Raw genomic sequence first — 56461 nt, forward strand, 5'->3', positions numbered from 1 at the left:
GCGCGTCGTCGCGGGTCTGCGCGGCGAGACCGCGGGACCGCTCGACACGAGTGCGACCCCGGCGGGGAACGGAGCCTCCCGTGCCTGAGCTGACGCGCGCCGCGTACGCCGATCTCTTCGGCCCCACGACCGGTGACCGGATCCGTCTCGCCGACACCGATCTCCTCGTCGAGATCGAGGAGGACCGCTCAGGCGGCCCCGGACGCGCAGGCGACGAGGCGGTCTTCGGCGGCGGTAAGGTGATCCGCGAGTCCATGGGCCAGTCCCGTGCGACACGGGCGGAGGGCGCCCCGGACACGGTCGTCACCGGTGCGGTGATCATCGACCACTGGGGAGTGGTGAAGGCGGACATCGGCATCCGCGACGGCCGTGTCACCGGCATCGGCAAGGCGGGCAACCCGGACACGATGGACGGGGTCCACCCGGACCTCGTCATCGGACCGGAGACCGAGGTCATCGCGGGCAACGGGAAGATCGTCACCGCGGGCGCCGTCGACGCGCACGTCCATTTCATCTCGCCCACGGTCGTCGAGCAGGCCCTGTCCTCCGGGATCACCACCCTCGTCGGCGGGGGCACCGGACCCGCCGAGGGGACCAAGGCGACCACGATCACCCCCGGACCCTGGCATCTCGCCCGGATGTTCGAGGCGCTCGAGTCGTTCCCCGTCAACATCGGGCTGCTGGGCAAGGGCAACACGACGTCCCGCGAGGGCATGTACTCCCAACTGCGCGGCGGTGCGCTCGGCTTCAAGATCCACGAGGACTGGGGCGCCACACCGGCCGTCATCGACGCCTGCCTCGGTGTGTGCGAGGAGACCGGCGCACAGCTCGCCATCCACACCGACACGCTCAACGAGGCCGGCTTCGTCGGCGACACCCTCGCGGCGATCGCGGGCCGCACGATCCACGCCTACCACACGGAAGGGGCGGGCGGAGGGCACGCACCGGACATCATCACCGTCGTCTCGGAGCCGTACGTCCTGCCCAGCTCCACCAACCCGACGCGACCGCACACCGTCAACACCATCGAGGAACACCTCGACATGCTGATGGTCTGCCACCACCTCAATCCGGCGGTGCCGGAGGACCTCGCCTTCGCCGAGTCCAGGATCAGGCCGTCGACCATCGCCGCCGAGGACGTCCTCCACGACATCGGCGCCATCTCCATCGTGTCGTCCGACTCCCAGGCCATGGGGCGCGTAGGCGAGGTCGTCCTGCGGACCTGGCAGACCGCGCACGCGATGAAGCGGCGCCGGGGTGCCCTGCCGGGCGACGGTCGCGCCGACAACCTCAGGGCCCGCCGGTACGTCGCCAAGTACACGATCAACCCGGCCGTGGCCCAGGGCCTCGACCACGAGATCGGCTCGGTCGAGGCCGGCAAGCTCGCCGACCTGGTCCTGTGGGAGCCGGCCTTCTTCGGTGTGAAGCCCCAGCTCGTCCTCAAGGGCGGACAGATCGCCTACGCGCAGATGGGCGACGCCAACGCCTCCATCCCCACCCCCCAGCCCGTGCTCCCGCGCCCCATGTTCGGTGCGCTCGGCCGGGCCCCGGCCGCCAACTCGTTCAACTTCGTGGCCGAGGCGGCGATCGAGGACGGACTGCCCGAACGCCTCGGCCTGGGCAAGCGCTTCGTCCCGATCCGCAGCACCCGCGGCGTCACCAAGTCGGACATGAGGGAGAACGACGCCCTGCCCCGTGTCGAGGTCGACTCCGACACCTTCACGGTCACCGTCGACGGCGACCCGGTGGAGCCCGCGCCCGCGGAAGAACTGCCCATGGCCCAGCGCTACTTCCTGTTCTGATCATGAGCGACATGGATCCGCACACGAAGGCCCCTGCGAACGGCCTCCGTCACCTCCCGTCGCCCGGCCGGTACCAGGGCGCCGGGCCCGCCGGGGACGGGCACGCGGCCGCGGGACCGCGCCGGGCGGAGGAGGCCGGACCACGGTCCGGTGCCCCGGCGCGCGCCGCGCTGCTCGTCCTCGCCGACGGACGGTTCCCCGCCGGCGGGCACGCCCACTCCGGCGGGGCGGAGGCCGCGGTCAGGGAGGGCCGGCTCGGCGACGCCCGCGACCTCGCGGACTTCTGCCGGGGACGGCTGCACACCACGGGACTGACCGCCTCCGGTCTCGCCGCCGCTGCCGCTCTCGGACTCGACCCGGTCGCACTGGACGCGGCGGCCGACGCCCGCACCCCGTCCCCCGCCCTGCGCGCATCGGCGCGGAAACTCGGCAGGCAGCTGATGCGGGCCGCACGCGCCATCTGGCCGTCACCGGAACTGGACGCCCTCGCCCGTGCCCTGCCGAAGGGGGCGCACCAGCCCGTCGTGCTGGGGGTCACCGCCCGTGCCGCCGGCCTCGGCGCCGAGGACGCCGCGTACTGCGCCGCCTACGAGTCGGTCGGAGGACCGGCCACCGCCGCCGTTCGGCTGCTCAGCATGGACCCGTACCAGGCCACCGCGGTCCTCGCCCGGCTGGCCCCCGACCTGGACCGGGTCGCCGCGCGAGCCGTGACCGCGGCCCGGCGGGCTGCCGAGCGGGGCCCCGACGCACTACCCGCCGCGTCGGCCCCGCTGCTGGACATCACCGCCGAGCAGCACGCCGCCTGGCCCGTACGGCTCTTCGCCTCGTAGCACCTCACACCCCGCAGCACCACGCGGCCGCACGGCCCACAGCGCCACACAGCGAACAGCCACAGCCCCGACACAGGTACCACGACCGCCCACCCACCAGCACCACGGACCCCGGAGCCGCACACGCTCCGCGGCACCACGAGGGAGCCGCCCCATGCATCTCGACCACACGCACGAGCGTCCCGGCCGGGCCGCCGTGAGCGCCGACGCCGTACGCCCCGACGGCACCCGGCGCGCGCTGCGCATCGGACTCGGTGGACCGGTCGGATCCGGCAAGACCGCCACCGTCGCCGCTCTCTGCCGGGCCCTGCGCGACCAGTTGTCCATCGCCGTGGTCACCAACGACATCTACACCCGCGAGGACGCCGAGTTCCTGCTGCGCAACGCCGTCCTGCCGCCCGAGCGCATCCAGGCCGTCGAGACCGGTGCCTGCCCGCACACCGCGATCCGCGACGACATCTCCGCAAACCTCGAAGCGGTCGAGGAACTGGAGGACGCGGTCGGACCGCTCGACCTGATCCTGGTCGAGTCCGGCGGCGACAACCTCACCGCCACCTTCTCCAAGGGCCTCGTCGACGCCCAGATCTTCGTGATCGACGTGGCCGGCGGTGACGACATCCCGCGCAAGGGCGGACCGGGAGTCACCACCGCGGACCTCCTCGTCGTCAACAAGACCGACCTCGCCCCCCACGTGGGCTCCGATCTGCGGCGCATGGCCCGCGACGCGAAGGAGCAACGGGGCGAACTCCCCGTGCTCTTCACCTCGCTGACCGGCGAGGACGGTGTCCTTCCCGTCGCCGGGTGGGTGCGCGACCGGCTCCGCTCCTGGACCTCCGCGTGAGGGCCGGATGAGCGTCCGGGCGACCGCACGGGTCGTCGCCGAACGCGACGGGCTCCCCGTGCTGGAGAGCGACGGTCCGCTGGCCCTGCGCCGCACCCGCGCCGGCGGACCGTACACGCGCGTCACCGTCGTCGGCGCCATGAGCGCCCCGCTCGGCGGGGACCGGCTCGCGATCGAGGCGCACGTGCGCGAAGGCGCGCGGCTGCACATGGACTCCGCCGCGGCCACCGTGGCGCTGCCCGGGCGCACCCGGGGAGCCGCCGACTACGACATCTCGCTGGACGTGGGGGAGGACGCCGAACTGCGCTGGCTGCCCGAGCAGCTGATCTCGGCGCGCGGCAGCGAGCTGCGGATGCACACGCGCGCGGTGCTGGCCGCGACGGCGCGCCTGGTGCTGCGTGATGAGCAGATCCTCGGCCGGTACGGCGAGGAGGCCGGCACCCTCACCACACGCCTCACCGTCCATCGCGCGGGCCGCCCCCTGCTGGACCAGGAACTCGCCTTCGGTCCCGGCGCACCCGGCGGCTGGGACGGCGGTGCGGTGCTCGGCGGGCACCGGGCGGTCGGCCAACTGCTCGTGGTGGACCCCGATTTCGACGACAAGCCTCCGGAGCCGCGGCGGCTCGGGGAGACCGCCGCGCTCACCCCCCTCGCGGGACCGGCCGTGCTGGTCACCGCCGTCGCCCAGGACGCGCTGCGCCTGCGCCGGCTGCTCGACGCCGCCCTGGGCGATCTCACCGGCGGCTGACCCGCGGGCCGCGTCCCGGACCGGCACGAGGGCCGTACACGGGCGTGCGGTCCCACCGCGAACCCCGACTCTCCGGGCCGCCCTTCGCCGGGAGCCGCCGACAGTCCCGGACGTGCTCTGCCGGTCCGCCACCACGGCCGGGGCGAGCCCTCCACCAGCGGCTCCCGCGGCACGAGCACTCCGCCGCCGAACGCGGCCCCCCGGTGCCGGCGCCCGGACCCGCAACCGTCCACCGCGCGTCAGCGCCTGAGCCGGGGAATCCGCCTGCCCTTCGACCCGTCCGCCTCGGCGGCCTTCACCTTCACCGCGTACTCGTCGACGTACTGCTGTCCGGACAGGGCGAGGATCTCGTACATGATCTCGTCCGTCACGGCGCGCAGCACCGCCTTCTCGTTCTCCATCCCCGCGTAGCGGGAGAAGTCCAGCGGCTCGCCGAAGCGGATCGTCACCCGCTTGATCTTCGGCAGTACCCGCCCGGGAGGTTGGATCTCGAAGGTTCCGACCATCGCACAGGGCACGACGGGCACCCGCGCGGTGAGCGCCATGACCGCGACGCCGACCTTGCCCTTGTAGAGCCGTCCGTCGTGCGACCGCGTACCCTCCGGGTAGATGCCGAGCAACTCGCCCTTGCCCAGTACGCCGAGGCCCTCGCGGATAGCGGCCCGGCCCGCCTCCTTGCCGGAACGGTCCACCGGGATCTGTCCCGCGCTGCGGAAGAAGGCGGCCGTCAGCCGGCCCTTGATCCCCGGTCCGGTGAAGTACTCGGCCTTGGCGAGGAAGGTGATGCGCCGCTTCAGGATGGCCGGCATCAGGAAGTGGTCGGAGAACGACAGATGGTTGCCCGCGACGATCGCCGCGCCGTCCGCCGGGATGTGCTCGAGGCCCTCGATCCTGGGCCGGAACAGCAGCCGCAGCAGCGGCCCCAGGATGACGTATTTGAGCACGTAGTAGAACACGGTGTCGCTCCCAACTCCGCCGATTCGGCTCAGGGGCCGCGTGGTGCCGGATCACGGCGTGCACGCACCCGGCACGTCGATCCGCACGGCCGGTCGTCCGTCCCCGGTCCGACCGGATTCGTGCCGACTTCCGTGCCCAGTTGTATGACAGCCCTTCAGACGCCGCCAGGGGTAGGGGGCGCCACGAGTGCCGTGGTGACCGATCGTAGTCACGCGCGCATCGCGAAGATCATCGCTTTCATCGACGGCCCCACCCGGATCCGTGATCCGGGCGGAGCGGTCTCGTCACCTTCGGCGAGTGGGACAGCAGGGCGAGCTCCTGCGTGGAGCGCCTCAGGGCCGTCCTCGACGCTGCCGGAGCGACCGCCGTCGTGCCCGGAGACATCCGGCGGCAGCCGTGGGCGGAGTTCCTGTTCGTCGTCCCGCGCGGGGGCCTCGGCGCCGTCAAGGACGCCACGATCGGCGGGTTCCGCTCCCGGCCCGGCACCCGGAGGCTGCCGGCAGGGGCCGTGACGGAGATCCACCGGATCGCGCGGGCACACGGCATCGCGCTTCCGGCCGGTACCGTCCCGTCCACGCCGGCCTTCGTCGACCGGTAGCCCGCCGAGGGCACCTCCTCACCGCACCGTGGCCTCGTGGCCCGGGCCGTCCGAACCTGGGGCCCGGACGGTGCGGTCGCAGGGCTCGGCGAGGGGAGCGGGACCCCCACCCCCGTCGACCGCTTCCGCTACGGGGTGCCCGGCCTGCGCGGGTCCCGTGCGGGCGGCGCCCGCCGATGGCGGACCGGCCGCCCACCGCCCTCAGGTGGGCTTGGACACGAGCATCCCCACGGTGACCAGGCCCAGCACGATCCAGGCGAACCACAGCCAGCCACTGCTTCCGAGCGCCACGGTGTAGGCGGTCACGACCACCAGGGACGCCACGGTCAGCACACCCATCGTCTTCGTGGAACCGGACATGCGTGCCCTCCTCCGGGCCGGTGCCGCGGCTGACGGCCGCGGTCGGGGCCGTGGAGCCATCGTCACCCCGCACCGGGGGAGCGCGCTACTCCCGGGCGGCGGCCACCGCGCGCGGGGTCGGCGGCCCGCACGCACGGGCCGAGCCGCCGGGCCGGTCGGCTCGGGTCCCGGTCAGCGGCTGCGTGCCTGGAGGGAGGCCAGATACGCGTTGTAGGCCGCCAGCTCCTTGTCGCCGTCCCGGTCCGCGGCCCGGTCCTTGCGGACGGCCTGGCGCTGCTCGGAGCGGTACCACTGGAACACCAGGGCGATCAGGACCAGCACCGACGGGATCTCGCTGAAGGCCCAGGCGATGCCGCCCGCCGCGTTCTGGTCGGAGAGCGCGCTGATCCCGAGTGAGGCCGGGGGATCGGCGTACGCCCGCACCATCGGCTCGGAAGCCATCATCAGCGCGATACCGAAGAACGCGTGGAAGGGCATGCCCGCGAAGAGCTCCAGCATCCGCATCACATGGCCGGGGCGGTGCGGGCCCGGGTCCACGCCCATGATCGGCCAGAAGAAGATCAGTCCGACGGCGAGGAAGTGCACCATCATCCCGATGTGGCCGGCCCTGGACCCCATGAGGAAGTCGAAGAGCGGGGTGAAGTACAGGCCGTAGAGGCTCGCGATGAACATCGGGATCGTGAACGCGGGGTGCGTGACGATCTTCATATAGCGGCTGTGCAGCAGGGCCAGCAGCAGCTCGCGCGGTCCCTTGCGGCCCCGGCCCGCCGGCGACAGCGCGCGCAGCGCCAGGGTGACCGGAGCGCCGAGCAGCAGCAGGATCGGCGACAGCATGCTGATCACCATGTGCTGGACCATGTGCACGCTAAACATGACCATGCCGTAGTCGTTCAGCCTGGTGCACATCACCAGGGCGATGCTCAGCACGCCGACGGTGAAGAAGACCGTCCGGCCCACCGGCCAGGCGTCACCGCGCCGGCGCAGCCGTGCCACGCCCCAGCCGTAGAGCGCGAGCCCCACGAGGCAGCCGGCCAGGAAGAACGGATCAGCGGAGAACTCCAGCCCCCTGCCGAGCGTGAACGGCGGCAGGTCCATCGGCATCCCGTGCTCGCCGTGCCCGCTGTGATCCATCTGCGTACTCCTGGAGCGTCCTGTTTCGCGCGTGTTGTCCGGACAAGACTAGAACCGCCCCCGGCCGCGGCTGCGACCGGGGGCGGTTCCTCGCCGGGGAGCCCTCTCAGAGGACCGTCTCGGCCTCTTCGTACCGGTCCTGCGGGACCGTCTTCAGCGTCTCCACCGCCTGTGCCAGCGGCACCATCGTGATGTCCGTGCCGCGCAGCGCGGTCATCATGCCGAACTCGCCGCGGTGCGCCGCCTCGACCGCGTGCCAGCCGAACCGGGTGGCGAGGACGCGGTCGTACGCGGTCGGGGTGCCACCGCGCTGGACGTGGCCGAGGATCACCGGCCGGGCCTCCTTGCCGAGCCGCTCCTCCAGCTCGACGGACAGCTGCCGGGCGACACCGGCGAAGCGCTCGTGGCCGTACATGTCCTTGCCGCCCTCGTCGAAGTCCATGGAACCCTCGCGCGGCTTGGCACCCTCGGCGACCACGACGATCGCGAACCGCTTGCCGGCCTCGAAGCGGGCACCGACCCGCTTGGTCAGCTCCTCGATGTCGAAGGGACGCTCGGGTACGACGATGGCGTGCGCACCGGCCGCCATGCCGGAGTGCAGGGCGATCCAGCCGGTGTGCCGGCCCATGACCTCGACGATCAGCACCCGCTGGTGGGACTCGGCAGTGGTCTTCAGCCGGTCGAGGGCCTCGGTCGCGACGCCGACGGCGGTGTCGAAGCCGAAGGTGACGTCGGTCGACGCGATGTCGTTGTCGATGGTCTTCGGCACACCGACGATCGGCAGACCGGCCTGGGCCAGCAGGTTCGCCGCCTTCAGCGTGCCCTCGCCGCCGATCGGGATGATCGCGTCGAGGCCCAGTTCGGCGACGTGCCCCCTGGCCCGCTCGACGCCGTCGACGAGATGCGCGGGCTGTACCCGCGAGGAGCCGAGGATCGTGCCGCCGCGGGCGAGGATGCCGCCGACGGCGTCGAGGTCGAGCTTGCGGTAGTCGGCCTCCAGCAGGCCCTTCCAGCCGTCGTGGAAACCGATCACCTCGTCGCCGTGGTCGACCACGGCGCGGTGCACGACAGAGCGGATGACCGCGTTGAGCCCGGGGCAGTCGCCGCCGGAGGTGAGGACACCAATGCGCATAGCCCGAAAACCTTTACAACGTGGGCCGACTCCCGGACCACGTCGTCCGGTTGGATCCCTGCCACCCTACCGGCGCAAGGTGGCGGGTGCCGAACCGGACGTCCGCACAGTGGACACCGTGCCGCCGTACGGTCCGGGCCGTCCTGCGAACGGCGCTCGAGCGGCCCGTCAGGCGGGCTGGGTGGCGGCGGCGATGCGCTCCGCGCGCAGTGCCTCGTACCACCGGTCGTCGGTGGGCGGCAGCGCGTTCACGTCGAGCGCCAGCTTCAGCAGCAGATCCGCGATCTGCGGATTGCGGGCCATCACCGGACCGTGCATGTACGTGCCGAACACGGTGTCGTTGTACGCGCCCTCGGTGCCGTCCCCGGTGCCGTTCCCCTTGCCGAAGACGGTCCGGGCGAACGGCCGGGCCGTCGGCCCGAGGTGCGTGATGCCCTGGTGGTTCTCGAAGCCCGTGAGCTGCGGCAGGCCCAGCTGCGGGTCGATGTCCGCCAGCACGTCGCCGACGCACCGCTCGCCCTCGCCGCGGGTGGAGATCACGTCGAGCAGACCGAGGCCGGGCTCCCGCTCCCCCAGGTCGTTGATGAACTCGTGGCCGAGGATCTGGTAGCCGGCGCAGACCGAGAAGATGATCGCGCCGTTGGCCGCGGCCCGGGAGAGCCCGCCGTCGCGGCGCAGCCGTTCGGCCGCGAGCCGCTGCGGCCGGTCCTCGCCGCCGCCGATCAGATAGATGTCGCCGGACGTCGGCACCGGCTGGTCGCTGCGGACGTCGACGCGGGTGACGCCCAGGCCGCGCTGGCGCGCGCGGCGCTCCACGACCAGGGCGTTGCCCTGGTCACCGTACGTGCTGAGCAGGTCCGGGTAGACCCACACCAGGCGCAGGCTGCTGTCGCTCATGCTCGTGTTCCTCTGCGGTGAGTGGGGTCAGTTGCCGACGCGGCGGCGGACGTCCTGGAAGGCGGTGTAGTTGGCGATCAGCTCGATCCGCCCGGGCGGGGCGAGCCGCACGGCCTCGTCCACGTCCTCGGCGACACGGAAGTCCAGCCCGGCGACCTCCAGACGCACCGCGAGGTCCAGCTTGCGGTCGCCGATCACGAAGATCGGGTGGCCGGCGAGCCGGGTGTAGTCGACGTCCCACAGCCAGGAGGTGTCGGTGCCGTCGGCGCCGCGTGCGTTGACGGACAGGATCACCGGGGTGGGCGGCGGATCGATCAGGGAGAACGTCTCCAGCCAGCCGGCCGGGTTCTTCGCCAGCAGCAGTCGCAGGTCCCGCCCCTGGAACGAGACGACGTCGTACCGGCCGGCCACGGCCTGCACCTGGTACATGCGCTCCAGCGCCACCTGCGGCGGGACGCCGAAGACGGCGGCGACCGCGGCGGAGGTGGTGGCGTTGGCCTTGTTGGCCCGGCCCGGGAGCTGGAGGTGGATCGGCCAGGCGGACCCGTGCGGGTCGAGGACGTGGTCACCGCTGAGGGCCCAGCTCACGGCCGGCCTGCGGAAGCCGCACTCGCCGCAGAACCAGTCGTCCCCCGGGCGCTGCATCACACCGCCGCAGGCGGGGCAGGACCAGGCGTCGTCCTTCCACTCCTGGCCGGCGGCCACCCACACCACGTTGGCGGAGGAGGACGCGGCCCACACGATCAGCGGGTCGTCGGCGTTGGCGACGACGACGGCCTTGCTGCCGGACAGCCCCTCGCGCCACTTCTCGGCCAGCATCCGGGTCTCGGCCGCGCGGTCCAGCTGGTCGCGGGAGAGGTTGAGCAGGGCGATGGCCTTGGGCGTGGTGTCGCGGGCGACCCCGGCGAGGTACTTCTCGTCGACCTCGATCACGCCGTAGCGGGCGTCCGAGCCGCCGGCCAGCGCGGAGGTGATACCGGCCGGCATGTTCGCGCCGAGGGCGTTCGACACGACCGGGCCGGCCGCGCGCAGGGCCTCGGCGATCAGCCGGGTGGTGGTGGTCTTTCCGTTCGTCGCCGACACCAGGATCACGTCCAGGTGCTGCGCCAGCCTGCTCAGCAGATCGGGGTCGAGTTTGAGGGCAACCCGGCCGCCGATCACCGATCCGCTGCCGCGTCCCGCTGCGCGCGACACCGCCGCTGCGGCCTTGCCGGCCGTCACGGCCAGCTTGGCGCGCGGCGACAGCGGCTCTGCGTTGCCAGGGTGTCCTGCCATCGTCCTTGATCCTCCTTGCGTCGGTCGGGGCTCAGCCTATCGACCTCCGGGCGGCGGCCCGAACTGCGGCTCCGTCAGGAAATCCGGAGGTCACCGGCGCGATGTGCGGAACGTACCCTTACGGCCATGCGAAACCGTCCGATCCCCGGCAGTTCCGGCCTCGTGCGGGCCATGAGCCTGTTCGGCGATCCGGTGCTCCACGCGCCCTGCGAACCCGTCACCGACTTCGGCCCGTCGCTGACGCGGCTGATCGAGGACATGTACGCGACCATGTACGCCGCGAACGGGGTGGGTCTCGCCGCCAACCAGGTCGGTGTTCCGCTCCGGGTCTTCGTCTACGACTGCCCCGACGACGAGGACGTCCGCCATGTCGGGCACGTGGTCAACCCGCGGCTCGTCGCCGCCGACGGCATCGAGGTGCGCGGCCCCGAGGGATGTCTGTCGCTGCCGGGCATCGAGGCGGGGACGCCGCGGCACGACCGTGCGGTGGTCGAGGGAGTGACGGGGGACGGCGCGCCGGTGCGGGTCGAGGGCACGGGGTTCTTCGCCCGGTGCCTGCAGCACGAGTGCGACCACCTGGAGGGCGGGGTCTACGTGGACCGGCTCACCGGCCTGCGCCGCGCCCGTGCCCTGCGCAAGGTCCGCCGTGCCCCGTGGGGCCGGCGGTAGCGGGTTTCCGTGCGGACCGGCACCGCGGGTCCGGGGCGGAACCCGCACCGTCACCGGCACCCGCGTCAGAAACCCGGGCTGCCCGGGCGGTCCTCCGCGACGGAGAGACCGCCCCAGAGCAGGTCCGCGAGGCTCCGCACCAACTGCGCCCGGGAGCAGGGGCGTTCCCCCAGCCACCAGTCGCCCGCGCCGTGCATCATGCCGACGATGCCATGGGCCCAGATCCTGGCCAGCTCGTCCCCGCCGGGACCGAGGTCGACGCGTTCGGCGATCACCTTGCCCAGTTCCTCGCCGAGTCTGCGCAGCAGCGGGGCGGTGTGCCGGCCGACGTCGAAGCCCTGCTCGGACTGCTGGGAGTCATCGGCGGGGTGCATCAGGAAGCGGTAGACCTGCGGCCGGGTCTCGATCGCCGCGAGGTAGGTGTCGAGGGTGTGCTCGACGCGCTCCCGCCGGTCCGAGCTGGCGTCGATCGCCGTGCGCAGTGCCGCCAGCAGACCGTCGGTGTGACGCTTGGCGAGCGCGCGGTAGAGCCCGCTCTTGTCGCCGAAGTGCCGGTACAGGATCGGCTTGGTGATGCCGGCCTCCGCGGCGATCGCGTTCATGGACGCCTGCGGACCGTCCCGGAGCACCACGCGGTCGGCGGCTTCGAGCAGCTCGCGCCGCCGCTGCTCGGCCGACCGCTGCTGGTCGCCCTGCTGAGTGGTGGTGGTCTCCATGGTCTCTCCCCGCCCGTACTGAATCCTGAGGCCTGCGCAACGTAACACTCCGCAGGGTCCGCCCGCCGACCGCACGATGGCGGTTGACAGCCGCTACGCACCGGTAACAGACTGCGGTTACCGGTAGTAACATGCGTGCCCAGCACATCAGGAGGGGACATGACCGAGTTCGCGCTCGATCTCAACGACGACCAGAAGCAGGTCCGCGACTGGCTGCACGGCTTCGCCAGGGACGTGATCCGCCCGGCCGCCGCCGAGTGGGACGAGCGCGAGGAGACCCCCTGGCCGGTCATCCAGGAAGCCGCCAAGGTCGGCATCTACTCCCTCGACTTCTACGCCCAGCAGTTCTTCGACCCCACCGGGCTCGGCATCCCGATGGCCATGGAGGAACTGTTCTGGGGTGATGCCGGTATCGCCCTCTCCATCGTCGGCACGGGCCTCGCCGCCGTCGGTGTCCTCGCCAACGGCACGGAGGAGCAGATCGGCACCTGGATCCCGCAGATGTACGGTGACGTCGACGACGTGAAGGTCGCCGCGTTCTGCTCCTCAGAGCCCGACGCCGGCTCCGACGTCGGTGCGATGCGGACCCGCGCCGTCTACGACCAGGCCAAGGACGAGTGGGTGCTCAACGGCACCAAGACCTGGGCCACCAACGGCGGGATCGCCAACGTCCACGTCGTCGTCGCCGTCGTCGACCCCGACCTCGGCTCCAAGGGCCACGCCTCCTTCATCGTGCCGCCGGGCACCCCCGGCCTCTCCCAGGGGCAGAAGTTCAGGAAGCACGGCATCCGCGCGTCGCACACCGCCGAGGTGGTCCTGGAGGACGTCCGGGTCCCCGGCTCCTGTCTGCTCGGCGGCAAGGAGAAGCTCGACGAGCGGCTCGCCCGCGCCCGGGAGCGGGCCCGGTCCGGCGGCGGTGTGGGGGTCCCCCCGGCCGAAGGCTGGGGGAGCGTGAAGAACGCCGCCATGGCCACCTTCGAGGCATCCCGCCCCGCCGTCGGCGCGATGGCGGTCGGCACCGCGCGGGCGGCGTACGACTACGCCCTCGAGTACGCCAAGGAGCGCACGCAGTTCGGCCGCCCGATCATCGACAACCAGGGCGTCGCCTTCCAGTTGGCGGACATGCGCACCCAGATCGACGCCGCCCGGCTGCTGGTGTGGCGCGCCTCCTGGATGGCGGTGAGCGGCAAGCCGTTCACCGCGGCCGAGGGCTCCATGTCCAAGCTCTTCGCCAGCGAGGCGGCCAAGAAGGTCACCGCCCAGGCCGTCCAGATCCTCGGCGGGAACGGCTTCACCCGCGAGTACCCCGTCGAGCGCATGCACCGCGACGCGGCCATCTACACCATCTTCGAGGGCACGAGCGAGATCCAGCGCCTCGTCATCGCCCGCACCCTCTCCGGCCTGCCCATCCGCTGACGCGCGGCTCCCGCACGCCACGGGGCACCGCCCGGTCGTCCGGGCCGGCGCTCCGTGGCGTGCGCGGGCCGGTCAGGCCGTGAGCTGCGCCTCGATCGCCGCGACGACCTCCGCGGCCTCCGGCTCCACTCCCGGCCGGAAGCGGGCCACCACGTCGCCCTGCGGGGAGACGAGGAACTTCTCGAAGTTCCACTGCACGTCACCGGCCTCCCCGTCGGCATCGGCGAAACGGGTCAACTCGGCGTAGAGCGGATGCCGCTGGTCGCCGTTCACGTCCGACTTCTCCAGCAGCGGGAACGTCACCCCGTACGTCGCCGAGCAGAACGTGGCGATCTCCTCGGCGCTGCCGGGCTCCTGGCCCAGGAACTGGTTGCACGGTACCCCGAGCACCGTGAAACCACGGTCCGCGTAGGTCTTCTGCAGTCGCTCCAGCCCCGCGTACTGAGGTGTGAGGCCGCAGCGGGACGCCACGTTCACCACCAGCACGGCCTTGCCGTGATGGTCGGCCAGGGACGTCTCCTCGCCGGACAGAGTGCGCAGAGGGATGCCATAAACGGACATCAGGGACTCCTTCGTACCTCGTGTTTATGCCGTTCTTATTCTTCGTGTAGCGTGCGCGCGTTCGATCTCCAGCTACCCGAGGAAGACCGCAGATGAGCGCACCCACGCCCTCCCCCGCCCCGCAGGAACCGCAGTTCCCGGAGGGCCGGCCCGTACCCGGCGCCGCACCCGCGCCCGCACCCGCCAAGAAGAGCAAGGTCAAGAAGTTTCTCGGCGTGGTCGCGCTCATTGTCGTCGCCGTGGTGGTGAAGCTCGGCATCGGCTACGTCTTCGACGCCCCCGTCCGCGCCGAAACCGGCGACTGCGTCAAGGTCACCGGCGAGGAGAACAACCCCGAGGTCGAGACCAAGGGGTGCGACGACAAGGAGGCCAACTACAAGGTCGTCAAGGTCGTCGAGAACAGCTTCGACGTCAACGCCTGCACCGTCGGCGAGGCCGCCCTCGCGCAGAAGTGGGACGCCGACAAGTTCGTCCTCTGCCTCGACCCCCTCAAGTAGTGACCCGCCCGGGGACGTGACCCCGTACGGGGCGGTGACGCCGGCGGGCGGCGCTCTGCCGTCCAGCCGGCGGAACAGCCACCCCTGCACGACCGGGACGTGCAACCGGCCTCCCGGGCGGGTCGTGCCGCTCCCGTCTCACAGCCGGCCGACGGACGTCACGCGGACGACGGCCCGGCCCTCCTCGTCCGAGGCCGCCAGGTCGACCTCCGCGCTGATGCCCCAGTCGTGGTCGCCGTTCGGGTCGGCGAAGGTCTGCCGGACCCGCCAGAGACCGTGCCCGGGATCCTCCTCCATGGCGAGCAGCTTCGGCCCGCGCGCGTCCGGCCCGGTGCCGAGGTCGTCGTACTCGTCCCAGTACCCGTCCATCGCCTCGCCCCAGGCGTCCTCGTCCCAGCCCGACTCCGCGTCCAGCCGGCCCAACTCGTCGACGCGGTCCAGCGCCGCCAGCTCCACCCGGCGGAACATGGCGTTGCGGACCAGCACCCGGAAGGCGCGGGCGTTCGCGGTGACCGGCTTGACCTGGTCGGCCTTCTCCTGGGCCTCCTCCGCGGTCTCCACCTCGGGATTGGCCAGCTGCTCCCACTCGTCGAGGAGGCTGGAGTCGACCTGGCGGACCATCTCGCCCAGCCAGGCGATCAGATCCTGCAGGTCCTCGGTCTTCAGATCGTCCGGGACGGTGTGGTCAAGGGCCTTGTACGCGCTCGCGAGATACCGCAGCACGATCCCCTCGGTGCGGGCCAGCTCGTAGAAGGACGTGAACTCGGTGAAGGACAGTGCCCGTTCGTACATGTCCCGGATGACCGACTTCGGCGAGACCGGGTGGTCACCCACCCACGGGTGCGACTTCCGGTAGGTGTCGTACGCGTGCCACAGCAGTTCCTCCAGCGGCTTGGGGTACGAGATCTCCTGGAGCCGCTCCATCCGCTCCTCGTACTCGACGCCGTCCGCCTTCATCGCGGCGACCGCCTCTCCCCGCGCCTTGTTCTCCTGGGCCCCGAGGATCTGCCGCGGGTCGTCGAGAGTGGACTCGACGACGGAGACCATGTCCAGGGCGTACGAGGGCGATTCGGGGTCCAGCAGGTCGAAGGCCGCGAGGGCGAACGTGGAGAGCGCCTGGTTGAGTGCGAAGTCCTGCTGGAAGTCGACGGTCAGCCGGACGACACGGCCCTGGGCGTCGGGGGCGTCGAGGCGTTCGACGATCCCCCCGTCGAGGAGTGAACGGTAGATGGCGATGGCCCGGCGGATGTGGCGGAGCTGCTGCTTGCGCGGTTCGTGGTTGTCCTCGAGCAGCTTGCGCATCGCGTCGAAGGCGTTGCCCGGGCGGGCGATCACCGACAGCAGCATGGCGTGGGTGACCTTGAAGCGGGAGGTGAGCGGCTCGGGGTCGGAGGCGATCAGCTTCTCGAAGGAGTTCTGCGTCCAGCCGACGAAGCCCTCGGGGGCCTTCTTGCGGACGACCTTGCGCTTCTTCTTGGGGTCGTCACCGGCCTTGGCGAGGGCCTTCTCGTTCTCGACGACGTGGTCGGGCGCCTGGGCGACGACGAAACCGGCGGTGTCGAAGCCCGCGCGGCCCGCGCGGCCCGCGATCTGGTGGAACTCCCGGGAGCGGAGCGTCCGCACGCGGCTGCCGTCGTACTTGGTGAGCGCGGTGAAGAGCACCGTGCGGATGGGCACGTTGACGCCCACGCCGAGGGTGTCCGTACCGCAGATCACCTTCAGCAGGCCGGCCTGCGCCAGCTTCTCCACGAGGCGCCGGTACTTGGGCAGCATGCCCGCGTGGTGGACGCCGATGCCGTGGCGGACGAAGCGGGAGAGGTTCCGCCCGAACTTGGTGGTGAACCGGAAGTTGCCGATCAGCTCGGCGATGCGGTCCTTCTCCTCGCGCGTGCACATGTTGATGCTCATCAGCGACTGCGCCCGCTCGACGGCCTGCGCCTGGGTGAAGTGCACGATGTAGACCGGTGCCTGCCTGGTCTCCAGCAGTTCGGTCAGCGTCTCCGTGATGGGGGTCGTGCGGTACTCGTAGGAGAGCGGAACGGGGCGGGTCGCCGAGCGGACGACCGCGGTCTCACGGCCGGTGCGGCGGGTGAGGTCCTCCTCGAACATCGACACGTCGCCGAGCGTCGCCGACATCAGCACGAACTGCGCCTGCGGGAGTTCGAGAAGGGGGATCTGCCAGGCCCAGCCGCGGTCCGGTTCCGCGTAGAAGTGGAACTCGTCCATCACGACCTGGCCGATGTCGGCGTCCTTGCCGTCCCGCAGTGCGATCGACGCCAGCACCTCGGCGGTGCAGCAGATGACCGGGGCGTCCGCGTTCACGGACGCGTCGCCGGTGAGCATGCCGACGTTCTCCGTGCCGAAGAGCTTGCAGAGGTCGAAGAACTTCTCCGACACCAGGGCCTTGATCGGCGCGGTGTAGAACGTGACCTCGTCGCGGGCGAGGGCGGCGAAGTGCGCACCGGCCGCGACCAGGCTCTTTCCCGAGCCGGTCGGTGTGGAGAGGATCACGTTGGCCCCGGAGACCACCTCGATCAGCGCCTCCTCCTGGGCCGGGTAGAGGGAGATGCCCCGGCCCTCGGCCCAGGAGGCGAAGGCTTCGAAGAGGGCATCGGGGTCGGCGTCCGGCGGCAGCTGATCGATAAGGGTCACACCACCATCTTGCCTGGCCTCCGACCGGGATCGGGAACCGGCCACCGGGACGAAGATCGCTACCGGTAGCCTGTCCCCTCAACTGGGCACGAGCACAACAGCAGATGGGGCGGGAACGAGCATGATGGGACCGGCGCACTCCCTGTCCGGGGCGGCGGCCTGGCTGGGGGTGGGCGCGGCGGCGGCCGCCCTGGATCATCCGATGCCATGGCCCGTCCTCGTCGTCGGCGCGCTGATCTGCGCGGGAGCGGCGCTCGCGCCGGACCTCGACCACAAGGCGGCGACGATCTCCCGCGCCTTCGGGCCCTTCTCACGCGGCCTGTGCGAAGTGGTCGACAAGCTCTCGTACGCGGTCTACAAGGCGACGAAGAAACCGGGGGACAAGCGCCGGACCGGCGGCCACCGCACGCTCACCCACACCTGGCTGTGGGCCGTGCTGATCGGCGGCGGCACCTCGGCGCTGGCGATGACCGGAGGGCGCTGGGCGGTCCTCGCGATCCTCTTCGTGCACCTGGTGCTCGCCGTCGAGGGACTGCTGTGGCGGGCCGCACGGGTGTCCAGCGACGTCCTGGTGTGGCTGCTCGGCGCGACGAGCGCCTGGATCCTGGCCGGCGTCCTGGACAAGCCCGGCAGCGGTGCGGACTGGCTCTTCACCGGTCCCGGCCAGGAGTACCTGTGGCTGGGACTCCCCGTCGTCCTCGGTGCCCTGGTGCACGACGTCGGCGACGCCCTGACCGTCTCGGGCTGCCCGATCCTGTGGCCCATACCCGTCGGCAACAAGCGCTGGTACCCCGTGGGGCCGCCGAAGGTGATGCGCTTCCGGGCCGGCAGCTGGGTGGAGCTGAAGGTCCTGATGCCCGCGTTCATGCTGCTCGGGGGAGTGGGCGGCGCCGCGGCGCTGAACTTCATCTGAGGCGCCGAACTTCATCTGAAGGCGCGTCGCAGGATCGTGCGACGGGGACGCCGGCGCGCCGCGGCCGGCCCCTCGCGCGGATCGGGACGGGTCGGCTCCGAACGGTCGTGCGTCCTCTCTCGGCGCGGCCCTCCGGCGCGGCCCTGGAGGACGGCGCCGCGTCCGGCGTTCGGCCCAGCAGCGGGTGCCGGCGCCGGCGACGGTCGGTAGCGTCCCCGCCGTGAGCACACCGACACATGAGCGGGAGGACGAGAGTCCCGGTGCGATCATCGGGCCCGATCGGTTGCTCGCGTTCGGTGACGCGGTCTTCGCCATCGCGATCACCCTCCTCGCCCTCGACATCACCGTGCCCGGTGATCTGGAGGCCGGCGACCTCGGTACGGCACTCCACCGGGCCCTCTCCGACATCGGCGCGTATCTGCTGAGCTTCGTCGTCATCGGTGTGCTGTGGCTCAGCCAGCACACCCTGTTCCACCGCGTCGCCCGGCTCGACTCCTGTCTGCTGTACCTCTATCTCGCGCTGCTCGCCGTGATCGCCGCACTGCCGTTTCCCACCCGTCTGATCAGCGAGTACTCGGACACCGCCGCGGCGACCGCCGTGTACGCCGGATCCATCGCCGCCGCCTCGGGCCTGATCACCGCGATGACACTGCGGTTGCTGCTGCGGCCGGCCCTGGCCACTCCGGGCACGGTGCCCCGGCGGCTGCGCATCGCCGTGTACGAGGGGCTGGTCATGGTGACCGTCTTCGCCGTCTCGGTGCCCCTGGCCTTCGCCTCGCCGAAGGTCGCCCAGTACTGGTGGCTGGCCGCGATCCCGGCGCGCGCCTGGCTCTCCCACCGGGTCCGCTCGGTCCCGCCCCGGGCCTGACCCGGTGGCGCGTACGCCCCGGGCCGGAGGCGGTACGGGTGCCGGTCGTCCGTGCCGGGACCGCCGCGGTGCCGCGTACGCCGCCGTGCCGGGAAGGCGTCGGACCCGGACCGTCCTGCGGCCCGGCCCGGACTGTCCTGCGGCCCGGCCCGGCGGCGCGTTCCTGCCGCAAGAGAAGCACTGCCGGTGTCCCGCCGTGTCGTCGCTTCGCGATCTCGCCAACCGCAGGCCCGGCCGAGGGGCCCTTCGACGCTGCCTTCCTGCCGAGGTCGGCCATGAGGGTCCGGGCGGCGGATCGGCCCGTGACCGGGCCGGTGACCGAGTTCGGCGAAGGCCGCTCCTTCCGCGGTTGCGCCTGGATCGACTCGGTGCGGACCGTGCCGGTCGGAGTCCGACGGGGGTCGGGCCGATCACTTCCCGGTTCCCGCGCTAGCCCGCCGGTCCCGGGCCTCCGTCGAGCAGCGCCGACAGCAGTCCGCCCAGTGCCTCGCGTTGTTCGGCGGTCAGGGGGGCCAGGATGTCCTCCGCAGCCGCGCGCCGGGCGCCGCGCAGCTCGCGCAGCGTGGTGCGTCCGAGGTCGGTGAGCTCCACGCGCACCACGCGGCGGTTCGTCGGGTCGGGCACCCGGCGGACGCGGCCGCCCGACTCCAGTGCGTCGACCAGCGTGGTGACGGCGCGCGGCACCACCTCCAGGCGGTCGGCCAGATCGGCCATCCGCGGGGCCCCTTCGTACTGGGCGACGACGCGCAGCAGCCGGGCCTGGGCCGGGGTGATGCCGACCGGCCGCAGATGCTGCCGCTGAATGCGGTGCAGCCGCCGGGTGAGCCGCAGCAGCTGCTCGGCGAGCACGCCGTCCGCGTCGGGAACGGGGCCTGGGGTGGTCATGCACGGACGATATCAGGACCATGTTCATTGTGAGCATAGGTAATAATGAGCTATGCTCTTCGAGCTGCCGGGTCCCCGAACCGCGGAAGGAGCCCATGCGCACCCACGACGGTCCGTCCTGGACGCCTCCCGATCGGCCGCTGGACCCCACGCGGCCCGCTCAGCCCGCCCAGGTGCGGCGCATCCTCCGTCTCTTCCGTCCCTACCGCGCGCGGCTCGCCGTGGTGGGGCTGCTGGTCGGAGCCTCGTCACTCGTCTCCGTCGCCTCGCCGTTCATGCTGCGCGAAATCCTGGACACCGCGATCCCGCAGGGCCGTACGGGCCTGCTGTCGCTGCTCGCCCTGGGGATGATCGCCGCCGCCGTGACGACGAGCGTGTTCGGCGTTCTGCAGACGCTGATCTCGACCACGGTCGGCCAGCGCGTGATGCACGACCTCCGCACCGGCGTCTACGCCCAGCTGCAGCGCATGCCGCTCGCGTTCTTCACCCGGACGCGGACCGGTGAGGTCCAGTCCCGCATCGCCAACGACATCGGCGGCATGCAGGCGACCGTCACCTCCACGGCGACCTCCCTGGTCTCCAATCTGACCGCCGTCGTCGCCACGGTCGTCGCCATGCTCGCGCTCGACTGGCGGCTCACGGTCGTCTCCCTGGTCCTGCTACCGGTCTTCGTCTGGATCAGTCGCCGGGTCGGGCGCGAGCGCAAGGCCATCACCACCCAGCGGCAGAAGCAGATGGCGGCCATGGCCGCTACGGTCACCGAGTCGCTGTCGGTCAGCGGCATCCTCCTCGGCCGCACGATGGGCCGGGCGGACTCGCTCACCCGGTCGTTCGCCGACGAGTCCGAGCGCCTCGTCGATCTCGAGGTCCGTTCCAGCATGGCCGGCCGCTGGCGGATGGCGGTCATCGGCATCGTCATGGCCGCGATGCCCGCCTTCCTGTACTGGGCGGCGGGGCTCGCGCTGCAGTCCGGCGGGGCCACGATCTCGATCGGCACCCTGGTCGCCTTCGTCTCGCTGCAGCAGGGGCTGTTCCGTCCGGCCGTGAGCCTGCTGTCCACGGGTGTCCAGATCCAGACGTCGCTCGCCCTTTTCCAGCGGATCTTCGAGTACCTGGACCTGCGGGTGGACATCACCGAACCGGAGGATCCGGTCCGGCTGGCCGAGGTCGCGGGGGAAGTGCGGTTCGAGAAGGTCGGCTTCAGCTACGACGCCAGGAGCGGGTCGACGCTCGACGGCATCGGGATCACCGTGCCGGCCGGCGGGAGCCTCGCCGTGGTCGGGCCCACCGGGTCCGGCAAGTCCACGCTCAGCTATCTGGTGCCCAGGCTCTACGACGTCACGGAAGGCCGGGTCACCCTGGACGGCGTCGATGTCCGCGACCTCGATTTCGCCACCCTCTCCCGGGCCGTGGGCGTCGTCTCCCAGGAGACGTACCTCTTTCACGCGTCGGTCGCGGACAATCTGCGCTTCGCCAAGCCGGACGCCACCGACGCCGAGATCGAGGCGGCGGCGCGGGCCGCGCAGATCCACGACCACATCGCCTCGCTGCCCGACGGCTACGACACGCTCGTGGGCGAGCGGGGGTACCGGTTCTCCGGCGGTGAGAAGCAGCGGCTGGCCCTCGCCCGGACGATCCTGCGCGATCCGCCGGTGCTCATCCTGGACGAGGCCACGAGCGCGCTCGACACCCGCACGGAGCGCGCCGTTCAGCAGGCGATCGACGCACTCTCCGCCGGACGTACGACGATCACCATCGCCCACCGGCTCTCCACCGTGCGGGACGCCGACCAGATCGTCGTCCTCGACGGCGGGCGGATCGCCGAGCGCGGGACGCACGAGGAACTGATCGAGCGGAACGGGCGCTATGCCGCCCTGGTGCGCAGGGACGCCCAGTTGGCGCCGATCGTGTCCTGAGCGTCCGGTCGTTCCCTCGTCGGCCGCCGTGCCCGGAGCGGCGGCCCTGCGCCGTGCCGTGTGTCGCGTCCCGAGTCATAGGGCGTGCACCGGGTTTCCGCCGTCCGTCGTCACTGGGCCGGTTCGCCGCAAGGACGACGGCGCGGGTTCCGTCATGTGCGCTTTCATCGGGTTAGCGTGCCCGTATGACGAGGGAGTTCCCGAAGGCCCGGCGCCGTCGGCGCAGGCTCCGTCTGACACGCCGCGGCCGGCTGCTGCTGTTCGCGGGCGTGTTCGGCCTCATCGGCGCGGTGACGGCCGTCGTCCTGACGCTGCTGCCCCACTCGAAGAAGAAGCCCGTCGCGCCCCAGGCGCGGCCGAAGACCCTGCTCGTCCCGGAGGGGTGGCGTTCCTCCCAGGTCTACGCCGCCGTGGACAAGGCACTCGGCGTCCGGGCGGGTACCACCCGCCGGACGGCGACCGCAGCGGGCTCGCGGTTGCGCCTGCCGGCGGACGCCCGCGGCAATCCCGAGGGCTATCTCTTCCCGGCGACCTATCCCGTCGGCCCCGAGTCGTCCCCGGGCAGTCTGCTCAGCTTCATGGTCAACACGGCGGGCCATCGCTTCGGCACCTCGTCCCTCACCGACGAGGCGCGGCGCCATGGAATGACGCTCCACCAGGCAGTGATCATCGCCAGCATCGTCCAGGCGGAGGCGGACAGCGCCGAGGACATGGCGAGGGTGGCACGAGTCGTGCACAACCGGCTCGCCCGGAACATGCCGCTCCAGATGGACTCGACCCTCAACTACGCCCTGAACCGCTCCACCCTCGACACCACCCGTCAGGACACCGGACTCCGTAGCCCGTACAACACCTATGCGCAGAAGGGTCTGCCGCCGACGCCGATCGGGAACCCGGGCGAGGCGGCGATGAAGGCGGCCGTGGGGCCGGCGGAGGGCGACTGGCTGTACTTCGTGACCGTCAGACCCGGGGACACGCGCTTCACCGCCGACTTCGAGGAGCACAACCGCAACGTCGCCGAGTTCAACAGGACCCGCGGCAGCGCGGGGTCCGACGCCGGGTGACCGTCGGACCCGGCCCGAAGGTGATCCGGGGCCGCGGACGTCCTCCGAGGGCGCCTCAGCCGGGGACGGCGGCCAGGTCCCCGGCCGCCTCGTCCGGCGGCAGCGGGTCCCCGGACGATTCGGCCGCGGGTCCGTGGTCCAGGAGCCGCATGATCTCCCGGACCGCGGCCCGTCCGGCCCGGTTGGCACCGATCGTCGAGGCGGACGGTCCGTAGCCGACGAGATGGACGCGTTCGTCCCGAACCGAGCGGGTGCCCTCCACCGCGATGCCGCCACCCGGCTCGCGCAGCTTCAGGGGCGCGAGATGGTCGATCGCGGCACGGAACCCGGTGGCCCAGAGAATGACATCCGCCTCGACCGCCCGGCCGTCGTCCCACGCCACGCCCTCCGGGGTGATCCGGTCGAACATCGGCACCCGGTCGAGGACGCCCTGCTCCCGGGCCCGCCGGATCGCGTCGTTCAGCGGCAGGCCCGTCACCGACACCACACTCCGCGGCGGCAGGCCCTTCCGGACCCGCTCCTCCACCAGGGCGACCGCCGCGCGCCCCTGCGCCTCCCCGAACGGGCCCTCACGGAACACCGGCGGCCTCCGGGTCACCCAGGTCGTCCCCGCCGCCACCTCGGCGATCTCCATCAGGTGCTGGGTACCCGACGCGCCGCCGCCGACCACGACCACCCGCTGCCCGGCGAACGCCTCGGGACCGGGGTACTGGGCCGTGTGCAACTGCCGACCGCGGAAGGTCTCCTGGCCCGGGTAGTGCGGCCAGAACGGCCGGTCCCAGGTGCCGGTGGCATTGATGAGCGCCCGTGCGGCGTACGCGCCCTCCGACGTCTCGACGCGCAGCCGACCGCGCGCGCCCTCGCGCACCGCGCGGACGTGGACGGGCCGGTGCACCCGAAGCCCGAAGGCGTCCTCGTAACGCGTGAAGTACTCGCCGATGACCTCGGAGGACGGACGGCCTTCGTCGGCGCCGGTCAGCTCCATGCCGGGCAGCGCATGCATGCCGTGGACCCTGCCGTACGTCAGCGACGGCCACCGGAACTGCCACGCTCCGCCGGGTCCCGGTGCGTGGTCCAGGACCACGAAGCCGACGTCGGGGCGCAGACCCACCCGCCGCAGGTGGTAGGCGCCGGACAGGCCGGCCTGTCCGGCACCGATGACGACCACGTCCACGTCTCGCACCGCGAAGTTGTTCACGGTTCTACCAACCATGGGGGAGTCGTGGATCTTCCCGTTCCGGCCGGAGTGGACACAGGGGCGGCCCCTGACGCCGGCGAGGCCGTTCGCCGGCGGGGTCGGGCACGATCAGAGGAAGGTGACCCCCTGGGCCAGCGGTAGCTCCTCCGAGTAGTTGACGGTGTTCGTGGCCCGGCGCATGTACGCGCGCCAGGCGTCGGAGCCCGACTCACGGCCCCCGCCGGTCTGCTTCTCGCCGCCGAACGCGCCACCGATCTCCGCCCCGGACGTGCCGATGTTGACATTGGCGATCCCGCAGTCGGAGCCGTCGGCGGCGAGGAACCGTTCGGCCTCCCGCTGGTCCCGGGTGAAGATCGAGGACGACAGGCCCTGGGGGACGTCGTTGTGCAGTTCGATCGCCTCCTCGAGCGTCCGGTAGGTCAGGACGTACAGGATCGGCGCGAACGTCTCCTCGCGGACGACGGCCGTCTGCACCGGCATCCGCACCACCGCCGGGCGCACATAGGCCGCCGAGGGCGCCTGTTCCCGCAGGTGGCGATCGCCCCCGGTCAGCAGCTTTCCGCCGTCGGCCTGCGCCGTGTCGAGGGCCTTCGTCATGGCGTCCAGTGCCTGCTTCGAGATCAACGGACCCACCAGGGTGTCCTCCCGGAACGGGTCGCCGACCGGCAGCCGGGTGTAGGCGTGGACGATACTCCCGGTGAGATCGTCGGCGATGTCCTCGTGCACGATCAGCCGCCGCAGGCTCGTACAGCGCTGTCCGGCCGTGCCGGCCGCCGAGAAGACGATGGCGCGCAGGGCCAGGTCCAGGTCGGCGGCGGGGGTGACGACCGCTCCGTTGTTGCCGCCGAGCTCCAGCAGGCAGCGGCCGAAGCGGGCGGCGACCCGGGGGCCGACCTCTCGTCCCATGCGCACCGATCCGGTGGCACTGAGCAGCGCCACCCGCGGATCGTCGACCAGCCGCTCGCCGCACTCACGGTCGCCGAGCAGCAGCCGGTGGATCCCGTCGGGGGCGCCGGTCTCCGCGGCCGCCCGGCGAAGCAGGGCGTCACAGGCCACGGCGGTGAGCGGGGTCAGTTCCGAGGGCTTCCACACCACGGGGTCGCCGCAGACGAGCGCGATCGCCGTGTTCCAGGACCAGACCGCGACGGGGAAGTTGAAGGCGGAGATCACCCCGACGACACCCAGGGGGTGCCAGCTCTCCGACAGCCGGTGGCCCGGTCGCTCCGACGCCATCGTGCGCCCGTACAGCTGACGCGAGAGACCGACCGCGAACTCGCAGACGTCGATCATCTCCTGCACTTCGCCCAGCGCCTCGGAGCTGATCTTCCCGGCCTCGACGGTGACGAGCTCGGCCAGGTCCTCCTGGTGCGCGGCGAGCAGCTCACCGAGACGTCCGACCACGGCTCCACGGCGCGGGGCCGGAACCGTGCGCCATTCCCGGAAGGCCGCCGCCGCCTCCGCGACGGCCCGGTCGGCGTCCTCGGCAGAGGAGGCGGGCAGGGTGAAGAGCGTCTCCCCGGTCAGCGGCGTCCGGGCGGTGAGCCCGCCGGCCGGGCCCCCGGAGCCGGCCTCGGGCACGGGCGCGCCACAGCGATGCAGCGCCCTCGCGGCCCGGTCCCGCAGGGCGTCCGTGCCGGGCAGTGCGGTGGTGGTCATGCTGCGCTCCTCGGTTCGTCGTGGTCGTCGTGGTCGCGGCGGGGGCCCTCAGCCCGGACGGTCGCCTTCCGTTCCGGGCTCCGTCCCGTTCGCCGTACGGGGTCCTTCGGGGCACGGGCGGGCGCGGCGCAGTGAGCCGGTCTGCTGGGCGGCGTAGAGGTCGAAGGGGTCGTGCACGACGCGTCCGATCGCCCCGGACATCCATGCCCGGTCGTAGTGGGCCCCCGTCCGCGCCGCGTCGTGTCGCCGATCAGCGCGTTGCGGTCCGGCGTCATCTCGTGGAGTCCCGCCCAGCCTCCGCCGTCCGGCTCCGGCTCCGCCGGCGAGGGTGCGACACGGGCGGCGGCGGCGCGGGGCGGCACCGGCCACGCCTCGGTGAACTCCCTTCCGAGGCCGGGTTCCTGACGTGGGTCGGAAAGGCCGAGGACGAGACCGCCGGCGTTGTCGCCGTGGAAGTGCGGGGTGGATGTGAGGTCGAGGGTGAACGGATGCGTGGCGGGGGCGGGTGGATCGGCCCGGTGAGCGCGATCTGGCGGCGTCGGCCGACCCGGGCCGGCCCCACGTCCGCCCCCGGCCGGTCGTCGAACTCCCGCCACGCCCGCAGACCGCGCTGTCCCAGCCGGATGTCGAGCTGGTCCGAGAACTGCGCCCGCACGCCGATCGGCTTTCCGGAGGAACCGGAAGCCGGTGTGTCCCGCTCCAGAACCAGGACGTCACGGACGCCCGCCTCGGCGAGACGGAACGCCGTGCTCGCGCCGATGGCCCCGCCCCCGATCACCACCACCTCGGCCGCGCGGGGGAGCGGCTCGGAGCCGGGCGGTTCCGGGAGGGCCTGACGAGAGGTCTCGTGAGCCATGAGGTCATGGTGACCGCGGGGGCGCCCCCGCGTCCATGGAGCGCGCGGGAGCGCCCCGTTCCACCGGCGGTCGAGGACGGCTCGCCACGCGGACGCGCGATCCTGCCACGCGGACGGGAGGATGGGGGTATGCCCCAAGCCTTCACCACCCGAGTCCTCGACCTCACCACCGGCACGGCGGAGGCCGTGACCGATCTGACCGGCGCGTGCGAGACGTTCCTCGCGGAGACCGCCGACGGCCGCGACGGCCTGCTCAACGTGTTCGTTCCCCACGCCACCGCGGGCATCGCGCTGATCGAGACCGGCGCCGGCAGTGACCACGACCTGCTGTCCGCGCTGCACGTACTGCTTCCCGCCGACGACCGCTACCAGCACCGCCACGGCAGCCCGGGCCATGGCCGGGACCACGTCCTGCCCGCGCTGGTGCCGCCCCACGCCACCCTGCCCGTCGTCGGCGGGAGGCTGGAACTCGGCACCTGGCAGTCCGTCTGTCTGGTCGATACGAATCGGGACAATCCGGAGCGTCAGGTTCGGTTGTCGTTTCTCGGACAGCCCTGATGCGGGCAGGACTGTAGGACGGATTTCCGGCCGCGCCCGACGGCCCCTGAGGCGGGCCGTACCGGCTGTGACCGGGTTCAGCTGAACCGACTGCCCGCAGCCGCAGGCCTTCTGTGTCTCCACTCGTCGGTTCTGGACCTGGAGAGCATGCCCGCGGGCTGGAAGGTCGGCGCGACACCGCCCGGCGGCCGGGACGTGCCGTTGGACGCAGGGTGCCGCGAGCCTCCAGGACCTGCGCCGACACACTCGTCCGCACCGCCGGCATCGCGCCGAACGCGGACGTGACGGCCCATGGCACAAGCGTCCCGCTGGGTTTCCTCGGCGCCGGCCACCTCTCCTGGATCGGGCGCGCGACCAGGCGTCACTAAACGGATGTGCGAATGTCAGTCGCGCATGATAGTCACTACCTCCACGAGGGGGGTGATCACTTGCCTCCCTGTGAGAGACACCAAGGGGTGGGGACAATGGCGTTGCTCCGTGATGGGGGGCTCAGGCTGGGACGATGGACCGGCCGGCCCGGGGCGCGGCTGGAGAAGGACTCCGGCGATCCGGACGTGGCGCGGGTGCGCGAGGCGGCCGCCGCGGCCGACTGGGCCGCCGTGCGGGGCCTGTTGGAGGCGCGACCGGAGAGCCAGGACCGCACGGGGCTCCTGTGGGCCGTGGGCGACACGGCCGGCGTCGAGCGGTGGGTCGGCGACGTGCTGAACACGGAGCCCGAGTCGGCGCTGGCGCTGACCGTCGCGGGCATCCGCTACGTCCGCTGGGGCTGGGAGGCCCGGACCTCGGCGCGCGCGAAGGACGTCTCGCGCGAGCAGTTCGAGGTCTTCCACTCCCGGCTGCGCCAGGCCGAGGAGTGGCTGTACGAGGCTGCCGAGCTCGAGCCGGGCTGGACCTCGCCCTGGTATGTCCTCCAAGTCACCGGCCGCGGTCTGCAGGTCGGGCAGGTCACGGCGCGCCGTCGATTCGAGGCGACCGTGCGCCGGGACCCGTACCACCTGGGGGCGCACACGCAGCAGTTGCAGCAGATCTGCGAGAAGTGGGGCGGGTCGCACGAGGAGATGCACGCGTTCGCCCGCGAGTCCGTGTTCAAGGCTCCTGGCGGCACGCCGCTGGGCCGGCTGGTGCCGGACGCGCACATCGAGGAGTGGCTGTCGCTCGACTCGGGCCCTGACGCCGCGTACATGCGCAGGCCCGAGGTGGCGGAGTCGCTGAGGCAGGCGGCGGACCACTCGTACCGGCATCCGGACTTCGTGCAGGAGGGTTCCTGGCTGGGGCTGCTGAACAGCTTCGCGATGGCGTTCTCGCTGGCCGGGGACCGGGCCTCCGCGCGGGAGTGCTTCCAGGCCACGCAGGGGCGGGTCACGGAGTCCCCCTGGAACTACCTGAACGGCTCCAACCCCGTCGCGGCCTACCGCAAGCACCGCTCGGCCGCCGGGCGCTGACCCGCAGGGCGTGTACGCCGAGACGAGCGCCGCGCCCGCCCCTGCCCCCTTTCGCCCGTCTTCCCGTCCGCGCCGTTCGCCGGCGCGGGCGCGCCAGTGCAAGGATTCCGTCCGGTGTCCCCTTCCGAGACCGCCCATACCTTCCAGGTCGACCTGCGCGGACTGGTCGACCTGCTCTCCCACCACCTCTACTCGAGTCCCCGCGTCTATCTGCGCGAGCTGCTCCAGAACGCCGTGGACGCCATCACCGCCCGTCAGGCCGTCGCCCCGGATGCGCCCGGCACGATCACCGTGCGCACCGGTGACACGCTCACCGTCACGGACACCGGCATCGGACTGACCGAGGCCGACGTCCACCGTTTCCTCGCCACCATCGGCCGCAGCTCCAAACGGACCGCCGAAGGCGCCCTGGACGGCGCCGGACTCGAGTCCGCCCGCGGCGAGTTCATCGGCCAGTTCGGCATCGGTCTGCTGGCGTGCTTCGTCGTCGCCGACGAGATCACCGTGCTCAGCCGGTCCGCGGCCGACCCCGCGGCGCCCGCGGTCGAATGGCGCGGCCACTCCGACGGCCGGTACACGATCCGTACGCTGCCGTCCTCGGCCGTGCCGGAGCCGGGCACCACCGTGCGGCTCGTCCCCCGGGCCGACAACGCCGAGTGGACGAGCCCGCGGCGGGTCGTCGACCTGGCCCGGCACTACGGCAGCCTGCTGCGACACGAGGTCACTGTCGTGGACCCGCACGGCGAGAAGGAGCGGATCAACGACACGCCGCCTTGGGAGCAGACCCACCGCTCCCCGCTCGCCCACCGCGAGGCGCTGACCGCGTTCTGCCGCGACCGGTTCGACTTCACCCCGCTCGACACCATCGAGCTGGACCTGCCGGCGGCCGGGCTGCGCGGTGTCGCGTACGTGCTGCCGACGGCCGTGAGCCCGGCGCAGCGCGCCGGACACCGGGTGCACCTGAAGGGCATGCTGCTCACCGACCAGGCGCCCGAGCTGCTGCCGGACTGGGCGTTCTTCGTGCGCTGCGTGGTCGACACCACCAGCCTGCGACCGACGGCCTCGCGCGAGTCGCTGTACGAGGACGGCACGCTGTCTGCCGTACGGGACGCCCTGGGCGACCGGATCCGGGACTGGCTCACCGGGCTCGCGGCCAGCGACCCTGCGCTGCTGCACCGGTTCATCGACACCCACCACCTCGCGGTGAAGGCGCTGGCGCGCTACGACGACGAGCTGCTGCGGGTGGTGCTGCCCTGGCTGCCGTTCGAGACCACCGACGGCAACGTCACGCTGGAGGAGTTCGCACGCACGCATCCGACGCTGCTGGTCACCCACAGTGTGGAGGAGTTCCGGCAGGTCGCCCCGATCGCCGCGGCGGCCGGCCTGGGCGTGGTCAACGGCGGCTACACCTATGACCGCGATCTCGTGCACCGGCTGCCGGAGATCCGTCCCGGCACCTCGGTGAGCGACCTCGACCCGGCCACCGTCACCGCCCATCTGGACGCGGTGGACCCGACGGCCGAACTGCGGGCGGCGGCGTTCCTGCTCGTCGCCCGGGAGACGATCGGCACGCACGACTGCGACGTCGTGCTGCGCGACTTCCAGCCGGTGACCGCCCCGGCACTGCTGCTCGACAACCGGGAGGCGCGCCACGAGCGGACCCGGTCGAGCCTCGCCGCCGAGAGCGACGGTCTGTGGGCCGACATCCTGGGCTCTCTGCGGCACCAGACGCCGCGCGCCCAGCTGGTCCTGAACCACCTCAACCCGCTGGTGCGCCAGGCGATCACGATCTCCGAGCGCGGTCTGGCCGTCACCACCGCCGAGGCGCTGTACGGGCAGGCCCTGCTGCTCAGCCGCCGCCCGCTGAAGGCGAGCGAGAGTGCCCTGCTGAACCGGGCCTTCATCGGCCTGCTCACCCACGCCATGCACAACCCCGGCACGGACGCGTTCGGTTCCGGGCCCCGGAAGGACATCTGATGCTGGAAACCCCCGAGGCCGTGATCGAGGCACTGCGTGAGAACCACGACCGCCCGCACGGTCCGCAGCGCACCGTCACCGCCGAAGAACTCGTCGAAGTGGCCGGTCAGTTCGAGAAGCCGGACGTCCTGGTCACCGCTCTGCTGGAGCTCATGTCGGCGTACGAGTTCACCGGCGAGTACCGCAAGTCGCCGGTCGTCTTCGGCCGACTGCTGAAGCTGTGGGACGAGTCTCCCGAGGAATTCAGCGAGTGGGAGGCCCACCAGGTCTACTGGCGGTTCAAGTGGGTGGCGACCTCGCTGCTCGACGTGCCCGACGTATCGCTGGCCTCGATCCGTGGCTGGATCGACGAGACACTGCGCCGGTACGAGAAGGCCGGGCACGGCACGCAGCCCGTGGCGGCGATGCGCTACCACGTCGCGGCCCACACGGGGGCGGGGGTCGCCGACGCGTACGACCTGTGGGTCACGCGGCCGCGCACCGAGCTGAGCGACTGCGAGGCGTGCGAGACCCGGCACCTGGCCGCGCACCAGATGAACGGGGGCGACGACGCCGGGGCGCTCGACATGCTGCGGCCGGTCCTCGACGAGGCGATCGGCTGCGCCGAGGAGCCGCAGATGAGCCAGGCGCTGGCGCTCGGGGCGCTACTGCGCTCCGGCCGGCTCGACGAGGCCCGCTCGCACCACCTGACCGGCTACCGCCGGGTCCGCGGCAACACCGGCATGCAGGCCTGGGTCGGCCGGCACCTGGAGTTCTGCGTGCTGTCCCGCAACGAGGGCCGCGGCCTCGAGATCCTCGCCGAGAACCGGCCGCTGTTCGAGGCGACCGGCGCTCCGCTGGCCCATCTGGACTTCCTGACCGGCACCGAGCTGCTGCTCGCCCGGATCGTCGAGGACGGGCATGCCGACACGGTCGTCGCGGGCCCGCCGGGACGGAGCTGGACGGCGGACGAACTGCTCGTGCACGTCCGCGCCGAGGCGGACCGGCTGACGGCGGCGTTCGACGCCCGCAACGGCACGACGGCGGTCGGGGACCGTCGCCGGGAGCGTCTGTCGCAGCGTCCGCTGCTCGGCGCGCCGCTGCCGCTGGGCCTGAGGACGTCCGTCGCCCGCCCGGCGACGGCCGCGGCTGCGCCGGTGACGGCTCCCGCCAACGCGGCTCCCGCCGCCGTCGCGATCCCCGAGGACTTCGTGACCCTGGTGCGCGAGGCACGGCGGATGGCGAGCGCGGGTCACCCCGGGGACGCCCGGCTGTGGACCCGGATCGCCGAGCGTCTGGCCGACGGCAGCGCGGTGCACGACGACGTGCTCGGCCCGCAGGAGCTGCTCCGGGCGGAACTCGCCGAGCAGCGGGCAATCGAGCTGACGATGGCGGACCGCGACGACGAGGCCACCGTGGAGGCGCACCAGGCCGCTGAGCTGTACGAGCGTCTCGGCATGCCGTGGCAGGCGCTGTCCACGCGGGCCCGCGCCCTCGCCTGGACGAACCCGTCGGCCGACGGGGACGCCGAGCCGGCCGGGGGAGCCGAGCGGTTGGACTCCAACGGGATCCGGGACGCCCTCGACGAACTCCTCCACGAGGCCGAACGACTGTGCACCGAGGTCCCGTTCACGCGCGAGGCCCTCGGGGCGGCGGAGGCGGCGGCCTGCGACGACCTGGAGCAGGAACGCAAGCTGGCGTATCTCACGGTGTACCACGCCCGCACGCACGCGGCCTACCGGGAGCTGGGCCGCGGCGGTCCGGAGGCCTCCCCGGGCGCCGTCGAGCGCTTCGAGGCGTGCGTCCAGGCCCTGCACACCGAGGCGGAGCGGCTGTCCGTCCCTCACCAGGTCGCCAACGCACGGCAGTTCGCCGCGGACGTGGCCTGCCGCCACGGCGACCTCGTGCGCGCCGAGGAGGAGCTGCGCGCCGCGCTGAAGGACCTGGAGGCCGCCGACCGGCCGTGGCGCGGTTCGCGCCCGCGCGCCCTGCTCGCCCAGATCCTGATGGCACAGGAGCGACCGCAGGAGGCGGCAGAGCTGTTGTATCAGGCGATCGCGGACGCGGTGCGGTACGACGACGTGGACTTCCCGATGGCGCCGACGTACGCGATGCTCGGCCACGCGGTCTCGCACATGGGCGACCACGCGGGCGCGGTGCGCCACCTGTCGGAGGCGGCAGCGCGGTTCGATCAGTCCGGAGTGCCCGAGGAGGCGGCGGACGTGCGGCTGCAGCTGGTCGACGTCCTGATGCGGACGGACCAGCAGGCCGACGCGGTCGCGGTCCTGGAGTCGCTGGTCGCGGAGGAGGCGGCGGCCGCGCTCGACGAACGGATGGTCGCCCAGGCTCGGCTGATGCTGGCGCGCGGGTTGCGGGAACTGGAGGAGTTCCTGCCGTCGGCCGAGGAGTTCCTGCGGCTGGCGGACGCCGTCTCCGGCTGGGAGGACGACGCCCCTGTCCAGACCATGGTGACCGCCGACACGGCCATCGCGCTGGCTCTGGCGGGCCGATGGGACGCGGCGGGCACGGCGTACGAGCGGGCCTTGGCGGCACACGAGCAGGCGCCGAACCCGTCCCTGCTCATGCACATGATGCGCGAGTTCGCGCGTCTGGTCGTGAACGCGCACGGCTTGGAGGGCCTGGAGACGGCGCTGAAGCATCTCGCCCAGGCGGACGCGCTGGCGGCATCCGTGCCGGAGGGTACGGAGGGCTTCGTGCCCTGGTTCGAGCGGGGCACCGTGCACTACCGCCGGGGCCGCGTCCTGGCGGAGGCGGAGCGGTTCGAGGAGGCCCTGGCCGAGGCGGAGGCCGCCGTCGCCGCCCACGAACAGGGCGGCGAGGAGGGCGAGCCGGCGCGTGCCGAGGCGGTCCGGGTCGCCGCGCTGATCGAGGGCAACGCGCTGCGCCGGTTCAAGGAGGCCATCGCCCGGCTGACGACGGCGGCGGAACGCTGCCAGAAGGCCGGCCTCTCGGAGGCAGCGCAGATCCTCGACGCGCTGCGGCAGGACTACATGTCGCGACTGACGGAAGGCCGTTGAGCCGGCGCCGCGCCAACCGCCCCCGGGCCCGGCCGTGCACCACGACCGGGCCCGGGGGGAGGTTGCGGGCATTTGGCCGTCGACACAACATGCGGTAGGACACCGTCCCGAAGGCGGGAGTGTCCTTTCTTCAGACAGCCGCGGTCGACCGACGTCCGGCCGGCCGGGACGCCGACCTGAGCGGAGGCGGAGGCCAACGGTCGGCCGCGCGAGTCGCGTGGCCTGGGCCGACTCCAACCGCAGGCATGCGCGGGTAGAGCGAGCCGGCGTGCCGGCGGCAGCGGAGCGTCGGCCTCGCCGAGTGCCTCCTCCGCCCGCGCCGACAGTTCCGCGAGGCGGGCGCGGTCGGCGAAGAACCGGTGGGCGGGGACGGCGCCGGCGCGAGACGATGCCCGCCACGGTCGGATCCGGTGTCCCTGCGGAGAGGGGCGGAGGCGAGGGTCGGCAACTGGCCCGCCGCGCCGGGGGAGGGCGGCGGGCATCCCTCTCCCGGCGCTCGTGCGACCGCCGATTCTGATGGCATATCAGGCTCGACGGGTGTCCAGTCGGCGAGGCGGAAGCGGGGTCTCTGTCAGCCGCTGTGCCGAAACCCCTTGCCGGTGCGGTCGAGGGGATCGGGTGAGAGGCCGAGGAAGCGGTCGCGGAGGGCGTCCCATGCGGTGAGTCGGGTGAAGTCGGGGGTGTCGAGAATCTCCTGGCGGTCCGTGAGGAACGGGTTGGGCAGCAGGACGGTCATCATCTGCTCGTCGCGGCCGTTGAACAGCCGAGCCCCCCAGCTGACGGGAGAGCCGTCGGAGCCGATGCTGCGGTAGAGCTCGGCGCGAGAGCAGCGGCGGATCCGGCCGAGTTCGGGGCCGGAGGCGGTGTGCTCGCCGATGCACAGGTGGAAGTGCCAGGCGCCGAAGTCGACGGTGGCGTATCCGTCGTTCATGGTGATGGCGGTGGGGGCGCCCGGGGCGCCGACCTCCCAGGCGGCGCCTTCGATGATGGGCCCGAAGTGGATGTGCTGCCAGTGGTCGGTGAAGACGGTGGTGACGAGGTCGAGGAGGGTGGCTTCGTCGACCGGGAGGGGCCACACGTGCTGGGTGCCGCCGCCGGGGGTCTCGACGACGGTCGGCTCGGTCGTGGTCATGAGGTCTTCTCCTTGGGGTTGAGGACGCAGTCACCGCAGGTGCCGGCGTCGGGCACTCGGTAGTACAGGCAGCAGCTGCGGCGTCGGAAGGCGAGCGGTCCGGGAGGAGTGGTGCGGTACGCTCCGGCGCCCGCCAGCGGCGGCCGGTCCAGCAGCGCGCGAACGAGCGGTACGACGGGGAGGAAGGGGCCCGGCGCCCTAGCCAGCAGGACGCGATGGGCTCCGATCAGCGCCGAGGCGGCGTTGCCGCGCAGGGTGTGCGGCGACACGCCGGCCACGTGCCGTACGGCGTCGCCCCACGGAGCCAGGTTCTGGACGGCGACGGTGTGGAGCAGGGCCGGGAGCGGTTCCTGGTCGACCTCCTTCACGTCGGGGAGCCACAGGTCGAGGGGGCCGGAGGCGGGCGGGCGCCACCACAACCGGTCGGGCGCCAGATCGGGGACGCGGCCGGTGAGCGTGGCGCAGCCCAGGGCAACCGACCAGAGCCGGGAGGCGGTGCCCAGGTGCAGGGTGGACGCGGCCACCCGGGGCTGATCGGTCCTCAGCCGCCCGGAGACGGTTCGTATGCATTCCTCCAGCGCACCCGGGTCCGTGTACAGGTCGGTCAGTGGCCGGAAGCCTCCCGTGGAGCCTTCGGCCCGGGAGGTACCCCCACCCTCGGGGTGCGGGCCGGTGGCCAGTGCGAAGTAGGGGCCGATCGTGGACACTCGCGCCAGGGCGTCGCGGGTGAGGGCCGTGGTCACCATGTCCGCACCGTCCGCGTGAGCTCGTGGAAGCCTCGGACGCGGACGGTCCGTCCGTCCGGTCCGGTGAGGTCAAGCCGGTCCGCACCATCCCAGCTCACCTTCATGCCGGCGGGCGGGTCACCCTGGTCCGCGACGGCCAGCCCTTCCCGGGCGAGGGCGCGTTCGAGGAGCGGGAGCACATCGGCCGGCGTGGCCACCGCGACGGCGGCGCGTGCGGTGCGACGCAGGCCGAAGGTGCCGGAGGCCGGGTCGAACGCGAGGTGGTCGGCGTCGAACGCCCCCGCGACGGCGCCGCTGCGGATCAGGTCCTCGGGTGCTCCGGCGTGAACACGGGATGTGCGGTCGACGAGCCAGACGGCGTCGGCCACCCGCAGGGCCAGCTCCAGATCGTGCGTACTGACCACGACGGTCAGGCCCTTGTCCCGGGCCAGGTCGCGCAGCAGCACGGTGAGAGCCACCCGCGAGGGGACGTCGAGGAAAGCGGTCGGCTCGTCGAGAAGGACGACCTCGGGTTCCTGGGCGAGTGCGCGCGCGGTCAGGACGCGCTGGCGTTCGCCGTCGGAGAGTTCGGAGGCCGGCCGGTCCGCCAGATGCCACGCGCCCACCGCCTTCAGCGACCACTCGACGGCAGCGTGATCGACCGCGGTGAGGCGGCCGGTGAACCCGGTGTGCGGGTGGCGGCCGAGCCCGGCCAGTTCCTGTACGGACAGGAGCCCGGGGTCCACCCGGTCGGTCAGGACCACCGCCAGCCGCCGGGCGAGCGCGGTCGGCGACGTCCGTGCCAGGTCGGCCCCGCCGACCCGGATCCGGCCGTCCAGCGGCGGCAGCAGTCCGCACAGGGTCCGCAGCAGCGTGGACTTGCCCGCGCCGTTGGGGCCGAGCAGGACGGTCAACTCGCCGGCCCGTGCTTCGAGGTCGAGCCCCGCGAGCACGGCCCGCTCCGCTCCGCGCCCGCGTCGCGGCGACCGGGTGCGGTAGCCGACGGCGAGCCCCTGCGTGACCAGGCCGCCGGGGCGGTCCGGCCCGTCGGTCGCGTCCGTGACTGGCTCGGTCATGGTGCCGGTCATGAGGCCACTCCTCGTACGCCGCGGCGGCTGCGGATCAGGAACGCGATGACGACGGGTGCGCCGAACAGTGACGTGATGGCGTTCAGCGGCAGCACGGCATCCGTGCCGGGCGGCTGGCTCAGCAGCGCGCACGCCAGCGCCAGGAACGCCCCGGCGAGCATCGACGCCGGGATGAGCGCCCGGTGGTCCGAGGTCCCCAGCACCACCCGCGTCAGGTGCGGGACGGCCAGGCCGAGGAAGGCGATCGGCCCGCAGAACGCGGTGGCCGCACCCGCCAGGAGCGCTGTGCCGAACAACGCCAGATCACGGCTGCGCCGTACGTTCAGGCCCATGGTGCGGGCGTAGTCCTCGCCGAGCAGCAGGGCGTTGAGACGTTTGGCGGTGAGCAGCGCTGTCAGCAGGCCGGCGCCGATGACGGGCAGCATGACGTGGAGGTCGGGCCAGGTCGTGGCGCTGAAGCTGCCCAGTCCCCACATGACGAACTGCTGAGCCCTTTCGGGCCGGGCGTAGACGAGCATCACCCCGACCACGGCGGTGGCCGCCGAGCCGATCATGACGCCGATGACGAGCAGGGTGACGGCTGACCGTACCCATCGCGAGAGCAGCAGGACGAGGGCCAGTACGGCGGCGGCGCCGAGTGAGGCGGCGATGACGACGCCCACGCGCCCGAGGCCGGCCAGGTCGCCGGTGAAGCTGCCGGCGACCCCACCGGTGCCGACCACCACGGCGGCGACGCCCATGCCGGCGCCCGAGCTCACCCCGAGGGAGAACGGGTCGGCCAGTGCGTTGCGGAACAGGGTCTGCATCTGCACGCCGGCCACCGCGAGCGCGGCGCCGACAGCGGCGGCGGTCAGCGCACGCGGCAGCCGGACCTGCTCGACGATCACGGTCCAGCGCGGGTCCTCGGCGGTGCCGCCGAACAGCACCCGCACCACCTCCGCGACCGGCACCGGATGGGAGCCGGTCGCGATGGTGAGGACCAACAGCAGGGCGGTGCCGGCCGCGAGTGCGAGGACGACCACGAGGCGCCGTCGCACCGGCCGCGGGGTGACCGCGGCCGGCGCCGACACGGAAGTCCGATGTGTCGTCACGCCTTGGGCACCGGCTGGTAGAAGGTGAAGGCGTGTCCCTCCGCCTGGTCCGGGTGAATCAGTGCGAAGAGGTCGGCGAGGACCAGGTCCGGGCGCAGCACACCACGCTCGAAGTAGTCGTTGCCGCCGCCGGGTCCGAGCGCCTTGGTGTTCGTCCAGACGGCACCGCCGGACACGGCCTTCAACTGCCGGTACCGGCTGTCGGCCTTCACGGTGTCGGCGGTGGACTTCCACGGCTGGTCGGCGATCCAGACCGGCGCCTGGCCGCCCTTGGCGTACACGGCCTCGAAGTTCAGCTGTACGTTGCCGGTGCCGGCCGCGCCGGCCCACGGGTAGGTGCCCCCCGCGTCCTTGATCAGCCGGGCGGCGTAGCTGCCGCCGGCGGGCATGTACCAGGTGCCCTGGTACATCGTGCCCGGCAGGACCTCGACGGGCTTGCCTGCCTTCGCTGCCCGCGCGCCCTTCTCGGCGACCTTCCGGTAGTCACTCTCGATGGTGTCGAAGACCTCGCCGGCGCGCTTCTCCGCTCCGGTGAGCGCGGCCATCGCCTTGACCCACTCGGCACGCCCGAGCGGACTGGCCTCCAGCCACTCGGCGTTGGCGACCACGGCGATGCCGGCCTGGCGGAGCTTGGGGTACTGCGGGTCGTCGGTGCCCTGGGTCATCAGCACGTCGGGCTTGGCGCCGATGACCGTCTCGGCGTTGAGGGTCTGGTCCTTGGCGTACTCGGTGACCTTGCCCGCCTTCACCCGCTCGATGACCTCGGCGGAGGAGATGGCCGTGGTGCTCGCGACACCCGTCAGCACGTCCAGGGTGCCGGTCTCGGTCAGCAGCGGGAGGTGGGTCGTCGAGGCGGAGTACAGGCTCTTGACGGGTACGGTGATCTGCTGCGCGGACGCCAGTTCACCGGTCAGCTCGGGCTTCGGAGCACCGCACTTGACCAGCACGTACGACTCTGGCTTTCCCTTGGGGAAGGGCTCCTTGACGGTGAGGACCTGGTAGCTCTTCTCGTACCGCAGCGTGAAGTTCCCGGCGTGCTTCACCCTCGATTTGACCGGAAAGTAGTCCTTGGCCGGGTCGAAGTCCTTGATGCAGCCCTCCCCGGCCACCTGGGCCTTGGCGTCGGCTGACTGGTCGGCTCCGCCTCCGCAGGCGGTGAGCGTGAGGGCGGCGATCAGGAAGGCCCCCGCGGCGGCCTGACGGTGGACGGGCATGACGGATCGTACGGACAAGGTGACTCCTGGTGGCGTGCGTGGGCAGCACGCATCGACGTGGCGCGCGATGCGGCGTACGGGAGGAACCCGCTGAGGGAGGAGGTCGTCAGAACCTGGAAGAACCCGGCTTACGAGTCAAGCCGGACGGGTCGACCCTGAAGGGCCACTGCAGCGTGAAGCTGCCACCGCACGTGAACAGGCACACGGGTGCCACCGCCTCTCCTGGGGAAATCCGCCCCGTACTTCGAGGTGCGACGGCGTGAGTCTCCTGACTCGGGATCACAGCTTCTCCGGCCTTCCCACCCCGCACGGGGCGGTGGCCATGGGTGGAGTCGCTCCCCCTACACAGTGGCGGTACCGTGCCGGAATCTCACCGGCTTCCTCGTTCCGCCGTCGCTTGACGGACGGAAGCATCGCAGAACCGGCCCCGGCCCCGCCAGACCCACACCTGTGCGACCGGCCACAGAGAGCGCTGTGCGAGCCGGACTTGTTGGCGAGTCTCGCGCGTCTGACCGGCGGCATCGGTGTCACTGCGGGGCGACCGTCACCCTGAACGCTGCTGGACGCGCCGATCTCAGCGATCTGTGGCTGCCTCAGCCGGACGACGACCTGCTCGCCTGCCGCACGGCAGACAGCCGCGCTGCCTTCGACAGTGAAGCCCTGAAGTGGCAGAGCGTTCGAGCAACGCGGCTGTGTCGACGGTCTGTTCGACCGCGATCCGGCCTCCTTCCACCGGGTCGGGGAACCGAGCGGTGCTCGAGGTGCGCGCAGTGCTCATGCCCCAGAATGCCGACCTGCCGTCCGGGCCGGGGTCAGCGCACCGTGCGGGTGCGCCGGCCGACCGACTCGACCAACGGCAGCATCCGGTGCGGCACACGTTCCCGCAGTGCCATCTCCGTCCGTGTGCGGACGACGCCCGGCAGATTGATCAGGCGCTGGATCACGTCCTCCAGATGGCCGTTGTCCCGGGCTACCACCCTGGTCAGCAGGTCTCCGCCGCCCGTGATGGAGAACGCCTCGACGATCTCGGGCACCTCGGCCAGCGCATCGCCCACATCGTCCAGATGACCCTGGGTGACCTCGATGTGGACGAACGCCAGCACCGGATGACCGAGCGCGGCGGGGGACAGCACCGGACCCGTGCCCGTGATCACACCGTTGCGTTCCAGACGGTCGATCCTTGCCTGGAGGGTTCCGCGCGCGATGCCGAGGACGCGGGCGTACTCCCGCACGCTGGTGCGCGGCTGCTCGATCATCAGCCGCAGGATGCGGGTGTCGAGTTCGTCCACCGCCATGGACGTCGGCCTCCCTGAAGCGCGTCGTTTCCCCTCCGCGACTGTACCAATGGCCCAGTAAAACGGGCCCCACACTCCTCAGGTCTCCTCCTCCAGCCGGATGGCGGCTTTGAGGTCCTCGTGCGCCTTGCCGGGCTCGCCCTCCTGGGATTCGAGCAGCGCTGCGGCGATGGCGTCCAGCTTCCGCTGGAGCGCACGCTCGCTGCGCAGCTCCGAGTTCTTCAGCAGCGCCAGCAGCATCAGGGTGACGGCGGTCATGCACTCCCCGGCGAAGATCTTCCACTTCAGGGAGACGTCCGCGAAGTGCACCGCGACCACACCGGCGACCACCAGCAGACAGAACCCGAAGAAGGCCGGTGAGCTGGTGAAGTTCGAGGCCTTCTCCGCCAGCCGGTCGAACTTCCGAGGCCTGGGCCCGCCGCGGTCGGCGGGATGCTGCGTCGTCATCGTCCGCTGCCCCCTTCCTGCCGGCCGAGGGCATCGGCCACGACCCTCAGATCCGCCACCAGCCCTCCGTACACCTCGTCCCGGTCGTCCGCACGCAGTACGGCCGATGGATGGATCGTCGCCACCAGGCCTCGGACGCCCGGGGCCGCTCCGCCTCCCTCTCCGGGATCCGGCCACGGCAGGAGTGCGCCGCGCCGCTCGGAGACCCGGAAGGACGAACCGAGCAGCGCCTTCCCCGCGGACGCGCCGAGCGCCACCACGACCTCCGGCGACACGAGCCGCAGCTCCTCCAGCAGCCACGGCCGGCACGCCGTGATCTCCCGCAGGTTCGGTGCCTTGTGGATCCGCCGTTTGCGGCCCTCGGGCACCGTGAACTTGAAGTGCTTCACCGCGTTGGTCACGTACGCGTGCGCGGGGTCGATTCCGGCGTCGGAGAGCGCCCGTGCCAGCACCGCTCCCGCCGGTCCGACGAAGGGCCGGCCCTGCCGGTCCTCCTGGTCCCCCGGCTGCTCACCCAGCAGGAAGACGGAAGCGCCGGCGCCCCCCTCGCCGAACACGGTCTGTGTCGCGTTTCGGAACAGCGGGCATCCGCGGCACCCGGCGGCGGCCTTCCGCAGCCCTGTCAGCCGTGCGCGCCGACCGGGAAGGAACGGCGTGGCGTCGTAGGCGTCTCCGCTCGGCCCCCCGGGTCCGTCCCCCGCCCCTCGCACGGCCCGTCCGACCGCTCCACCAGTGGCTCCGGTCATCGACTCTCGCTTCCCTTCGTTCCCGCGGCGTTGCCGACCCGCCGGGCCTTCCACGGGCCGTTCGGCGCCACCGGGCCGGTGCGGGATCCGACACCGGCCCGGTCGTTCCGTTCACCGTGCGCATGCCCACCGGACCCCCGCAATCGGGCGGCGGCGCGGCCGGGGCCGGACCGGCGGGCGCTTCCGCGGGCGAGGCCCGCCCGCGGGTCAGTTCCCGTGTTGCCGCGGTACCCGCCGGGCATGCCTGACGAGATCCCCGGTGCGACGCGGCGCGGGACGGAGTCGGAGCGGGCGAGCAGCGGCTGCGCCGAACGGTTCCAGGAGCCGAGGGCCGTCCGGACCGGGGTGCGGATCTTCATCGGCTCCCTGCCGGCGCCGGCGTTCAGGGCCGTTCCCGACGTCCGCCTGTTTCCGCGCGGCACCTGTGGGAGGCCGCCGTCGCGACTCAGGGGCGGGGGCGTCGGCGGAGAGCACGTGGCAGGGCCACGAGGCGAGGCGGTGCGGGTGTGCCTCCCCGCCGGCGGGTCCGATGGCGGCCCGGGCGCCCCTGACTGGTCCGATGGCTCGCCCGCTCGGGCGCTCCGCCGTCCGAGACCTGGCCAATGGCCCATAGGTTCAAGGCCGGCTTGAGCCAGTGGGGCAAGGGATGCTCTCATATACCTGTCGATGGCGCTGCGGACTCCCGCGGCGCCTTTTTCATGCCGGTACGTCGAAAGGGCGGGAAGAAGTGCTGAAGAGGGTGTTCGTGGCTCCGGACCCGGGGCTGCTGCGGTTGCGCAGCGCCACGCGGGCCGTCCTCGGCATCGGCTTGGCCGTGGCCGTGTGCGCGCTGACGGGCCACGCGCTCACCGCGGTCATCACCGGGGGGCTCGCCGCGCTCCTGGCTCTCTTCACGGTCACCGACCCGCGGGTCCGCGACCAGGCCGTCACCACCGCCCTGCTGCCCGTGGTGGGTCTACCGGTGCTCGCCCTCGCGGCCGGTCTGCACGCCATCCCCGGTGCCCGCGACGTCGCTTTCGTGGCCGTGGCCGGCGCCGCCGTCTACGCACGGCGCTGGGGTCCGCGCGGGCACGCCCTCGGGGTCTTCGCGTTCATGACCTTCTTCGTGACGCAGTTCCTGCGCACGGTGCCGGCGCAGATCCCCGAGCTGTACTCCTCCGTGGTCCTCGCCGTCCTCGCCGCCTCCGCCGTCCGTTTCGGCGCCTGGTGCTTCGAGCGGCGGGTGTCCCCGCCCGCGGCCCCCGCGCTCCCGGCCGGAACGGGGCTCGACCGGACGACCACCCGGCAGGCCGTCCAGGTGACCGTGGCCGGGGCGTTCGCCCTCGCCGCCGGACAGCTGCTCTCCGACGAGCGCTGGTACTGGGCCGTCGGCGCCGCCTGGTGGATCTTCGTCAACACCAACGCGCGCGGCGAGACGCTCGTCAGGGGCTTCCGCAGGCTCCTCGGCACCGTCCTCGGCATCGCCGCCGGTCTGTTCGTCGCCGTTCCCGTCCAGGGCGCGCTGCTGCCGACGGCCGTGCTGACCCTGGCGTGCGTCTTCGGGATCTTCTACGCCGCCCCCGTCTCGTACAGCTGGATGATGTTCGCGGTGACCGTGCTCGTGTCGCTGCTGTACGGGCTGCTCGGGGCCCTGGGGCCCGCCCTGCTCGCGCTGCGTCTCGCCGAGACGGCGGTCGGCGCCCTGGGCGCGGCGCTGGCGGTGGCGTTCGTGCTGCCCGTCACGACCCACTCGGCGACCAACGCCTGGATCCGGCTGACCGTGCGGTGCGTGCACGAGTGCACCACCGTCGCGATGCGCAGGCTCGCGGGGGACGAGACCGCCGACCCGGCGCCGCACGCCGCCGAGCTGGAGCAGCTCCTCGCCCGGGTGCGGATGTCCCTGGCGCCCCTGGTCCACCCCTTCAGCCCGCTGCGCGCCCGCAAGGCCCGGGCCCGGCAGGTCCTCGTCCTGCTGGACGACTGTGCCCGCGAGGTGCGCGGGCTTGCTGCCGTCGCGGCGGACCCGTACGCCTCTCACGACGCCCGGCTCGCGGCGGCCTGCTGGCGGGTCGAGGCCGCGGTGCACGCACTGGAGTCGGACGCCGAGCCCGGCCACGCCCCCGCCGGTGCCGGCGCCGGCACCGGCCCGCACCATGACCCGGGCGTCGAGGCCGCGCTCACGCATCTCCACGGCCTGGAGCGCGCCCTCGCCGGACTCGCGACGCCGCTGCGCACGCCCCCGCGAGCGCCGCTCGTCACCGTGTGAACCGCGAGCGGTCCGCCGAGGTGCCTTCGGTGCTCCGGGCGCTCCCGTGACCCGCTGAACTCCTTCTCCGTGCACCGGTTCACGGCGGCAAGGCCCGGTCCGGGTGTGCATCGGGCGACGGCTGCCCGCAGGGCCGTTCCGGGGCCCGGCGGGCAGCCGCTGCAGCGGCCTGCGCCCACCGGCGCGCGTCCGGACGCACGCGCGTCCGCGCGAACCCCGTGCGCCGGGCGGCGGCTCCCAACTGGGCACGTGCATCTGGCATTTACAGGGTGGATCAGGCCAGGTTCGGGGTAGATCGGGCGGCATCCACATCGCCTTCACACACCGGGGTGCGCACCATGCGGAAGTTCCTTCGTAGAGCCGCCGTCCGCAAGTCCCGCCCGTCGGATCCCCAACCGGCCGGAGCACAGCTCGTCCGGGCGGAGCCCGTGCCCCCGCCGGGGCAGTGCCCAATCGACCACTCCGGGCCCGCCGGAACGACCCCGGTGCGGCCGGCGCGGGTCGCCGACCTCGCACAACTGCGCAAGGAGGCGGAGGAGTTCCTGCGCCTCTACCACCGGGAGGAACGGGGGGCGGGCGACCCGACAGCCCGGATAGCCGCCGTGCGCGCCGAGATAGACGCTACCGGCACGTACCGTCACACCGCAGACGAACTCGCTCACGGGGCACGCGTGGCCTGGCGCAACAGCAACCGCTGCATCGGCCGCCTCTACTGGCGCTCCCTGCGCGTCCGTGACCGCCGCGACGTGCGCGACGCCGACACCATCGCCGCGGAGGCCGTCGCCCATCTGCGCGAGGCGACGAACGGTGGCCGGATCCGGCCGGTCATCACGGTCTTCGCACCCGACGCCCCCGGCCGCCCCGGCCCCCGCATCTGGAACGAGCAGCTGGTGCGGTACGCGGGCTACGCCGACGGCGGCGGCCGGGTCATCGGCGATCCGCGCAACACCGGGCTCAGCGCGTACGCGACGGGCCTGGGGTGGCCGGGCGGTCCTGGTACGCAGTTCGACGTACTGCCGCTGGTGGTCCAGGGCAGCGACGACAAGCCCCGCTGGTTCGAACTGCCGGACGACGCCGTGCACGAAGTCCCCTTGCGCCACCCGGAGGACGACTGGTTCGCCTCGCTCGGGCTGCGCTGGCACGCCGTACCCGCCATCTCCAACATGTGCCTGGAGATCGGCGGCATCTGCTATCCGGCGGCCCCGTTCAACGGCTGGTACATGGGCACGGAGATCGGTGCCCGCAATCTCGCCGACACGGACCGCTACGACCTGCTGCCGGTCGTGGCCGCGCGGCTGGGCCTCGACACCTCCACCGACCGCACCCTCTGGAAGGACCGCGCGCTGGTCGAGCTCAACCGTGCCGTGCTGCACTCGTTCGACCGCGCCGGTGTGACCATCACCGACCACCACACGGAGTCCCGCCGATTCCTCGCCCACCTGGAACAGGAAGCCGGCCGGGGACGCCGGGTGGGGGCCGACTGGTCCTGGATCGTGCCGCCGATCTCCGGCGCCGCGACCGCCGTCTTCCACCGCACCTACGACACGACGCAGGCTCGCCCCTTGTTCGTCCACCACCCGGATGCGCTCGCCCGGGCCCGGGGCGAGGAGCCGGCGCCGGAGCCCGCGCATGAGCCCGACCTGGTCTAGACCGCCTGCTACCGTCGGCCGGGAAGGGCACACGACCGGCCGGCGGGAGCGCCGGGCGGCGCCTCACCAGGGGAGGCCCCAGTGGAGCACGGGAACGTGGTACGGGCGTTCATCGGGTCGTTCACCTCGGCGGGCGGCCGCGGGATCGTCACGGCCGCCGTCGACCCGGCGACAGGTGCGCTGACGGAGACCGCGGCGACGGACGCCGTCGCCGACCCGACGTACCTCGCGGCCGGCACGACGGGGAGCGGGCCCGTGCTCTACGCGGTCTCCGAGACCGAGGAAGGGGCGGTCGCCGCCTTCGACATCGGTGGCGAGGGGCCGCCCCGCCCGCTCGGGGCGCCGGTGCCGGTGAACGGCTCCGGACCGACGCATCTGTCCCTCGCACCGGGCCTGCTGCTGACCGCCAACTACGGCTCGGGCAGCGTCAGCAGTCTCCCTCTCGGCCCCGGCGGCCTGCCCGGACCCGCCCTCGGCGTCCTGCGCCACGAGGGAAGGGGACCGAACCCGGAGCGGCAGGGCGAACCGCACGCGCACCAGGTGCTCCCCGACCCCTCGGGGCGGTGGGTGCTCACCGTCGACCTGGGCACCGACTCGGTCCGGGTGTGCGCGCTCGATCCGGCGGGCGGGGCGGCGCCGGTCCTCCACTCCGAGACCGCGCTGCCGCCGGGCACGGGTCCCCGCCATCTCGCCTTCCATCCCGCCGGTGAGCATGTGTACGTGCTCGGCGAGTTGCGTCCCACGCTCACCGTGTGCCGCTGGGACGCGCGTCGGGGCGTGCTGGATCCGCTCGGTGAGGTGTCCGTACTCCCCGACGGGTACGACCTGCCCAGCCACGCCTCCGCCCTCGCCGTTTCCCACGACGGGCGTTTCCTCTGGGCCGCCAACCGGGGCCACGACTCCATCGCCGTGCTCCGGCTCGGCGCCGGCGGGGACGAGCCGGAGCACGTCACGACCGTGCCGTGCGGCGGCCACTGGCCGCGCGATCTGGTGCTCGGCGCCACCGGCACCCGGCTGTACGCGGCCAACGAGCGCTCAGGGGACGTCACCTGGTTCGACATCGACGCCGGGACCGGTGTCCCGCGCCGGACGGGTTCGCTCGCCGTCCCGGCGGCGTCCTGCGTGGTCTTCGCCTGAGCCCTGAACCCCCTCCCGGGCCTGCCGGGAGGCACCGCAGGAAGCACGAGCCCCCGAGGACCCGTGGACAGGAGTCCTCGTACGCGCGAGGCCGGGCAGGCAGGCGGCCCCGTGCCCGCGACGGCCGGTACCCGTGAGGTTCCGTACCCGCGAGGGGCACACACGAAGGGCCCGCGCCGGCGCGGGCCCTTCGTGTGTGCGGAGCGGCGACCGGTCAGCGCGACTGGACGCCCTGCGGCTGGGGCGTGATGCCCAGCGTGGTCGTGTACTGCGACAGCACCAGCTTGCCGATCGCGGGGTAGGCGCCCAGCGGCTCCGCGGCGGAGCACCCCGCCTCGGCGGCGGCGGCCTCGAGCAGCCCCTGGGGCACCTCGGGCCCGACCAGGTGCGGGGCCAGCGCGAGCTGGGCGGAGCCGGAGGCGCGCAGCTCCTCGGCCGTCGCCGCGATCGCGCCCTCCTGATCCAGGGCGGCCGCCATGACCGGCACGGCGAGCCGCGCGGCCAGCAGCATCCCGGTGATGCCGGCGGCCTGGACCGCCTCGTCGCCGCCGACCGTGGCCAGGACGATGCCGTCGGCCGCGGTGGCGACCGTGAACAGGCGCGCCCGGTCCGCACGGGCCAGACCCGCCTCGGACAGTCTCACGTGCAGGGCCTCGGCCAGCAGCGGGTGCGGGCCGAGGACGTCCGTCAGCTCCGCGGTGGCCCTGCTGTCCATGACGGCCTGGCGGATCCGGCGGACCAGGGCGCTGTCCGGGCCGGCGAGCAGCGGCACCACGACGGAGGCCGGGCCCTCGGGCTCGGCGACCTCGCGGCCGGCTGCCTTCGCCAGTTCGTAGCGCTCGGTGCGCAGCGCGGCGGAACGGATCAGCACGCTCCCCAGCGTGGGGTACTCGGCGTCGTCGCCGTCGATGTAACCGATCGCGGCCTCGAGGCCGGGCAGCTCGGAACGGGCGATGCTGACGACTTCCTCGGCGAGGCTGCGTATCGCGGACGAGGGCGTGCCGGGCACGGCGAGAACGAGGGTCGGCGCGCCCTCGGGTGCCACCACGGGCTCCGGGCGGCGGTGCCGCCCGGGCTGGCGGGGTCGCGGCATTCGTACAGGGAGGCCGGATGCGGGCCCAGTGGGGGAGCTCATGGCGCCGCATGCTACTGGTTTCGTCGTCGTGCCTGCTCAGGGAGGGGTCGGTCGAGTACCGTCTGCCCGTTTTTATCCGATGAGTTCGTTAACGGCTGCCTGTCCTGGTCTGTTCGCCAAGGGTGGTGGTGAGGGTGAGCAGGCGCGGATCCTGCGGCAGCCTCAGCGTGCCTCCGGCCAGCGCGGCGGCGACGGTCAGCGAACCGGTGAGCGGATCGCCCGCAGCCGACACCGGCCGGGCGTACGGAAGTTCCCGGGCGAGAGCATCCCGCACGGGTGCGAGGAGCGGATCGCCCATCCTGAACAGCCCGCCGGTGAGGGCGATTTGACAGTCACCTGCCGACGAGGGCGGACAGACGGCGGCGGCCGCGGCCGCGATGTGGTCCGCCGCGTCGGCAAGGATCCGCGCGGCGACCGCGTCGTCCGCCGCGCAGCGGGCGACCTCGGGTGCGAACGAGGCCAGCACCGCCGGCCGGTCGGTGCGGGGGTACAGCAGTCCCGGCAGTCCCGCCGCCGGCCCGAAGACGGCCTCGAGCCGTTCCAGCAGTGCCGGGGAGCCCCCCGAACGCCCGTCGTGGGCCCGCAGCGCGGCCTCCAGACCCGCCCGGCCGATCCAGGCGCCCGAACCGCAGTCGCCGAGCAGATGGCCCCAGCCGTCGGCACGGCGCCAGCCCGTGAGATCCGTGCCGGTCGCGATCACGCCCGTGCCGGCGGCGACGACCGCGCCGGGGCACTGGCCGAGGGCGCCCGCGTAGGCCGTGACGGCGTCGGCGGCGAGCGCGACCTGCCGCGCGCCCAGTTCGCGCGAGAGCGCACCGGGCAGTACGGCCCGCAGTTCGTCCCCGAGGGTCGCCATCCCGGCGGCCCCGATGGCGACGGCGACGGGTGCGTCGGCCCCTGCCCGCAGCAGGAGCCCGCGGGCCATCGGCAGCAACTGCTCGAGCAGATGGGCCGCTTCGATCCCGGCGGTGCCGGTGCGGACGGGCTCCCGGGACGCGGCGGTCAGCGCCGCCGGCGGGTCGGCGGCCGGGGCGAGGGCGACGCGCAGGCCGGAACCCCCGGAATCGACCCCGAGGACCCAACCGCCCGCGCCGCCCCCGGTCATGGCAGCCGCCAGTCCACCGGCTGTGCTCCCTGGCGGACGAGCAGGTCGTTCACCCTGCTGAACGGCCGGGAGCCGAAGAAGCCGTAGTCGGCCGACCTGGGGGAGGGGTGGGACGACTCGACCGCGGGGAGGTCGCCGAGCAGCGGCCGCAGATTTCGGGCATCACGGCCCCAGAGCACGGACACGAGCGGTTTGCCGCGCGCGACGAGTGCGCGGATGGCCTGCTCGGTCACCTCTTCCCAGCCCTTGCCCCGGTGTGCGGCCGACCTGCGGGGCGCGGTGGTCAGCGCCCTGTTGAGCAGCAGCACGCCCTGCCGGGTCCACGGCGTCAGATCGCCGTTCGACGGCCGGGGCAGCCCGAGGTCCGTGTGCATCTCCCGGAAGATGTTCTCCAGACTGGCCGGCAGGGGCCGTACTTCGGGTGCCACGGAGAAGCTCAGTCCCACGGCGTGCCCGGGTGTCGGATAGGGGTCCTGGCCGACGATCAGGACGCGCACCTCGTCGAACGGCTGCTGGAAGGCGCGCAGCACATGCGCGCCCGCCGGCAGGTACGTCCGCCCCGCGGCGATCTCCGCGCGGAGGAAGTCGCCCATCGCGGCGATGCGTTCGGCCACGGGGTCCAGGGCGTCCGCCCACCCCGAATCGACGATCTCTTTCAACGGTCGTGCCACGAGGTGTCACTCTACTGGCCGTGCGGGGCGCCTCCTCAACCGATCGTGGCGGCCCGGACACACAGCACGTCCGGCAGATGGGAGGCCAGCTGCCGCCAGCTGTCGCCGTCGTCCGCGCTCGCGTACAGCTCGCCGTTCCGGTTCCCGAAGTAGACCCCGGCGGGGTCGGCGCCGTCGGTGCACATCGCGTCGCGCAGCACCGTGCCGTAGTGGTCCCCCTCGGGCAACCCGTGCGACAGCGGCTCCCACGTCGCGCCCGCGTCGGTCGTGCGGTAGACCCGGCAGCGCCGCTCGGCCGGGACCCGGTCCGCGTCGGCGTTGATCGGGAAGACATAGGCGACGCCGGGGCGGTGCGGATGGGCGACGACGGAGAAGCCGAAGTCCGAGGGGAGCCCCGCGCCGATGTCCGTCCACCGGGCGCCCCCGTCGTCGCTCCGGTACACCCCCCAGTGGTTCTGGAGGTAGAGCCGGTCGGGGTCGCCGGCGTCCTGGGCGATCTTGTGGACGCACTGCCCGAACTCCGGGTTCGGATCGGGCAGGAAGACCGCCGACACCCCCTCGTTGGACGGGGTCCAGGCGGCGCCCCCGTCCTGGCTGCGGAACACCCCCGCCGCGGAGACCGCGACGGTCACCCGGCGGGGGTCCCTGTCGTCGGTGACCACGGTGTGCACGGCCTCGCCGCCGCCGCCCGGAACCCATTTCGAGCGGGTGGGGTGCTCCCAGAGCGGCCGGACGAGCTCGAACGTCTCCCCGGCGTCATCCGAGCGGAACAGCGCCGCCGGCTCCGTCCCCGCGTAGACCACGTCCGGGGCCGAGGGGCCCGCCGGATGGAGCTGCCAGACCCGCTCCAGGGAGGCTCCGGTCTCCTTGGGGAACCTCACCGCGGGCTTGGCCGGTTCCGTCCACGTCGCGCCCAGGTCGTCGGAGTGGAACACCGAGGGGCCCCAGTGGGCGCTGTCCCCGCCGACCAGCAGCCGCGGCACGGCACCGCGACGTGTGTCGATCCCGACCGAGTACACGGCCTGGGCGTTGAAGTGGGGGCCGTCGAACTCCCACCGGCCGTCTCTCCCGTGCCCCAGGAAGAGCCCCTTGCGCGTGCCTACCGCCAGCAGAACGTCGGTCATCGCCGACACCTCCAGGACGCCGTTGTCGCGGACGGGAGCCAGTCTGCACCCACCCACTGACAACGGCCCCCGGACGGGGCCTTCCCGCAGGTCGGCCCGGCCGTGCCCGGCCCGGTGCGCCTCCGCCCCCGGACCGGCCCGGGCACGCCCCGCGCGGCATCGGGCCGTGCGGTGCTCCACGGCTCAGACCGAACGGTGGTACTGGTCGGGGATCCGGACCGGCCCGCCCAGTTCGCGTGCGGCGAGCCGCGCCCACGAGGGGCTGCGCAGCAGTTCCCGGCCGAGGAGCACGGCGTCGGCCTCGCCGTTCGCGAGGACCTTCTCGGCCTGCTCCGGGTCGGTGATCAGACCGACGGCCGCCACGGGCAGCGCCGTCTCGTTCCTGACCCGGGCGGCGAACGGCACCTGGTAGCCAGGGCCGACCGGGATGCGGACCCGCGCGGCGTTCCCGCCCGAGGAGACGTCGAGCAGGTCCACGCCGTGCTCCTTGAGTAGGGCGGCGAAGCGCACGGTGTCGTCGGCGGTCCAGCCGTCCTCCTCGAGCCAGTCGGTCGCGGAGATCCGGAAGAGCAGCGGGAGCTCCTGCGGCCACACCGCCCGTACGGCGTCGACGACCTCGAGTGCGAACCGGGTGCGGTTCTCGAACGAGCCGCCGTACGCGTCGGTGCGGTGGTTGCTGTGCGGGGAGAGGAACTCGCCGATGAGGTAGCCGTGCGCACCGTGCACCTCGACCACCTCGAAGCCCGCGTCCAGCGCCCGGCGGGCGGCCTCCGCGAACAGGGCGGGGAAGTCCGCGATCTGATCCGTGGTCAGCTCGTCGGGCACCGGGTACCCCTCGTCGAACGGGACCGGACTGGGGGCGACCGGCTGCCAGCCGCCGGAGTCCGGCCCCACCGGCTCGCCGCCCTTCCAGGGCCGGTCCGTGGAGGCCTTGCGACCGGCGTGGGCGAGCTGGATGCCGGGGACGGTGCCCTGCTCCTTGAGGAAGCGGGTGATCCTGCGGAAGGCGTCGGTCTGGGTGTCGTTCCAGATCCCCAGGTCGTGCGGGCTGATCCGGCCCTCGGGGGCGACCGCGGTGGCCTCGACGAGGATCAGTCCGGTGCCCCCGGCGGCCCGGGCGGCGTAGTGGGCGAAGTGCCAGTCGGTGGGGACGCCCGCGTCCGGTCCCGTGGCCTCGGCGCTGTACTGGCACATCGGTGCCATCCACACGCGGTTCGGGATCGTCACGGACCGCAGGGTGTACGGCTCGAACAGTGCGCTCACGGCGGGCTCCATTCACGGCGGGGCGGAGATGATGCTCGTACGATAGTCCTCGTAGTACGGCGATTGTCAAACTACGATGATCCTCGTACAAGGATCGGGTCCGTCCGGCGCGACGGTCGTGCGGGTGCCGCCGTGGAGTCAGTCCGGTCCCGCGCAGTCGTCGAGCGGGTCGAGGTCCAGGTCGGCCCCGTCGAGCTTGGCGGTCAGCGCCGACAGGCGCTCCTGCAGATCGCCGATCTCCTCCAGGGAGAGTCCGGTTGCCGCTGCGATCCTGCGGGGCACGAGGGCGGCCCGCTCCCGGAGGGCGGTGCCCGAGGCCGTCGGTCGCACCGTGACCGAGCGCTCGTCCTCGGTGCTGCGCCGGCGCTCCACGAAACCGAGCGCCTCCAGGCGCTTGAGCAGCGGCGAGAGCGTGCCGGAGTCCAGTCGGAGGCGGGTGCCGATCGTCTTCACCGGTAGCTCGCCGTGCTCCCAGAGCACCAGCATCGCCAGGTACTGGGGGTAGGTGAGGCCGAGGTCCTTGAGGATCGCCCGGTAGACGCCGTTGAAGGCCCGTGAGGCCGCGTGCAGCGAGAAGCAGATCTGGCGGTCCAGGCGGAGGATCTCCGCGTCCGGCGCGGCGTCCGGTGTCGTCTTCATGGGGCCAGGGTACCTGCCTCGCGCTATTGAGTTGTGCACAACTTAATTGTGTGCTCTAGTAGTGGCTGTCCGGACCGCCCCACGGGTCCGGCTCCGACGACCAAGGGATGGTTTTCCATGAACGCGCTGTACACCGCCGTCGCCACCGCGAACGGTCGCGAGGGGCGTGCCGTCAGCTCCGACGGCACGCTGGACCTGCCGCTGGCCGCGCCCGCCGCCCTGGGCGGCAGCGGCGAGGGCACCAATCCGGAGCAGCTCTTCGCGGCTGGGTACGCGGCCTGCTTCGCCAGCGCGCTCGGCCTCGTCGGGCGCCAGGCGAAGGTCGACACCGGCGACATCTCGGTGACCGCCGAAGTGGGCATAGGCAAGGACGAGGACGGCGGCTTCGGGCTGGCCGTGGTCCTGCGGGTCGAGCTGCCGGCCGCCCTCGAGGGCGAGACCGGCGAGCTGCTGGTCAAGCAGGCGCACCAGGTCTGCCCGTACTCCAAGGCCACTCGCGGAAACATCCCCGTCGAGCTGATCGTCGAGTAGTCGGCGGGTCCGGTGGTCGGCGGGTCCGGCGCGCTCCACCGTGGCGTTCCGGCGGGGGCGGGCGCCACGGCCGAGCCCGCCGGCGCCCGGGGCGGCGGCCGGGCACCCACGCCCCCGCGAGGCCGCCCGCGCCGCCGCGCCGCTGGTCGGGGGAGCGCGCCGCTGCGCGGCGGGGCCGGTCGGCCGTACCGGCCCGCCGCGCCCTCGGTGAACTACGACGGATTTCGTACAATGGGAGCCCCGACCGAAGTGGAGCCCCCCGTGACCACCGCCGCCGGCCCCCGCCAGCTCGCCCACCCCACGCGCGACGAGATCCGGCTCGAGGGCGTGCTCCAGGCGCTCTCCGACCCGGTGCGGCTGCGGGTGGTGCGCGAGCTGGCGACCGCCGAGTCCGAGCTGTCCTGCTCGTACTTCGATCTGCCCGTGACCAAGTCCACCTCGACCCACCACTTCCGCGTGCTGCGGGAGAGCGGCGTGATCCGGCAGGTGTACCGGGGCACGGCGAAGATGAACGGGGTGCGCCGCGAGGACCTGGACGCGCTGTTCCCGGGCCTCCTCGACGGCGTCCTCACCGCCGCCGCCGGTGAGGCGGCCCGTCTCGGCACCGGCTGACCGCGCCCCGGTGCCGGCCTGCCGTGCTCGCCACGGAACCACCGCGACCGCGGTACCGGCTGAGGCCGACCCCGATCACTGCGGCGCAGGCCGAGCGCCTCCGGCGTCCGGTTCCGACGTCCTGATCCCGTCGGCCGCCGTGCCGCGCTACACCGCCGGGAGCCGCGGAGCCACGCCGACACCGGCCGCGCCCAGCAGCCCGTCCCAGTCGGCGATCTTCACCGAGCGGCGCCCCAGCGATCGGCCCAGCAGCGTCTCGGCCTCCTCGATCGCCAGCCAGCCCGGCCACTCCACCGGGCGCAGCCCCGACTCGCGCAGTACGTCCAGGGGTTCGTCCGGGAGCGGGCGGGCCGAGAGCGCGGGCGCGTCCTCGAGGACCGAGGCCACGGTCTCCTTCGCACAGGGCCTGTTCGTGCCGATCACGCCGGTGGGGCCCCGTTTGATCCAGCCCGCCACGTACTCGCCCGGGGACGGCGAGCCGTCCCGCAGGACCCGCCCGGCCTCGTGCGGCACCGTGCCCCGGGCGGCGTCGAACGGCAGCCCGTCCAGGGGCGCTCCGCGGTAGCCGACCGCCCGCAGCACCAGCTGCGCCTCGATCTCCTCGTACGCGCCCGTGCCGCGCACCCCGCCCGTGCCGTCCGGCACGGTCCGCTCGAAGCGCACCGCTGCGACCCGTCCGCCCTCGGCGAGCAGTTCCACGGGACGCAGGAAGAAGCGCAGCCGGATGCTCCGCGCCCGGGCGCGGGAGGCGCCCTCGTCGGCCGTCGCCCAGCCGCGCACCACGTCGACATTGCGCCGGTTGACGGCCGGCAGCCCCGTGGCGTCGGCGTACCCGGGGTCAAGGGCGAGGTCGGCCGGCTCGACGCCCACGGCCGCGTCCGGCAGGGCGCCCAGCTCGCGCAGCTCCTTGGTGGTGAACTTCGCCTGGGACGGGCCGCGTCTGCCCACCATGTGCACCTCCCGCACCCGGCTGCCGGCCAGCGCGCCCAGGGCGTCCTGCGGCACGTCGGTCGGCAGGAGCTCCGCCGCGCCGCGCGCGAGGATCCGGGTCACGTCGACGGCGACGTTGCCCACCCCGATGACCACCGCCGACCGGGCGCCGAGGGCGAATCCGCTGCCCGCGGCGTCCGGGTGGGCGCTGTACCAGGACACGAAGTCGGTGGCCGAACAGCTCCCTGGCAGGTCCTCGCCGGGCACCCCCAGCCTGCGGTCCTTCGCGGCTCCGACGCAGTACACGACCGCGTGGTAGAGCCCCAGCAGACGCGCGGGCGTCAGGCCGTGCGTGCCCACCTCGACGTTGCCGACGAAACCGATCCGATCGTCCTCCAGGACCGTCCGCAGGGTGTTCTGCAGGGACTTGATCTTCTCGTGGTCGGGCGCGACTCCGTACCGCACCAGCCCGTAGGGGCACGGGAGCCGGTCCAGGACGTCCACACGGACGTCCGGCACGAGGGACTGCTGGACGAGGGCCTGAGCGGTGTACACCCCGCTCGGCCCGGATCCGACGACGGCGACTCGAAGCACGGCTGCGCTCCTTCCGCAGGGTGCTTCCAGCATCGCACCGGGCAGGCCGCGCGGTAAGTCTCACATCGTGCGCATACGGTTGATCTCCGCCGTCTGCTGCGCGATCACATCATTGGCCATTTCCTCCACCTGGACGTTGCTCCCCTCGGACAGCACGGTCGCGCCCATCGTCAGCGCACCCTGGTGGTGAGTGATCATCAGCTTGAGGAACAGCTCGTCGAAGGCCCTGCCCTCGGCTGCGCGCAGCTGCGCCAGCTGTTCCTCGGTCGCCATGCCCGGCATCGCGCCGTGGTCATGGGCCCCGTGACCGTCCGTCGCCCCGCTCTTGGCGTGTGCTTTCAGCCAGCCCCGCATCGCGCCGATCTCCGGCTCCTGCGCGGCCCGGATGCGATCGGCGAGACGTTTCACCGGGGTGCCCGCGGCCCGCTCGGGTACGAGCGCCGTCATCTCCAGCGCCTGGGTGTGATGGACGATCATCATCCGGACGTAGGCGAAGTCCGCGTCGTTCGGGCCGTCGTCCGGCAGCTCCTTCGCGGCCTCCTCGGGGGAGAGCGTCCTCGCGGGCTCGCCCGGCTTTCCCGGGGCCACGACCACCGCGCCGCGTTCGTCCCCGGCCTTCGCGTCGCCGTCGGACCCCGACTCGCAGGCTCCCAGGGCGAGTACGGCCACCACGACCGCCGTGACGACTTTGATTACGTCCCTGTTGCCATCTGTTGATATGGGCATGCCGAGGACGATACTGCCGGGGTCAGTGCATGGTTCAAGCACGGAATGAAACCAGGGGAGGAAAACGGTGACCCCGTTGCACACCACCCGCGTGCGGCGCAGACGCCTGGGCGTGGCGACAGCCGCGGCAGGGCTGCTGGCCACTCTGCTGGCGGCCGGACCCGCCGCCGCCACACCGGATCCCGGAGACGTCCCGGTCGAGAGGAAGGTCTCGTCCGAACAGGCGGCAGCCGCGAAGGCCCTGACGAACAGTGGTGAGATACCCGCCGTGGACGAGGTCGTCCACAGCGACAACATCCGTCATCTCGCGAACGTCCCGAAGGACGCCCTCCCGGGCACCAACTCCGACCTCGCCTTCCAGGGCAGGTACGCGTTCGCCGGCAACTACGACGGCTTCCGCATCTTCGACATCTCCAACCCGCGCACCCCCAAGACCGTCGCCCAGGTCCTGTGCCCCGGTTCCCAGAACGACATCTCGGTCTCCGGGGACCTGCTCTTCCTCTCCACCGACTCCTCGCGCAGCGACGACTCCTGTGCCAGCACCAGCCAGCCGGCCACGGAGAAGTCCTCGTGGGAAGGCGTCAAGGTCTTCGACATCAGCGACAAGCGCAACCCGAAGTACGTCGCGGCCGTCGAGACCGCGTGCGGCTCCCACACCCACACCCTCGTGCCCGAGCGGCGCAACGTGTACGTGTACGTGTCGTCGTACTCGCCGAACGCGGCCTTCCCGGACTGCCAGCCGCCGCACGACGGGATCTCCGTCATCAAGGTGCCGCGGAACGCCCCGGAAAGGTCCGCTGTCGTCGGGTTCCCGGTGCTGTTCCCGGGCGAGGGTCCGGACGGCGGCGGCAACCCCGGCGCACCCACGAACCCGGGCGTCTCCAAGACGACCGGCTGCCACGACATCACCGTGCTGCCGGACGAGGACCT

53 protein-coding genes and 1 riboswitch (2 of these 54 only partly in view) are annotated in these 56461 nt (G+C 72.6%); of the genes, 23 read left to right on the forward strand and 30 right to left on the reverse strand.

The window, feature by feature from the left end:
* The 5 genes from O7595_RS29480 to O7595_RS29500 form a co-directional block, all read left to right on the forward strand.
* Positions 1 to 88, forward strand: partial view of an urease subunit beta gene (locus O7595_RS29480; protein WP_269731606.1) — the end only. 260 nt of this gene lie to the left of the window's left edge; only the last 88 of its 348 coding nucleotides appear in the window; its start codon lies off the left edge, out of view; its stop codon occupies positions 86 to 88.
* Positions 81 to 1802 carry an urease subunit alpha gene (locus tag O7595_RS29485; protein WP_269731607.1) on the forward strand — a complete coding sequence of 574 codons (1722 nt, stop codon included), beginning with the start codon at positions 81 to 83 and terminating at the stop codon, positions 1800 to 1802. The genes O7595_RS29480 and O7595_RS29485 overlap by 8 nt, the downstream gene beginning before the upstream one ends.
* Positions 1803 to 1813: 11 nt before the next feature.
* The gene (locus tag O7595_RS29490) at positions 1814 to 2632 is read left to right on the forward strand and encodes an urease accessory protein UreF (protein ID WP_269731608.1); all 819 of its coding nucleotides are present in this window, start codon (positions 1814 to 1816) and stop codon (positions 2630 to 2632) included.
* 154 nt (positions 2633 to 2786) lie between these two features.
* Positions 2787 to 3473, forward strand: coding sequence for an urease accessory protein UreG (gene ureG / locus O7595_RS29495; protein WP_269731609.1), 687 nt, complete (start codon positions 2787 to 2789; stop codon positions 3471 to 3473).
* Between the two features lie 7 nt (positions 3474 to 3480).
* Positions 3481 to 4221: an urease accessory protein UreD gene (locus tag O7595_RS29500; RefSeq protein WP_269731610.1), complete on the forward strand. Its 741-nt coding sequence runs from the start codon at positions 3481 to 3483 to the stop codon at positions 4219 to 4221.
* A gap of 239 nt (positions 4222 to 4460) precedes the next feature.
* On the opposite strand, the gene O7595_RS29505 is transcribed toward O7595_RS29500, so the two are convergent.
* Positions 4461 to 5177: a lysophospholipid acyltransferase family protein gene (locus O7595_RS29505; RefSeq protein WP_269731611.1), complete on the reverse strand. Its 717-nt coding sequence runs from the start codon at positions 5175 to 5177 to the stop codon at positions 4461 to 4463.
* 323 nt (positions 5178 to 5500) lie between these two features.
* Between O7595_RS29505 and O7595_RS29510 the strand changes: the two genes are divergently transcribed.
* On the forward strand, positions 5501 to 5776 hold the full coding sequence (locus O7595_RS29510) for a ketopantoate reductase C-terminal domain-containing protein (RefSeq protein ID WP_269731612.1): 276 nt from the start codon (positions 5501 to 5503) through the stop codon (positions 5774 to 5776).
* 201 nt (positions 5777 to 5977) lie between these two features.
* Here O7595_RS29510 and O7595_RS29515 read toward each other — a convergent pair whose 3' ends face one another.
* The 5 genes from O7595_RS29515 to O7595_RS29535 form a co-directional block, all read right to left on the reverse strand.
* Entirely contained in the window at positions 5978 to 6136 is a 159-nt protein-coding gene (locus O7595_RS29515; RefSeq protein ID WP_269731613.1) for a hypothetical protein, read from the reverse strand.
* Positions 6137 to 6307: 171 nt separating this feature from the next.
* Complete coding sequence (locus tag O7595_RS29520; protein WP_269731614.1) at positions 6308 to 7267, reverse strand: cytochrome c oxidase assembly protein; 960 nt, start codon at positions 7265 to 7267, stop codon at positions 6308 to 6310.
* A gap of 106 nt (positions 7268 to 7373) precedes the next feature.
* On the reverse strand, positions 7374 to 8399 hold the full coding sequence (locus O7595_RS29525) for a 6-phosphofructokinase (protein ID WP_269731615.1): 1026 nt from the start codon (positions 8397 to 8399) through the stop codon (positions 7374 to 7376).
* 168 nt (positions 8400 to 8567) lie between these two features.
* Positions 8568 to 9296 carry a type 1 glutamine amidotransferase gene (locus tag O7595_RS29530; RefSeq protein ID WP_269731616.1) on the reverse strand — a complete coding sequence of 243 codons (729 nt, stop codon included), beginning with the start codon at positions 9294 to 9296 and terminating at the stop codon, positions 8568 to 8570.
* A gap of 27 nt (positions 9297 to 9323) precedes the next feature.
* Positions 9324 to 10571: a Mur ligase family protein gene (locus tag O7595_RS29535; RefSeq protein WP_269731617.1), complete on the reverse strand. Its 1248-nt coding sequence runs from the start codon at positions 10569 to 10571 to the stop codon at positions 9324 to 9326.
* 126 nt (positions 10572 to 10697) lie between these two features.
* On the opposite strand from O7595_RS29535, the gene def reads away from it, so the two are divergent.
* Entirely contained in the window at positions 10698 to 11240 is a 543-nt protein-coding gene (def, locus tag O7595_RS29540) for a peptide deformylase (protein ID WP_269731618.1), read from the forward strand.
* A 65-nt stretch (positions 11241 to 11305) separates the two neighbouring features.
* Here the strand turns inward: def and O7595_RS29545 are convergent, their stop codons facing one another.
* Positions 11306 to 11956, reverse strand: a complete 651-nt coding sequence (locus O7595_RS29545; RefSeq protein ID WP_269731619.1) for a TetR family transcriptional regulator — start codon at positions 11954 to 11956, stop codon at positions 11306 to 11308.
* A gap of 159 nt (positions 11957 to 12115) precedes the next feature.
* Between O7595_RS29545 and O7595_RS29550 the strand changes: the two genes are divergently transcribed.
* Positions 12116 to 13372, forward strand: a complete 1257-nt coding sequence (locus tag O7595_RS29550) for an acyl-CoA dehydrogenase family protein (protein ID WP_269731620.1) — start codon at positions 12116 to 12118, stop codon at positions 13370 to 13372.
* Between the two features lie 72 nt (positions 13373 to 13444).
* Here O7595_RS29550 and O7595_RS29555 read toward each other — a convergent pair whose 3' ends face one another.
* Positions 13445 to 13933, reverse strand: coding sequence for a glutathione peroxidase (locus tag O7595_RS29555; protein WP_269731622.1), 489 nt, complete (start codon positions 13931 to 13933; stop codon positions 13445 to 13447).
* Positions 13934 to 14025: 92 nt separating this feature from the next.
* Here O7595_RS29555 and O7595_RS29560 point away from each other — a divergent pair, with 92 nt between their 5' ends.
* Positions 14026 to 14430: an LppU/SCO3897 family protein gene (locus tag O7595_RS29560; protein ID WP_269731623.1), complete on the forward strand. Its 405-nt coding sequence runs from the start codon at positions 14026 to 14028 to the stop codon at positions 14428 to 14430.
* A gap of 138 nt (positions 14431 to 14568) precedes the next feature.
* On the opposite strand, the gene O7595_RS29565 is transcribed toward O7595_RS29560, so the two are convergent.
* Entirely contained in the window at positions 14569 to 17082 is a 2514-nt protein-coding gene (locus tag O7595_RS29565) for a DEAD/DEAH box helicase (RefSeq protein ID WP_269731624.1), read from the reverse strand.
* A 121-nt stretch (positions 17083 to 17203) separates the two neighbouring features.
* Between O7595_RS29565 and O7595_RS29570 the strand changes: the two genes are divergently transcribed.
* Together O7595_RS29570 and O7595_RS29575 are read left to right on the forward strand one after the other, a co-directional pair.
* Complete coding sequence (locus O7595_RS29570) at positions 17204 to 17995, forward strand: metal-dependent hydrolase (RefSeq protein WP_269731625.1); 792 nt, start codon at positions 17204 to 17206, stop codon at positions 17993 to 17995.
* Positions 17996 to 18215: 220 nt separating this feature from the next.
* The gene (locus O7595_RS29575) at positions 18216 to 18863 is read left to right on the forward strand and encodes a TMEM175 family protein (protein ID WP_269731626.1); all 648 of its coding nucleotides are present in this window, start codon (positions 18216 to 18218) and stop codon (positions 18861 to 18863) included.
* A 429-nt stretch (positions 18864 to 19292) separates the two neighbouring features.
* On the opposite strand, the gene O7595_RS29580 is transcribed toward O7595_RS29575, so the two are convergent.
* Positions 19293 to 19748: a MarR family winged helix-turn-helix transcriptional regulator gene (locus tag O7595_RS29580; RefSeq protein WP_269731627.1), complete on the reverse strand. Its 456-nt coding sequence runs from the start codon at positions 19746 to 19748 to the stop codon at positions 19293 to 19295.
* Positions 19749 to 19843: 95 nt separating this feature from the next.
* Here O7595_RS29580 and O7595_RS29585 point away from each other — a divergent pair, with 95 nt between their 5' ends.
* Both O7595_RS29585 and mltG read left to right on the forward strand, forming a co-directional pair.
* Positions 19844 to 21664: an ABC transporter ATP-binding protein gene (locus O7595_RS29585; protein ID WP_269731628.1), complete on the forward strand. Its 1821-nt coding sequence runs from the start codon at positions 19844 to 19846 to the stop codon at positions 21662 to 21664.
* 185 nt (positions 21665 to 21849) lie between these two features.
* Positions 21850 to 22728 carry an endolytic transglycosylase MltG gene (mltG, locus tag O7595_RS29590; RefSeq protein ID WP_269731629.1) on the forward strand — a complete coding sequence of 293 codons (879 nt, stop codon included), beginning with the start codon at positions 21850 to 21852 and terminating at the stop codon, positions 22726 to 22728.
* Between the two features lie 55 nt (positions 22729 to 22783).
* On the opposite strand, the gene O7595_RS29595 is transcribed toward mltG, so the two are convergent.
* From O7595_RS29595 to O7595_RS29610, 4 genes are all read right to left on the reverse strand, one after another.
* The gene (locus O7595_RS29595) at positions 22784 to 23911 is read right to left on the reverse strand and encodes an NAD(P)-binding domain-containing protein (protein WP_269732677.1); all 1128 of its coding nucleotides are present in this window, start codon (positions 23909 to 23911) and stop codon (positions 22784 to 22786) included.
* A 123-nt stretch (positions 23912 to 24034) separates the two neighbouring features.
* On the reverse strand, positions 24035 to 25582 hold the full coding sequence (gene amaB / locus O7595_RS29600; protein ID WP_269731630.1) for an L-piperidine-6-carboxylate dehydrogenase: 1548 nt from the start codon (positions 25580 to 25582) through the stop codon (positions 24035 to 24037).
* A 48-nt stretch (positions 25583 to 25630) separates the two neighbouring features.
* Positions 25631 to 25783 carry a hypothetical protein gene (locus O7595_RS29605; protein ID WP_269732723.1) on the reverse strand — a complete coding sequence of 51 codons (153 nt, stop codon included), beginning with the start codon at positions 25781 to 25783 and terminating at the stop codon, positions 25631 to 25633.
* Positions 25784 to 25853: 70 nt separating this feature from the next.
* A complete protein-coding gene (locus O7595_RS29610; RefSeq protein ID WP_269731631.1) occupies positions 25854 to 26438 on the reverse strand; it encodes an FAD-dependent oxidoreductase in 585 nt (194 codons plus the stop codon).
* A 129-nt stretch (positions 26439 to 26567) separates the two neighbouring features.
* Between O7595_RS29610 and O7595_RS29615 the strand changes: the two genes are divergently transcribed.
* The 4 genes from O7595_RS29615 to O7595_RS29630 all read left to right on the forward strand — a co-directional run bounded on the left by O7595_RS29615 (position 26568) and on the right by O7595_RS29630 (position 33432).
* Positions 26568 to 26996, forward strand: coding sequence for a secondary thiamine-phosphate synthase enzyme YjbQ (locus O7595_RS29615; protein WP_269731632.1), 429 nt, complete (start codon positions 26568 to 26570; stop codon positions 26994 to 26996).
* A gap of 464 nt (positions 26997 to 27460) precedes the next feature.
* Entirely contained in the window at positions 27461 to 28438 is a 978-nt protein-coding gene (locus O7595_RS29620; protein ID WP_269731633.1) for a hypothetical protein, read from the forward strand.
* A gap of 114 nt (positions 28439 to 28552) precedes the next feature.
* Positions 28553 to 30415: an HSP90 family protein gene (locus O7595_RS29625; RefSeq protein ID WP_269731634.1), complete on the forward strand. Its 1863-nt coding sequence runs from the start codon at positions 28553 to 28555 to the stop codon at positions 30413 to 30415.
* Entirely contained in the window at positions 30415 to 33432 is a 3018-nt protein-coding gene (locus tag O7595_RS29630; RefSeq protein ID WP_269731635.1) for a tetratricopeptide repeat protein, read from the forward strand. Before O7595_RS29625 ends, O7595_RS29630 begins: the two co-directional genes overlap by 1 nt.
* Before the next feature lie 571 nt (positions 33433 to 34003).
* Here the strand turns inward: O7595_RS29630 and O7595_RS29635 are convergent.
* The 8 genes from O7595_RS29635 to O7595_RS29670 all read right to left on the reverse strand — a co-directional run bounded on the left by O7595_RS29635 (position 34004) and on the right by O7595_RS29670 (position 41170).
* Positions 34004 to 34564 carry a DUF7676 family protein gene (locus tag O7595_RS29635; RefSeq protein WP_269731636.1) on the reverse strand — a complete coding sequence of 187 codons (561 nt, stop codon included), beginning with the start codon at positions 34562 to 34564 and terminating at the stop codon, positions 34004 to 34006.
* Positions 34561 to 35310 (reverse strand): (2Fe-2S)-binding protein, encoded by a 750-nt coding sequence (locus O7595_RS29640; protein ID WP_269731637.1) that lies wholly within the window; start codon positions 35308 to 35310, stop codon positions 34561 to 34563. The genes O7595_RS29635 and O7595_RS29640 overlap by 4 nt, the downstream gene beginning before the upstream one ends.
* Positions 35304 to 36377 carry an ABC transporter ATP-binding protein gene (locus tag O7595_RS29645; protein WP_269731638.1) on the reverse strand — a complete coding sequence of 358 codons (1074 nt, stop codon included), beginning with the start codon at positions 36375 to 36377 and terminating at the stop codon, positions 35304 to 35306. The genes O7595_RS29640 and O7595_RS29645 overlap by 7 nt, the downstream gene beginning before the upstream one ends.
* On the reverse strand, positions 36374 to 37414 hold the full coding sequence (locus O7595_RS29650; RefSeq protein WP_269731639.1) for a FecCD family ABC transporter permease: 1041 nt from the start codon (positions 37412 to 37414) through the stop codon (positions 36374 to 36376). The genes O7595_RS29645 and O7595_RS29650 overlap by 4 nt, the downstream gene beginning before the upstream one ends.
* Before the next feature lie 50 nt (positions 37415 to 37464).
* Positions 37465 to 38700 (reverse strand): ABC transporter substrate-binding protein, encoded by a 1236-nt coding sequence (locus O7595_RS29655; protein ID WP_269731640.1) that lies wholly within the window; start codon positions 38698 to 38700, stop codon positions 37465 to 37467.
* 221 nt (positions 38701 to 38921) lie between these two features.
* A riboswitch (cobalamin riboswitch) is annotated at positions 38922 to 39112 on the reverse strand.
* Between the two features lie 382 nt (positions 39113 to 39494).
* Positions 39495 to 39977 (reverse strand): Lrp/AsnC family transcriptional regulator, encoded by a 483-nt coding sequence (locus tag O7595_RS29660; RefSeq protein WP_269731641.1) that lies wholly within the window; start codon positions 39975 to 39977, stop codon positions 39495 to 39497.
* A 78-nt stretch (positions 39978 to 40055) separates the two neighbouring features.
* Positions 40056 to 40424, reverse strand: coding sequence for a hypothetical protein (locus tag O7595_RS29665; protein WP_269731642.1), 369 nt, complete (start codon positions 40422 to 40424; stop codon positions 40056 to 40058).
* A complete protein-coding gene (locus tag O7595_RS29670; RefSeq protein WP_443071760.1) occupies positions 40421 to 41170 on the reverse strand; it encodes a UdgX family uracil-DNA binding protein in 750 nt (249 codons plus the stop codon). The genes O7595_RS29665 and O7595_RS29670 overlap by 4 nt, the downstream gene beginning before the upstream one ends.
* Before the next feature lie 727 nt (positions 41171 to 41897).
* Between O7595_RS29670 and O7595_RS29675 the strand changes: the two genes are divergently transcribed.
* The 3 genes from O7595_RS29675 (at position 41898) to O7595_RS29685 (ending at position 46201) form a co-directional block, all read left to right on the forward strand.
* On the forward strand, positions 41898 to 43415 hold the full coding sequence (locus O7595_RS29675; protein WP_269731643.1) for an FUSC family protein: 1518 nt from the start codon (positions 41898 to 41900) through the stop codon (positions 43413 to 43415).
* 485 nt (positions 43416 to 43900) lie between these two features.
* Entirely contained in the window at positions 43901 to 45064 is a 1164-nt protein-coding gene (locus O7595_RS29680; RefSeq protein ID WP_269731644.1) for a nitric oxide synthase oxygenase, read from the forward strand.
* 81 nt (positions 45065 to 45145) lie between these two features.
* A complete protein-coding gene (locus O7595_RS29685; protein ID WP_269731645.1) occupies positions 45146 to 46201 on the forward strand; it encodes a lactonase family protein in 1056 nt (351 codons plus the stop codon).
* A 214-nt stretch (positions 46202 to 46415) separates the two neighbouring features.
* On the opposite strand, the gene O7595_RS29690 is transcribed toward O7595_RS29685, so the two are convergent.
* The 6 genes from O7595_RS29690 to O7595_RS29715 all read right to left on the reverse strand — a co-directional run bounded on the left by O7595_RS29690 (position 46416) and on the right by O7595_RS29715 (position 52138).
* The gene (locus O7595_RS29690) at positions 46416 to 47336 is read right to left on the reverse strand and encodes a sirohydrochlorin chelatase (protein WP_269731646.1); all 921 of its coding nucleotides are present in this window, start codon (positions 47334 to 47336) and stop codon (positions 46416 to 46418) included.
* 88 nt (positions 47337 to 47424) lie between these two features.
* Entirely contained in the window at positions 47425 to 48441 is a 1017-nt protein-coding gene (locus O7595_RS29695) for an N-acetylglucosamine kinase (RefSeq protein WP_269731647.1), read from the reverse strand.
* Positions 48438 to 49100: a uracil-DNA glycosylase gene (locus O7595_RS29700; protein WP_269732679.1), complete on the reverse strand. Its 663-nt coding sequence runs from the start codon at positions 49098 to 49100 to the stop codon at positions 48438 to 48440. Before O7595_RS29700 ends, O7595_RS29695 begins: the two co-directional genes overlap by 4 nt.
* Positions 49101 to 49147: 47 nt before the next feature.
* Positions 49148 to 50236 (reverse strand): WD40/YVTN/BNR-like repeat-containing protein, encoded by a 1089-nt coding sequence (locus O7595_RS29705; RefSeq protein ID WP_269731648.1) that lies wholly within the window; start codon positions 50234 to 50236, stop codon positions 49148 to 49150.
* Between the two features lie 183 nt (positions 50237 to 50419).
* Positions 50420 to 51499 carry an NADH:flavin oxidoreductase/NADH oxidase gene (locus O7595_RS29710; protein WP_269731649.1) on the reverse strand — a complete coding sequence of 360 codons (1080 nt, stop codon included), beginning with the start codon at positions 51497 to 51499 and terminating at the stop codon, positions 50420 to 50422.
* Positions 51500 to 51637: 138 nt separating this feature from the next.
* On the reverse strand, positions 51638 to 52138 hold the full coding sequence (locus O7595_RS29715) for a MarR family winged helix-turn-helix transcriptional regulator (protein ID WP_269731650.1): 501 nt from the start codon (positions 52136 to 52138) through the stop codon (positions 51638 to 51640).
* A 117-nt stretch (positions 52139 to 52255) separates the two neighbouring features.
* Between O7595_RS29715 and O7595_RS29720 the strand changes: the two genes are divergently transcribed.
* Together O7595_RS29720 and O7595_RS29725 are read left to right on the forward strand one after the other, a co-directional pair.
* A complete protein-coding gene (locus O7595_RS29720; protein ID WP_269731651.1) occupies positions 52256 to 52669 on the forward strand; it encodes an organic hydroperoxide resistance protein in 414 nt (137 codons plus the stop codon).
* A gap of 231 nt (positions 52670 to 52900) precedes the next feature.
* Positions 52901 to 53281 (forward strand): ArsR/SmtB family transcription factor, encoded by a 381-nt coding sequence (locus O7595_RS29725; protein ID WP_269731652.1) that lies wholly within the window; start codon positions 52901 to 52903, stop codon positions 53279 to 53281.
* Positions 53282 to 53428: 147 nt separating this feature from the next.
* Here the strand turns inward: O7595_RS29725 and O7595_RS29730 are convergent, their stop codons facing one another.
* Positions 53429 to 54805, reverse strand: coding sequence for an FAD-dependent oxidoreductase (locus O7595_RS29730; protein WP_269731653.1), 1377 nt, complete (start codon positions 54803 to 54805; stop codon positions 53429 to 53431).
* A gap of 60 nt (positions 54806 to 54865) precedes the next feature.
* The gene (locus O7595_RS29735) at positions 54866 to 55531 is read right to left on the reverse strand and encodes a DUF305 domain-containing protein (RefSeq protein ID WP_269731654.1); all 666 of its coding nucleotides are present in this window, start codon (positions 55529 to 55531) and stop codon (positions 54866 to 54868) included.
* Between the two features lie 67 nt (positions 55532 to 55598).
* Here O7595_RS29735 and O7595_RS29740 point away from each other — a divergent pair, with 67 nt between their 5' ends.
* On the forward strand, positions 55599 to 56461 hold the 5' portion of the coding sequence (locus tag O7595_RS29740; RefSeq protein ID WP_269731655.1) for an LVIVD repeat-containing protein. It continues 649 nt past the right edge of the window; the window shows 863 of its 1512 coding nt (coding positions 1–863); the start codon lies at positions 55599 to 55601; the stop codon falls past the right edge of the window.

The sequence above is a fragment of the Streptomyces sp. WMMC940 genome (genome assembly GCF_027460265.1).
Taxonomy (GTDB): domain Bacteria; phylum Actinomycetota; class Actinomycetes; order Streptomycetales; family Streptomycetaceae; genus Streptomyces.

Bases quoted from the DNA above. Each gene is read 5' to 3' on its own strand.
- O7595_RS29620 (WP_269731633.1), top strand. From the start codon at position 27,461: ATGGCGTTGCTCCGTGATGGGGGGCTCAGGCTGGGACGATGGACCGGC.
- O7595_RS29570 (WP_269731625.1), top strand. From the start codon at position 17,204: ATGATGGGACCGGCGCACTCCCTGTCCGGGGCGGCGGCCTGGCTGGGG.
- O7595_RS29535 (WP_269731617.1), bottom strand. From the start codon at position 10,571: ATGGCAGGACACCCTGGCAACGCAGAGCCGCTGTCGCCGCGCGCCAAG.
- amaB (WP_269731630.1), bottom strand. From the start codon at position 25,582: ATGACCACCACCGCACTGCCCGGCACGGACGCCCTGCGGGACCGGGCC.
- O7595_RS29720 (WP_269731651.1), top strand. From the start codon at position 52,256: ATGAACGCGCTGTACACCGCCGTCGCCACCGCGAACGGTCGCGAGGGG.
- O7595_RS29630 (WP_269731635.1), top strand. From the start codon at position 30,415: ATGCTGGAAACCCCCGAGGCCGTGATCGAGGCACTGCGTGAGAACCAC.
- O7595_RS29545 (WP_269731619.1), bottom strand. From the start codon at position 11,956: ATGGAGACCACCACCACTCAGCAGGGCGACCAGCAGCGGTCGGCCGAG.
- O7595_RS29560 (WP_269731623.1), top strand. From the start codon at position 14,026: ATGAGCGCACCCACGCCCTCCCCCGCCCCGCAGGAACCGCAGTTCCCG.
- O7595_RS29670 (WP_443071760.1), bottom strand. From the start codon at position 41,170: ATGACCGGAGCCACTGGTGGAGCGGTCGGACGGGCCGTGCGAGGGGCG.
- O7595_RS29735 (WP_269731654.1), bottom strand. From the start codon at position 55,531: ATGCCCATATCAACAGATGGCAACAGGGACGTAATCAAAGTCGTCACG.
- O7595_RS29690 (WP_269731646.1), bottom strand. From the start codon at position 47,336: ATGAGCTCCCCCACTGGGCCCGCATCCGGCCTCCCTGTACGAATGCCG.
- def (WP_269731618.1), top strand. From the start codon at position 10,698: ATGCGAAACCGTCCGATCCCCGGCAGTTCCGGCCTCGTGCGGGCCATG.
- O7595_RS29665 (WP_269731642.1), bottom strand. From the start codon at position 40,424: ATGACGACGCAGCATCCCGCCGACCGCGGCGGGCCCAGGCCTCGGAAG.
- O7595_RS29490 (WP_269731608.1), top strand. From the start codon at position 1,814: ATGGATCCGCACACGAAGGCCCCTGCGAACGGCCTCCGTCACCTCCCG.
- O7595_RS29520 (WP_269731614.1), bottom strand. From the start codon at position 7,267: ATGGATCACAGCGGGCACGGCGAGCACGGGATGCCGATGGACCTGCCG.
- O7595_RS29640 (WP_269731637.1), bottom strand. From the start codon at position 35,310: ATGGTGACCACGGCCCTCACCCGCGACGCCCTGGCGCGAGTGTCCACG.
- O7595_RS29725 (WP_269731652.1), top strand. From the start codon at position 52,901: ATGGGAGCCCCGACCGAAGTGGAGCCCCCCGTGACCACCGCCGCCGGC.
- O7595_RS29610 (WP_269731631.1), bottom strand. From the start codon at position 26,438: ATGGCTCACGAGACCTCTCGTCAGGCCCTCCCGGAACCGCCCGGCTCC.
- O7595_RS29715 (WP_269731650.1), bottom strand. From the start codon at position 52,138: ATGAAGACGACACCGGACGCCGCGCCGGACGCGGAGATCCTCCGCCTG.
- mltG (WP_269731629.1), top strand. From the start codon at position 21,850: ATGACGAGGGAGTTCCCGAAGGCCCGGCGCCGTCGGCGCAGGCTCCGT.
- O7595_RS29635 (WP_269731636.1), bottom strand. From the start codon at position 34,564: ATGACCACGACCGAGCCGACCGTCGTCGAGACCCCCGGCGGCGGCACC.
- O7595_RS29555 (WP_269731622.1), bottom strand. From the start codon at position 13,933: ATGTCCGTTTATGGCATCCCTCTGCGCACTCTGTCCGGCGAGGAGACG.
- O7595_RS29615 (WP_269731632.1), top strand. From the start codon at position 26,568: ATGCCCCAAGCCTTCACCACCCGAGTCCTCGACCTCACCACCGGCACG.
- O7595_RS29660 (WP_269731641.1), bottom strand. From the start codon at position 39,977: ATGGCGGTGGACGAACTCGACACCCGCATCCTGCGGCTGATGATCGAG.
- O7595_RS29580 (WP_269731627.1), bottom strand. From the start codon at position 19,748: ATGACCACCCCAGGCCCCGTTCCCGACGCGGACGGCGTGCTCGCCGAG.
- O7595_RS29705 (WP_269731648.1), bottom strand. From the start codon at position 50,236: ATGACCGACGTTCTGCTGGCGGTAGGCACGCGCAAGGGGCTCTTCCTG.
- O7595_RS29645 (WP_269731638.1), bottom strand. From the start codon at position 36,377: ATGACCGGCACCATGACCGAGCCAGTCACGGACGCGACCGACGGGCCG.
- O7595_RS29695 (WP_269731647.1), bottom strand. From the start codon at position 48,441: ATGACCGGGGGCGGCGCGGGCGGTTGGGTCCTCGGGGTCGATTCCGGG.
- ureG (WP_269731609.1), top strand. From the start codon at position 2,787: ATGCATCTCGACCACACGCACGAGCGTCCCGGCCGGGCCGCCGTGAGC.
- O7595_RS29585 (WP_269731628.1), top strand. From the start codon at position 19,844: ATGCGCACCCACGACGGTCCGTCCTGGACGCCTCCCGATCGGCCGCTG.
- O7595_RS29530 (WP_269731616.1), bottom strand. From the start codon at position 9,296: ATGAGCGACAGCAGCCTGCGCCTGGTGTGGGTCTACCCGGACCTGCTC.
- O7595_RS29525 (WP_269731615.1), bottom strand. From the start codon at position 8,399: ATGCGCATTGGTGTCCTCACCTCCGGCGGCGACTGCCCCGGGCTCAAC.
- O7595_RS29550 (WP_269731620.1), top strand. From the start codon at position 12,116: ATGACCGAGTTCGCGCTCGATCTCAACGACGACCAGAAGCAGGTCCGC.
- O7595_RS29515 (WP_269731613.1), bottom strand. From the start codon at position 6,136: ATGTCCGGTTCCACGAAGACGATGGGTGTGCTGACCGTGGCGTCCCTG.
- O7595_RS29605 (WP_269732723.1), bottom strand. From the start codon at position 25,783: ATGTCCGGGGCGATCGGACGCGTCGTGCACGACCCCTTCGACCTCTAC.
- O7595_RS29500 (WP_269731610.1), top strand. From the start codon at position 3,481: ATGAGCGTCCGGGCGACCGCACGGGTCGTCGCCGAACGCGACGGGCTC.